The sequence below is a fragment of the Pseudomonadota bacterium genome (assembly GCA_027624955.1).
Classification (GTDB): Bacteria; Pseudomonadota; Alphaproteobacteria; order UBA828; family UBA828; genus PTKB01.
On the sequence record JAQBTG010000009.1, the window covers coordinates 1 to 56982 of the forward strand.

A 56982-nucleotide genomic window follows, 5' to 3' on the forward strand; every position below is an offset into this window, starting at 1 on the left:
TTCGCATCTTCGGCGAGGATTTTGCGCGCAACCGTTATCGTTTGTTGGCGCGCATGAATTTCTCCTCGCCCTATGTCGACCTGCCGCACCGCCTGACGGTGAGAGAGAATTTGACTGTCTATGCCCGTATATACGGTGTTGTTGGTGTGCGCGCGCGCATTCAGCAATTGGCCGAGGATTTGGACATTGTCGATTTTCTGAAGCGTCCGGTCGGCAAGCTTTCGGCCGGACAGCGTACCCGAGTCGCCTTGGCCAAGGCGCTGATCAATGATCCTGAATTGCTGTTGCTGGACGAGCCCACCGCATCGCTCGATCCGGACAGCGCCGATTGGGTGCGCAGCTATCTCGAGCGATGGCGGGCAAAGAGCGGTGCTACCATCTTGTTGGCATCGCACAATATGGCCGAGGTCGAACGTCTGTGCGGTCACGTCTTGATGCTGCGCCGGGGCAGCTTGGTGGACAGCGGCAGCCCGAATGATTTGATCGCGCGCTATGGCCGTGAAAGCCTGGAAGAAGTCTTTCTCGACATCGCCCGTGAGCGCCCGGACGCTGGGGCGCAGCCGAAGAACGCGGCGTCGCATAATAAGGACGCGGTATCGTGATGAGCACGCTCCCGCGACGGCCCGGAGCCGTACGCGCTTCAGCCGGTAGAATCGGCGCCATGGCACTGCGCCATCTTTATCTCCTGAGAACCTCCTGGCCGCGGCTTTTGGAGCTGATGTACTGGCCGACCGTGCAAATGATCCTGTGGGGGCTGGTCTCGCAATTCCTGCTCACCAACAGCTCGTGGGTTGCTCAGGCAAGCGGCGTCCTGCTAGCCGGTGTCATATTGTGGGATGTCCTGTTCCGCGGCCAGCTCGGTCTCTCGCTGGTGTTCATCGAAGAAATGTGGTCGCGCAATCTCGGCCACCTATTCTCCAGCCCGCTTCGACCATGGGAATTGATCGTGGCGCTGATGATGATCAGTTTGCTGCGCACGCTGATCGGTATGGGAAGCGCGGTGGGTTTCGCCATTTTGCTCTATCATTTTTCGATCTTCGACCTCGGTCTGCCGCTCATCGCGTTCTTTTTTAATCTCATCTTCATGGGCTGGGCGGTTGGGCTCGTTGTATGTGGACTGGTACTGCGCTTTGGCCTCGGCGCCGAAAGCCTCGCCTGGTTCATGATCTTCGCCTTCGCGCCGGTGAGCTGCATTTACTATCCCCTGGAGATTCTGCCCGACTGGCTCAAACCTGTTGCCGAGGCGCTGCCTTCGGCGCTGGTGTTCGAGGGCATGCGCTCAGTGTTGTTTGACGGCGTGTTCCGTTACGATTTGTTGTGGCGTGCTATGGCCCTGAACGCGCTCTACATGGCGCTCGGTGTGGCCGCTTTCATGGCTTTTCTCCATTCGGCGCGAAAGCGCGGACTGTTGCACCAGATCGGTGAGTAGCTAGTCCGCCGGGCCGCTCACACCGGCGCTAGCGAAGGTCGCCATGCCGGTATGGATCGCCGCTGCCGCGCGTACCATCCCTGCCGCAAGGGCGGCCCCCGAACCTTCTCCCAGGCGCAAGGAAAAATCGAGCAGCGGCTGTTGGTCAATTTTTTTGAGCAAACGAGCGTGGCCGGGCTCGACCGAATTATGGGCGACCAGGCAATGATCGAGCGCGCTCGGGTTAACAGCATAGAGCGTGGCGGCGGCGGCGCTGCAGGCAAAGCCATCGAGCAGCACCGGAACCCGGGCGTGGCGGGCGGCAAGAGTGGCACCGGCGATGGCTGCGAATTCGCGTCCGCCAAGCCGCCGCAGCGCTTCTAGCGGATCGGCCAAGGCGGCGCCGTGATGGCTCAGCGCATCATCAATAGCAGCGATCTTGCGGGCCAAACTGGCGTCGTCGATTCCAGTTCCTCGGCCGGCCCAATCGCCGCCATCACCGCCGAAGAGAGCCGCCGACAGGGCCGCGGCAATGGTCGTATTGCCTATCCCCATTTCGCCGAGGCAGACCAGATCAGCCTCCCCGTCGAGCGCCGTCATGCCGGCGCACCACGCCGCCAGACATGCGTCTTCGTCCATTGCGGCCTCTCGCGTGATGTCGCCAGTCGGTGTGTCAAGGGCCAGGGGTATTACTTGAAGAGAGGCGCCAAGCCAGCCGCTGAGCTGATTGATCGCGGCGCCGCCGGCGGCGAAATTAGCCACCATCTGCGCCGTCACGGTGCTCGGATAGGCTGAGACACCGCGCGCGGCAATACCGTGGTTAGCGGCGAAGACGATGATTTGAACGCGTGCGGCGCGAGGCGGGTGGCGGCCCTGCCAGGCAGCAAGCCATTCGGCGATTTCCTCCAATCGGCCGAGCGCGCCGGCAGGCTTGGTTAGCACTGCCTGGTGCGCCCTTGCCGCTCGCAACGCCTCTTGGTCGGCAGGTGGCGCATTTTCTATGAGCCGGCGCAGCTCCGATCCGGATTTGACAGCGTCATTCACCTGGTTTGCCTTTTACTTGTGCGCCGTGCGAGCGTGCTTGGCGCACCGCCCCGGCTGTCCTATAACCGGTGGCGAGCACTCCCATACAACTAAGCCGGAGGCAAGCGGGAATGCCTTTCGATTCGGAGCCCGAAGGAAAATTTGAGCGCCGGGTATTTTTTTCCGCGCGCGCCTGGTGGCAGGATATTCAGAGCGCGCTGCGTTTCCTGACTCGCCTGCCGTTGCCGCGCGCGCCCGAGCCGGCCGAGCCGGATTTTTTCGACGAGGCCGAAGATGAAGATCAGGAGGCATCCGCGCCCAAGCCCTTGGGCCGCGCGGTTCGCGCCTTCCCGCTGATCGGCGCTCTGTTGGGCATCGCCGCCGGCTTTGCCTTTGCCATCGCCACCGGCGTTGGCCTGCCGGCCCTGGTCGCAGGTGTCATCGCTGTCGCGTTGTTGGCGCTGATGACCGGTGCCCTGCATGAAGATGGCCTCGCCGATATGGCGGACGGTTTCGGCGGCGGGCAGACGGTTGAAAAGAAACTTGCCATCATGCGCGACAGCCGTATCGGCGCGTATGGTGTGATCGCGCTGGTCATGGTGCTGGCGGCGAAGGTTGGCGCTGTTGCGGATTTGCGTGATATCGGCGTCGTCATGTCGGGGCTTATATGTGCCGCCGCCGCGTCGCGCGCGGCGATGCCGGCAATGATGCGCTGGCTGCCAGCGGCGCGTTCAGATGGCCTCGGCGCCGACGCCGGGCGTCCGTCCAGCGAACATGTGTGGACCGGCATCACCATCGCTGCCATTCTTTCGGTCCTCCTGCTCACCTGGTCGGGATTGGTGGCGCTTCTCATTGCGGCCCTCGGCGTCGTCGCCGTTGGGCTGTTGGCGCGCCGGCAGATCGGCGGGCATTCCGGCGATGTCCTCGGCGGCACGCAGCAAATTTCCGAACTCCTTTTTCTTCTCGCATTGGCGGCAATCAGATGAATGCATTGAGCGATCTTCCAGTCACAAGTTGGTGGTGGGTGCGCCACGCGCCGGTCACCACCCATCATGGCCGGCTCTACGGCTCGTCCGATGTGCCGGCTAACACCGAAGACGGCGAAGCCTTCAAAGGCTTGGCCGAGCAATTACCAGAAGGCGCGCTTTGGATAGCTAGCCATTTACAGCGCACCCACCAGACCGCGAACGCCATTGTTGAAGCCGGCCATGTGGCGGATAAGCCACTGATCGAGGAAGACCTGGCGGAGCAGAGTTTCGGCGATTGGCAGGGCTTGAGTTACGCTGAGGTCGAGGCTGAGCGGGCGGGGGCGGATCATCCCTTTTGGATCGCGCCGGCGGATTTCGCCGCGCCCAACGGCGAAAGTTTTGCCGGCGTCATGACGCGTGTGTCAAAAACGATCTCGCGCCTGAGCACACACCATGTCGGGCGTGATATCGTCGCCGTCGCGCATGGCGGCTCGATCCGGGCGGCGCTCGGCCACGCGCTCGGCATCGCACCGAATCAAGCGCTTTCCTTCACCATCGATAATCTTTCGATCACTCGAATCGACTGTTTCCACGGCGCTGACGGGCGTCAGGATTGGTGTGTGATCGGCGTCAATCTGCCGCCTAGTAAAAGCGCCCCGCATGGAGTAGTTTTCCCTCCAAGACGCTGAGTCAGGGAAGCCGGTGACCCGCTCCAGTTTGGAGCGTCAGGCCGGCGCTGCCCCCGCAACTGTATACGGCGAGGTAGTCCCCTTTTGTGCGGGAGCGATCCTGTGCGCGCCACTGGCAGCAAACGCTGCTGGGAAGGCGGGGGGCCAACCTTTGACCCAAAGCCAGGAGACCTCCTCGGCGTCGCCCCGGAACGGTCCTCGGAGGGAGGATGATGCCGCTTTCGACGGACACGGCACGTACAACCTTGGTGATCGGCGGCGCGCGCTCAGGCAAGAGCCGCTATGCCGAAGAGCTGTTGGCTGCGCATGGCGGAACCCGCATATACATCGCTACGGCCGAGGTCGGTGACGCGGAAATGGCGGCGCGCATCGCTGAGCATCAGGCGCGCCGCGGCGCCGCCTGGCAAACCATCGAGCAACCGCTCGATCTGGTAGCCGCGCTGGAGCTTCATTGCCGCCCGGCCGGTGCTGTGCTGGTCGATTGCCTGACCCTGTGGCTGAGCAATTTAATGGCAGCGTCGCGCGATATCGCGGCGGAAACCAGCCGGCTTGTCCGCGCCTTGCCGCGCCTGGAGGGGCGCGCGGTACTGGTGTCGAATGAGGTCGGCCTTGGCATCGTTCCCGAATATCCCCTCGGCCGCGAATTTCGCGACCATGCCGGGCGCCTCAATCAGGCGGTGGCCGCCGCCGTCGACGAAGCGGTGTTCATCGCTGCCGGCCTGCCGCTTAGGCTAAAACCGTGAGCCCAGCCGAACTTCGCATCGTCACTCTGTTGCCGAGCGCGACAGAAATCGTCGCGGCCCTCGGCCTCGGCGCGCAACTGGTCGGGCGGTCGCACGAATGTGATTGGCCGCCCGATGTGGAGGAGCTGCCCGTCTGCACCCGACCGCGTCTGGCGTTGGACGGAAGTAGCGCTGAAATCGACCGCCAAGTTTCTGAATTTCTCGGCCGTGCGGCCAGCATTTACGAACTCGATAGAGACATGCTGCGCGCGCTGCGGCCAACCCATATCGTGACCCAGGATCAATGCGAAGTCTGCGCGGTTAGTCTTAAAGATGTCGAAGCGGCGCTTGCCGAGGATATCGGCAGCTCTGTCGAGATCGTCTCGGTCAATCCTCTCCGCCTTGGCGAGGTGTGGGCTAGCATCCGCCAAACCGGCCGCGCCTTTGGCGTGGATGCCGATGCGTTTTGCCGCACGCTAACCGGTCGCATCGCACGCATCGCGGCTGTGGGCATGGGCGTATCCGCCACGCCGCCATCTGTCGCCACCATCGAATGGTGCGATCCTCTTATGGCAGCGGGAAACTGGCTGCCCGAACTTGTCGCCATCGCCGGCGGTAACAATTTGTTCGGCGACGCCGGCAAACATTCGCCGCGGCTTGAATTCGACGATTTGCGCGCCGTCGAGCCCGATATCCTGATTTTCATGCCGTGCGGCTATGACTTGGCGAAAACCGCCGAAGAGGCCGAGCAGCTGTTGCAGGGACCCGCCTGGGCGGCGCTGCCCGCCGTTCGCAACGGTCGGGCCTATGCCGTCGACGGCAATGCCTATTTCAACCGCCCGGGACCAAGGCTCGTGGAATCGGCGGAAATACTGGCCGAGATATTTCATCCGGAAAGCCATGAGTTTGGCCATGAAGGCACGGGTTGGCGCCGCCTCGGCGCCGGCCCCCAAACCGACAACCGTGAATAGGACAAACATGACCAACCCCCACATGGCTAACCGTAAGATTCCGACCACTGTTATTTCCGGGTTTTTGGGCGCCGGAAAAACCAGCCTGATCCGCCATGTGCTGGAGACGGCGAACGGCCGGCGCATTGCGCTGATCATCAATGAATTCGGTGATCTCGGCATTGACGAATCGTTATTGCGCGGCTGCGGCGACGACGCCTGTGCGGAAGGCGAAATTATCGAGCTCGCCAATGGCTGCATTTGCTGCACTGTGGCAGACGATTTCGTGCCCACTATCGAGGCCTTGCTGGCGCGCGACCCCGCCCCGGAGCATATCGTCATCGAGACCTCAGGCCTGGCTTTGCCCAAGCCGCTCGTCGCTGCCTTCAATTGGCCGGAAATCCGCAACCGGGTGACCGTCGATGGCGTGATCGCTGTGGTCGATGGCCCGGCCGTTTTGGCTGGCCGCTTTGCGTCCGATCCGGCGGCACTGCAAGCACAGCGCGAGGCAGATGATGCGCTCGACCACGAAAGCCCTCTTGAAGAAGTCTTCGAGGATCAGTTGGCCTGCGCCGATCTGGTGGTGCTCAACAAGGTGGACCAACTTGATGAGGATGAACGCACTCGCACCCGCGCGCTGCTGGCCGGAGAATTGCGCCCCGGCGTAAAAATGGTCGAAGCCGAGCAGGCCCGCATCGACGCTGATATCCTGTTGGGATTGGCTGCGGCGGCCGAAGACGATTTGGCGGCGCGCCCCTCGCACCATGATGAATTTGACGGCGAGCATGACCATGACGAGTTCGACAGCTTCATTCTTGACCTCGGTCCCGTGGCCGACCCAGATGCGCTGGAAATCCGCTTGGTGGCTGCTATCGAGACGCATGATATTTTGCGCATCAAGGGCTTTGTCGATGTGCCGGGCAAGCGCCGGCGCCATGTGATTCAGGCGGTGGGCAGCCGTGTCGGGCGCTATTTCGACCGCGATTGGCAGCCCGACGAAGTACGCGAAAGCCGTCTTGTGGTGATCGGCCTAAGCCCGCTTGACCGCACTGCTATCAGCGCCGCGCTCGGCAGCGTCTAAGGATCGGCGTATGCATCTGCTGGCGGCGCAACCGGGCGGCATTGCCGATGGCAACGAGGCGGTCGATCTCGGCCAGAGCCCGGCCGACATCGTTTTTGCTTCCGCCGCCGATACGGAACTCGCCTGCCTGGCGCGTGCCCACGCCTCTCTCGGCGACGGTGCGCCCAGCTTGCGTCTCGCCAATTTGATGAATCTCGGCCACAATTTGTCAGTCGATAATTGGTTGGACGCTACGGTCTCGGGCGCGCGTCTTGTCATTGTCCGGGTGCTCGGCGGAGAGAGCTATTGGCCCTATGGCGTCGAGCGACTGGCGCAGCTGTGCCACGACAAGAATATCGCCCTGGCGCTCCTGCCTGGCGACGACAAGCCGGATAGCGAGTTGACCCGACGCGCGACTCTGTCGCCGGAATCCTGCGAGCGGCTGTGGCGCTATTGCGTCCATGGCGGCCTCGAGAACGCGGCCGAATGTCTGCGCTATGGCGCTGATCTAATCGGTGATGCCACGGTCTGGCGCGAGCCGGCGCCATTGGCCCGCGCTGGGCTGTATCGGCCGGGTGCGTTGCAAGTCGATCTCGACGAGATCACAGCGGCGCAAAGGCGCGAAGATCGTCCGCTCGCACTGGTGCTGTTTTACCGTGCCCTGGTTCAGGCGGCGGACACCGCGCCAGTCGACGATCTGATTGTGGCGCTAGAGAAAGAAGGGCTGGCCGCTGTCGGGTTGTTTGTCTCCAGCCTGAAGGATCCGCCGTCTGCACGCTTTGCCGAAAGTGTGCTCGACGCATCGCGGCCCGACATCATCCTCAACGCCACCGGCTTTTCCGTGTCACGCCCCGGCGCCGTCGAAGCGAGCCCGCTTGACCGTTCGGGCGCACCCGTGCTGCAAGTGGTGTTGGCCGGTGGAACGGAAGCCGCCTGGGCGGCGGGCACGCGCGGGCTCTCGGCACGCGATATCGCGATGAATGTCGCTCTTCCCGAAGTCGATGGCCGCATCCTGACCCGTGCCGTTTCGTTCAAGAGCGAACGCAGCTTCGATGCCGCGACTCAATGCGGTATTGTCGCCCACACGCCGCGCGCCGACCGCATCGATTTTGTTGCTCAACTGGCGAAGAATTGGGCGCGCTTGGCCAGGACCGCCACAAGCGAGCGCCGCGTCTGCGTGGTGCTGGCCAACTATCCCAATAAAGATGGCCGCATCGGCAACGGCGTCGGTCTCGACACGCCGGCAAGCGCAGTGCGTTTGCTCATCGCCTTGCAGGCCGAAGGTTATAGTTTGGAAGGGCTCCCGGCCGACGGCGCGGCGCTCATGGCGGCGCTACAAGCCGGCCCGACCAATGCCATATCAGCTTCCGCCAAACCATCGGGCGGCGCGCTGCTCAGCCTGGACGCGTACCGCGGTTTTTTCTCAGATTTAGATAGCCATGCGCAGACCCGTGTCTCCGAGCGTTGGGGCGCAGCGGAATCCGATCCTTTCTTTCGCCCGGAGGAAGATTCCTTCGTCCTACCGGTGCTGTCGTTCGGTAATGTGAGCGTGGCGATCCAGCCGGCGCGCGGCTACAACATCGATCCCGCCGCGAGCTATCATGATCCCGACCTGCCGCCGCCGCACGGCTATCTTGCGTTCTATGCCTGGCTGCGCCGTTCGGTCGATGTTCATGCGGTGCTCCATCTTGGCAAACATGGAAATCTCGAATGGCTGCCGGGCAAAGCCTTGGCGCTTTCCGCCGGCTGCTTCCCAGAGGCCGCGCTCGGACCGTTGCCTCATATCTATCCATTCATCGTCAACGATCCGGGTGAGGGCAGCCAGGCTAAGCGGCGCAGCGCCGCAGTGATCGTCGATCATCTGACACCGCCCCTCAGCCGGGCCGAAAGCTATGGGCCGTTGCGTGAATTGGAAGCGCTGGTCGATGAATTTTATGAAGCCAGCCAACTCGACCCGCGCCGCTGCACCCCGCTGGCCGAACGTATCCTGGAGCTGGCGCGGAGCGAAGGCATTGACCTGGATTGCGGCATCGTACCCGACGATGGCCGCGCCCAAGCCTTGACCAAGCTCGATGGCTACATGTGCGAACTAAAAGAAATGCAGATTCGCAACGGCTTGCATATTTTCGGCGCGTCGCCGGAAGGCGAATTGCGCAGCGATCTGCTGTTGGCTATTGCGCGGAGCCCGCGTGGAACCGGCGCCAGCGAAGCGTCGTTGACGCGCGCGCTGGCCGCTGATCTCGGTCTTGATTTCGATCCGCTCGATTGCGACATGGCGGCGCCGTGGGAAGGCGCGCGCCCGGATGTGTTGGATGGCCCCGATGCGTGGCGCAGCCATGGCGATAGCGTCGAGCGGTTGGAAGCTCTGGCGCTTGCGTTAATTTCCGGTGAGCGCGCTGCGGCGGCGGGTTGGCGGCGTACCCGGGCTGTGTTGCAGGAGGTGCACGAGCGCATCGCGCCGGCCCTCGATGCCAGCGGGACGGGCGAAATGGCCGGCGTGGCACGCGGCCTTGCCGGGCGCTTCGTGATGCCAGGGCCGTCCGGCGCGCCGAGCCGCGGCCGGCCCGAGGTCCTTCCCACCGGGCGCAATTTCTATTCGCTCGATACCCGCGCCGTGCCGACGCCGGCGGCCTGGCAATTGGGCTGGAAATCGGCTCAGCGCCTGGTCGAGTATCATGCTCAGCGCCATGGCGATTGGCCGCGCCGCATGGCGCTCAGCGCTTGGGGCACGTCCAACATGCGCACTGGCGGCGATGATATCGCGCAAGCTCTGGCCCTCCTCGGCGTGCGGCCACAATGGGATACGGCGAGCGGGCGTGTGATTGGTTTTGAAATCCTGCCGCTATCGCTCATTGATCGCCCGCGCGTCGACGTGACCCTGCGCATTTCCGGATTTTTCCGCGATGCCTTTCCCGCTCTAATCGATCTTTTCGATTCGGCGGTGCGCGCGGTGGCGGCACTGGACGAAAGCGCTGAAGACAATCCACTCGCCGCCGATGTGGCGCGCGAAACATCGGCCTTAATGGCGGCCGGTGAATCCGCGGAAGACGCGGCGCGGCGCGCCGGTTGGCGGGTGTTCGGCTCCAAGCCAGGCGCCTATGGCGCCGGCCTGCAGGCTTTGATTGACGAAGGCGGTTGGCAGGGGCCGGAGGATTTGGCCGATGCCTATCTCGCCTGGGGCGGCTGGGCTTATGGTGCCGGCCGCGAAGGCGAGGCCGGGCGCGCCGATTTTGAGCGTCGCCTGAGCGTCGTCGAAGCGGTGGTGCAAAACCAGGACAACCGCGAGCATGACCTCCTGGACAGCGACGATTATTATCAGTTCGAAGGCGGCCTCGCGGCGGCAGTGACGGCACTGTCGGGCCGGGCACCGGTGAGCTATCACAACGACCATTCGCTGCCCGAGAACCCGAAAATCCGCACCCTCGAAGATGAAATCGGCCGCGTCGTGCGTGCCCGTGCGGTCAATCCTAAATGGCTCGCGGGCGTTATGCGGCACGGCTATAAAGGCGCCTTCGAAATCGCCGCCACGGTGGATTATCTGTTCGCCTTTGCGGCCACCACTGGTGCGGTCAAGGATCACCATTTCGACGCCGTGTTTGACGCCTATATCGCCGACGACGACGTGCGCGAATTTATGGCCGAGGCCAATCCGGCGGCGCTGGCGGAGACGGCGGCACGGTTGGGTGAAGCGCTTCGCCGCGGCCTGTGGAAGCCGCGCTCTAATCGGGCGCATGATCTCTTGGGTAGTCTGAGCCAAGCGACATATGGAGAGGCGGCGCAATGAGCACGAAAAAGCAAATGACCGAAGCCGAGCGCGACAGCCATCACGCCGATCGTATGGCCAAGCGCAAGGCCGCGCGCGATCGCATGTTGGCCACCAAGACCAAAGAAAAAGGCCTGCTGATGGTCCACACCGGTAAAGGCAAAGGCAAATCGACGGCGGCGTTCGGCCTTGCCATACGCGCCATGGGTAATGGCATGCGAGTCGGCGTGGTGCAATTCGTCAAAGGCAAATGGCAAACCGGCGAGCGCGATATTCTCGAGCATTTTCCCGAACGCGTAACGATCCGCACGATGGGCGAGGGCTTTACTTGGGATACCCAGGACCGCCAGCGCGATATCGCCGCCGCCAAGGCGGCGTGGCAGGTGGCGCAGGAGATGATGGCCGATGAAAGCTACGATCTTATCTTGCTCGATGAGCTCAATATTGTGCTGCGCTACGATTATTTGCCGCTGGCGGAGATCGTGCCGGCGCTGGCAGCGCGGCGCGACGGCCTCCATATTGTCGTCACCGGGCGCAACGCCAAGGATGAATTGATCGAGGCCGCCGATCTGGTGACCGAAATGCTGGAGGTCAAACATCATTTCAAGGCCGGCGTGAAAGCGCAGACCGGTATCGAGTTTTGAAAATTTGATGTCAGTGCGCACCCCCTCGCTCATGCTGCAAGGCACTGGCTCCCATGTCGGTAAATCGCTATTGGTGGCCGGCCTCTGTCGCGCTTTTGCGGCGCGCGGCCTCGCCGTGCGTCCGTTTAAAGCGCAGAACATGTCGAACAATGCGGCGGTGACGGAATCGGGCGCCGAGATTGGCCGTGCTCAGGCGTTGCAGGCGCGCGCAGCCGGCGTTCCGCCGACCAGCGATATGAACCCGGTGCTGCTCAAGCCGGAAAGCGAAACCGGCGCCCAGGTAATTGTCCAGGGTAAGGTCAGCGGCAGGGCCGATGCGCGCGCCTACCATGCGCTGAAACCGCGCCTCATGCCGGCCGTGCTGGAAAGCTTTGAGCGCCTTTCGCGTGAGGCCGATATCGTGTTGGTAGAAGGCGCCGGCAGCCCGGCGGAGGTTAATCTCCGCCAGGGGGATATCGCCAATATGGGCTTCGCTCTAGCGGCCAATGTGCCGGTGGCGCTGATCGGAGATATCGAACGCGGCGGCGTCATCGCCAGCCTGATAGGCACCGCTGCGCTGCTCGAAGCGGACGAGCGCGCCTTGGTGAAAGGATTTGCGATCAACAAATTCCGCGGCGATCCCAGTCTTTTCGACGACGCCGTGCCGGTGATCGAAGCAGGCCTAGGCGCGCCATGCCTCGGCATCGTACCCTATTTTGAAGCGGCCAATATGCTGCCGGCGGAAGATGCCGTCAGCCTCGACGGCGCCGGCACGCGGCTTGTGCCGGACGGCGTGCGCGCGATCCGCATTGTCGTGCCGCGCTTCGCGCGCATCGCCAATTTCGACGATCTCGATCCCTTGCGCGCCGAGCCCGATGTCGATTTGGTGATCGTTGAGCCGGGCCGAGCGCTGCCGGGCGATGCCGACCTGGTGCTGCTGCCGGGCTCCAAATCGACGCGCGCCGATCTGGCGCAGCTCCGCGCCCAGGGCTGGGATATCGACATCCAGGCGCATCTTCGGCGCGGCGGCAGCGTGTTGGGCCTTTGTGGTGGCTATCAAATGCTCGGCCACAGCATCGACGATCCAGACGGGGTCGACGGCGTGGCAGGATCGTCCGAAGGGCTCGGTCATTTGGATGTGACAACCAAACTGGCGGGAGAAAAGCGACTTGAAGCCGTGACCGGCCGCGAGCTTGAAAGTGGCGAAACGGTGCGCGGCTATGAAATGCATATGGGCACAACCGCAGGGCCGGACCGCGCGCGCCCAATGCTCGAACTGGCGCACGGCCAGGAGGGTGCGTGCTCCCGCGGCGGCAAAGTTTCGGGCAGCTACGTCCATGGCCTGTTCGCCGCCGATGGCTTCCGTCATGCTTTCTTGAGTCGCCTCGCGCAGCGTCAGTGCAGTGGCATCGATTGGGATTCAAGCGTCGAAGAAACGCTCGATACGCTGGCTCGCCATCTCGAAGACGCGCTCGACCTTGATCGACTGTTGGAGATCGCTCGTGCCAGGTGACATCAACTCAGCGGGCCTGGATCAGCAGCGCGATCAGCGCCACCAGCCCGGCCGCCAAAAAACACGCCACACCAAAGAGCGCCAGCATGCGGCGGATATCGGCCAGCGTGGCGCGGGCGCGCCCGTCGCCCAGCCAATCGGCCTTGGCATCGCCGCCGGCATAGCGCCGCGGCCCCAGGAGCGCCAGGTCGAGCGCGCCGGCGCTCGCCGCTTCCGGCCAGCCGGCATTGGGCGAGACATGCTTGCGCGCATCGCGCAGCATGATGCGCAGCGCTTTGCCCGGTGCGGCGCCCGGTACGAACAGCGCGGCACACACAATCAGCGCGCCGGAAATTCGCGCCGGCAGCCAGTTCAGCGCATCGTCGAGGCGCGCGGCGACCATGCCGAACGCCGCATAGCGCTCGCTCCTATGGCCGATCATGCTGTCCATGGTGTTGATAGCCTTATAGGCCATCAGGCCCGGCAGGCCGAGCAGGAGATACCAGAATATCGGCGCAATGACGCCGTCGGAATAGCTTTCGGCGCAGCTCTCAATAGCCGCGCGGGCAACTCCAGGTTCGTCCAATTCAGCGGTTTCGCGGCCGACGATCTTGGCAACCGCTTTGCGCCCGCCTACCACGCCGTCGCGCTTAAGGGCGCGGATAACGCGAAGGGTGTGGCTCACCATGCCGCGCTGGGCGACCAGCAGGGTCACCAGTGCCAACTCGGCAATCCAGCCAAACTGCAGCGCGCCGATGAAATTGGCCACTGCCCATCCCGTCAGCGCGCTCAAGGTCAGGACAACAAGCACCGCCAACAGGCCGCGTATGATGCGCTCTCTGGCGCCTCGTTTGGCGCGGTTGAGGCGGGCGTCGAGAAACGCGGTGGCGGCACCCATCAGGCGCACCGGATGGGGAAACCAGCGTGGGTCGCCGATCAGCCAATCAAGGGCGAGCGCGATCAACAGCAAGATGGCGCCGCCCGGCCCCGCCGCCCAATCGAGGCCGGCGAGCGAGGGCAGGTGCCAGATACCCCAAATATCCGCCGCGAATTGCATGGCGCGAGCATGGGTGCGCGATACCAACCCGTCAACGTAACAAAGAAAAGAGCAGCGTAATGAATCAACCCGCCATTCTTTTGTGTGGCCATGGCAGCCGTGACGTACAGGCGATTTCGGAATTTGAGGCGCTGGCCGGGCATATTTCCCGCCATCTGCCTGGGCGCCAGGTGGCGCATGGTTTTCTCGAGTTCGCGCGGCCGACGATCAGCGAGCGGCTCGATGATTTGCGCGCTGCCGGCGCTACTGACGTGCTTGCCGTGCCCGGCATGCTGTTCGCCGCCGGCCATGCCAAAAACGATATACCATCCGTGCTCAATGACTATGCCGCCCGCCATGACGGTTTCTCGATTCGCTATGGCCGCGAACTGGCGATCGATCTCAAGCTGTTGAGTGCCGCGGGCGAACGCATCGCAGCCGCCGAAGCCGCAGCCGGCGATGAGATCTCGCGCGCCGATACCCTGCTGATGGTGGTCGGGCGCGGCACCAACGATCCCGACGCCAATTCCAACGTCTCCAAGGTCGCCCGCATGCTGTGGGAAGGCATGGGGTTCGGCTGGGCCGAGACCTGCTATTCCGGCGTCACCCACCCGCTGGTGGCAGACGCGCTCAGCCGCGTCGTCGGCCTGGGCTTTAAGCGCATCATCGTCTTTCCCTATTTTCTCTTCACAGGCGTTTTGGTGAAGCGCATCTACGCCACCGCCGACATGCTGGCCGAACAACATCCCGATATCGAGATCATAAAATCGAGCTATCTCAACGACCACCCGTTGGTCATCGATACCTTTCTCGAGCGCCTCGATGAAATTCCGCGTGGTGACAATCTGATGAATTGCCAATTGTGCAAATACCGTGAGCAGATCATCGGTTATGAGCAGGACCAAGGCGCGGCGCAGGTCGGCCACCACCATCATGTCGAAGGCATCGGCATCGACGGTGACCAGGCCGATCACGCGCATGGCCAACAGCATCACCACAGCCATGGCCCGGACAAACATGAATGACTATGTCCGCGACCCGGCGGAGATTACGCGGCTGTCCTTCGCCGCTATCCGGCGCGAAGCTGACCTCTCAGCTTTGCCGGCAGACATCATGCCGATGGCGCTCAGAATGATTCACGCCTGTGGCATGGTCGACCTCCCCGCTGATCTGGCGTTCTCAAAGGGTGCGGGAGCTGCTGGCCGGGCGGCGTTGGCAGCCGGTGCACCGATTCTGACCGATGTGAGTATGGTGGCGCACGGCATCGCTGAACGGCGTCTTCCGGTCAAAAATAAAGTGATCTGCATGCTGAATGATGCCGGTGTCCCAGAGCGTGCGCGCGTTTCCGGCACGACACGCTCGGCGGCAGCAGTCGAATTATGGCGCCCGATATTGGCCGGCGCGATAGTTGCCATCGGTAACGCGCCGACGGCGCTATTCCGCTTGCTGGAATTATTGGCTGAGCAAACGGCGCGGCCGGCCTTGGTGATCGCCACGCCACCTGGCTTCATCGGCGCCGAAGAATCGAAAGAAGCATTGATCGCGAATGCATATGGCGTGCCTTATCTCGCCCTGCGTGGTCGCCGCGGTGGCAGCGCACTCGCCGCCGCAGCCGTCAATGCGCTAGCAATCGAGGAGGACATGGCATGACCGTATCCACACTCTGGTTGACAGTCATCGGGCTCGGCGAAGGCGGCCTCGACGCTTTGCCGGCGGCGCTCCGCGCTTTGATAGATAGCGCCGAAGTGCTGCTCGGCGGTGACCGCCATCTCGCCATGATCCCGGACACCGGCGCCGAACGCCTGACCTGGCGCACGCCGCTGATCGACAGTATGGCCGATATCGCAGCCCATCGTGGCAAACGCGTGGTCGTGCTGGCGACAGGTGATCCCATGCATTACGGCATCGGTGTGACGCTGGCGCGTCATTTCGCGCCCGAAGAGATGCTGATCCTGCCCACCGCTGGCGCGCTCAGCCTGGCCTGTGCCCGCCTCCGGTGGCCAGTGGCAGAGGTCGAATGCTTGACGTTACATGGCCGGCCGCTCGAGACCTTGCGCGCCTACCTCGCACCCGGCCACCGCCTGGTGATTCTCTCGCATGACGGCACCACTCCGGCGGCCGTTGCCGCTGAGCTTGTCGCCGCCGGCTATGGCGCCAGCGAGATCACCGTCTTCGAGCATATGGCCGGCGCCAAGGAACGACGCCTCGACGGGCGCGCTGATGCGTGGCCGGCGCAGAAAATCGCCGATCTCAACAGCATCGCCGTCACCTGCCAGGGCGGCAGCCGGGCCAAGCGTTATTTTGGCGCGCCGGGCCTTCGCGACCGCGCTTTCGAAAATGATGGCCAGCTCACCAAGCGCGAGGTGCGGACGCTTACCCTTAGTGCTCTCGCGCCCTCACCTGGCGCGATGCTGTGGGATGTTGGCGCCGGAGCGGGGTCGGTCGCCATCGAGTGGATGCTCGGCGCGCGCGGCGCCGAAGCCATCGCCATCGAACGCCATGCCGAGCGCGTGGCGCGCATCGCCCGCAATGCGGCGGCGCTCGGCGTGCCTGGCCTCAAGCCCGTGCATGGCGCCGCCCCCGACGTGACGGAATTGCTGCCGCCGCCCGACGCGATATTCATCGGCGGCGGCTTGACCGTCCTGGGAATGGTCGAGACATGCTGGGCGCGGCTTAAGCCGGGCGGGCGGTTGGTGGCCAATGCCGTCACTCTTGAAAGCGAAGCATTGTTGTCACGCTGGTACGAAGAGCTCGGCGGCAACATGGTGCGTATCAACATCTCGCGCGCAAAGGGCGTCGGTACGCGCACTCTGTGGCGTCCGCTGACACCGGTGACGCAATGGGCCGCGACTAAGGATTGAGATATGGAAAGACGGCTGACATGAGTGACGGCACCGCGCGGCGCGGCACGCTATACGGCCTTGGCGTCGGGCCGGGCGATCCGGAATTGCTGACCCTGAAGGCGCTCCGCATCTTGCGCGCGGCGCCGGTGCTGGCCTATCCGGCGCCGATCGAGGGTGACAGCATGGCGCGCGCCATCGCCGCGCCGCACCTGCCGGGTGGTCAAATTGAAATTGCTATCCGTATGCCGCTCGATGCGGCTCGTTTTCCGGCGGAAGAAGTTTACGCCGCCGCGGCGCAGGAAATCGCTACTCATCTTGAGGCTGGGCGTGATGTCGCGACACTCTGTGAAGGCGATCCGTTTTTCTATGGTTCCTTCATGTATCTATTTGCGCGCTTGGCCGATGCGCACTGCATCGAGGTGGTGCCGGGTGTTTCTTCGCCAATGGCCTGCGCGGCGGCGTTGGGCATGCCGCTCGCCGCGCGCAACGACGTACTCAGCATTTTGCCCGCGCCGCTCGCCGAGGATCTTTTGAAAGCGCGGCTTGAAGCTTGCGATGCCGCGGCTATCGTTAAGGTCGGACGGCATATCGCCAAGGTGCGCCGCGTGCTGCAGGAGCTCGGCCTTGAATCGCATGCGCGCTATATCGAGCGCGCTAGCCTGGCCGCCGAGCGCATCCTGCCACTCTCCGAAGCCGCGGATCCGGCGCCTTATTTTTCCATGATTTTAGTTCATCGGCGCGGTGCGGCGTGGACATGAGTGCTGAGCGCCTAGCGCCCGCAATTATCGTGCTCGGGCCATCTGGGCTGGCAGCGGCGCGCCGCGCCGTGGCAGTGTTCCCCGGGGCGGAGCTGCATGGCTTTGCCAAGCGGGTGGCGCAAGCGGATGTGCATTTCGACGATACCGCGCAGCATCTCGGCGCGCTTTTTCTCGCCGGGCGACCGATCATCGCGCTCACCGCCGCCGGCATCGTCATTCGCTGCTTGGCGCCACATCTTGGCGATAAAAAAAGCGAGCCGCCGGTTATCGCTCTGGCCGAAGACGGCAGCCATGCGGTGCCGCTACTTGGCGGCCACAGGGGCGCCAACCGCATGGCCGCGCAATTGGCCAAGGCGCTTGGTGGCACGGCGGCGATCACCACGGCGGGTGAACTCAACTTAGGGTTTGCCCTCGACGATCCGCCTGAAGGCTGGCGCGTCGAGCCCGGTGCGGGCGTAAAAAAAGTAACGGCGGCATTGCTGGCGGGCGAAGCTGTGGCGCTCGACGACCCGCACGAGTTGGGCGATTGGCTGCATGACGGGCCGGCACGATTCACAGCTGGTGCGGCGCTCACGCTGGCAGTCTCCGATATGGCCGACACAGAGGCCGATATTATCCTCCGTCCGCAAATATTGGCTGTCGGCATCGGCTGTGAGCGCGGCGCGGAAGCCGAGGAAGTGGCGATGCTCCTGAATCAAGTGCTCAGCAGCGCCGGCCTCAGCCCGCTTTCCCTTGCCTGCTTGGCATCGATTGATGTCAAAATGGATGAGCCCGCCTTACGTGCACTGGCTGGGCGTTTCGGTTTGCCGCTTCGGTTTTTCGATGCTGCCCGGTTGGAGCGCGAAACGCCGCGCCTCGCCAATCCGTCCGATACCGTGTTTCGCGCCGTCGGCTGTCATGGCGTGGCCGAAGCAGCTGCATTGGCTTGCGCTGGTCCTGGCGCCAAGTTGATCGTCGCCAAGACCAAATCCGCGCGCGCCACCTGCGCCGTCGCACGGGCAGATGCCATCATCCACCCGCAAGGACTCGGCCGCGGCCTCGGGCGGCTCACAATTGTCGGTCTTGGACCCGGTGCCGCAGCGTGGCGCACGCCGGCAGCCAGCGCAGCCTTGGCACGGGCCAGCGACTTGGTCGGCTTTAGCGATTATCTCGACCTCGCCGGGCCGCTAGCAAAAGACAAGCGACGGCATGAATTCGCCATCGGCGAAGAAGAAATACGTGTGCGCGCCGCGCTCGATCTGGCGGCTGAGGGGCGCGAGGTAGCGCTGGTATCCTCCGGCGATGCGGGCATCTATGGCATGGCGGCGCTTGCCTTTGAGCTGTTGGAGCGCGTCGCGGCGCCGGCTTGGCGCGGCGTTGAGATCACCGTCGAGCCCGGCATTTCCGCTTTGCAGGCGGCGGCGGCGCGGGCCGGTGCGCCGCTCGGTCATGATTTTTGCACCATATCACTGTCTGACTTGATGACGCCCTGGGCGGTTATTGAGGAACGCTTGCGCGCCGCGGCGACGGCGGATTTCGTCGTTGCGCTGTACAATCCGGCGTCCAAGCGCCGGCGCGAGGGATTGGCGCGTGCGCTGGAGATTTTCGCGGCCGCCCGGCCGCCCGATTGCCCGGTCATCGTGGCGCGCAATCTCGGCCGTGCGGAAGAGACCGTGCGCATGGTGGCGCTCAGCGATTTCGACCCCGATGTGGTCGATATGCTGACCCTGGTTATGGTCGGCGGCAGGGAAACGCGCTTGATCGAGACCGGCGACGGCCCGCGCATCTATACGCCGCGCGGCTATGCCGGGCGCGATCAACACAAACCAAAGCGATACGCGCACAAGCCGAGGCGAAACGCTCCATGACGGTGCATTTCATTGGCGCCGGCCCCGGCGCGCCCGACCTCATGACGCTGCGCGGCATGGCGCTGTTGCGCGCCGCCCCTGTGGTGCTCTATGCCGGCTCGCTAATCCCAGAGGCGGTGATCGCCGAGGCAGATAAATCGGCGCGCGTGGTCGATACTGCGCCGCTGACGCTCGATGAAATTATCGCGATGATCGAGACGGCGCATGCCGCTGGCCAGGACGTGGCGCGCCTCCATTCCGGCGATCCCTCGCTCTACGGTGCCATCGCCGAGCAGATTCGCCGGCTCGATACGCTCGGCATCGCCTATGACATCACGCCGGGCGTTCCGGCCTATGCCGCGGCCGCGGCGGCGTTGGGCTGCGAGCTCACGCTGCCGGGTATTGTGCAAAGCGTTATCTTGACGCGCACCTCCGTTCGCGCCTCGGCGATGCCGCCCGGCGAGGAGTTAGCAACGCTTGCCGCGACCGGCGCCACGCTGGCAGTGCATCTGTCGATCAATAATCTGGCCAAAGTGGTCCGCGAGCTAACCCCGCACTACGGAGCCGAGTGTCCCGTTGCCATTGCTTACCGGGTAAGCTGGCCGGACGAAAAATTGATACGCGGCACGCTCGGCGATATCCGCGCCAAGACTAAACCGCTGCGCTTGACGCGCACCGCGCTTATTCTCGTCGGCCGGGCGCTCGGCGCGGCGGCTTTCGACGACAGCAAGCTCTACGATCCCGCCCATCACCATGTGCTCCGCCCCAAATCGGCGGATCGCGATTCGTCTTAGAGAAAATCCCGAGCAGGTGGAATCACCTGCGACGACGCATTTGCTGGAATTAAAATGCTCTAGTGGCTGAGACCGCGCGCCAGCCAATCCAACGCGGCCGCGATAGTCTCAACCGTCTCGCCTGGCGGCGGAGCGGGGCGGCGCACCAAAATAACCGGTACTCCCAGAGTGCGCGCCGCGTCGATCTTGCCTTCGGTCGCCGCGCCGCCGCTGGCCCGCGTGACGAGCAGATCAATGCGGTGTTGTGTGAAAAGTTGGTGCTCACTGGCAGCATCGAACGGCCCGCGTCCCGTGATCAACATGGCTTGAGGCAAGGCCAGCGGTTCGTCCGGCGCGTCGATCAAGCGCACCAGAAACCAAGTGTCACGCAAGTCGGCGAAATGTTCGAGCGAACGCGCGCCGACGCTCAAAAAGACGCGCCTCCCTATGCTGGGAATCAGTGCCGCCGCCGCCGCCATGTCCGCCGCCTCATGCCAATGATCGCTTGCTTGGATTTTCCAGGGCGGGCGCGCGAGCACGCAACGCGGCGTGGCAGTGGCAGCAGCAGCAAGGCAGGCATGTTGTGAGATTTGCGCCGAAAAGGGATGCGTGGCGTCGATCAGAAAATCGACGCCAGTGTCTCTGAGGTAACCGGCCAGCCCCTCGACGCCGCCGAAGCCGCCGACACGCACCTCGCCACCCACTTTGGCGGGGTTGCGGGTGCGCCCTGCGAGGGAGGAAATGACCCGCAGTCGAGCACCCAGTTCAGCCTCGGCGGCGCGCGCCAGGCGTAGCGCCTCGCCGGTGCCGCCGAGAATCAGGAGCGTTGCTTTACGGTTCGCCATATCGGCCTGCCCGGCCAATTAGGGCGCCAGCGCGGTCGAAAATCGCCACATCGACCGCGATATCCGCGCCGGCTAGTGTCTCCTTTACCTTGCCGAGGGCTTCAATCGCCACCCGGTCGCCAAGCGGTAGATCGCCGGCAAGAGCCAGAAGGGCACCGGCCGAATGGGCGGCGCGGGCCTGGGTAAGAATTTCGGCCGGCGCGCCAAGCGCTGAGAGATGCCCGGCGAGCACCTCGATATCCACTTCGCTGCGCCCGGAATGGAGGTCCATATGGCCTTGTGCGAGCTTGGATATTTTACCGAATCCGCCGGCCACTGTGAGGCGCGCAACAGGATGGCGACGGATATATTTTAACAGCGCACCGGCGAAATCGCCCATCTCCAGCAGCGCCTGTTCTTCCAGCCCGTAAAGGGCGCGCACCGCGCTTTCCGAGGTTTTCCCCGTTGCCCCAGCGACGTGGCCGATGCCGGCGGCACGCGCGACATCCACGCCTTGATGAATAGACGCGATCCAGGCAGCGCAGGAATAGGGTGTGACGATGCCGGTGGTGCCCAATATGGAAAGGCCGCCAAGAATACCGAGCCGGGCATTCATTGTATGGGCGGCGAGCGCCTCGCCGTCATCAACTGAGATCGTGATTTCCACGTCGCCCGGCGCGCCGTGGCGCGCTGCCAGCTCTCCCACCACTTCCGCCATCATGCGGCGTGGAGCGGGATTTATGGCCGGCTCGCCGACGCCGATTGGCAACCCCGGCAGGGTTACCGTGCCGACGCCGTCGCCGGCGCGGAACGTCACACCCGTACCGCTTTCGCCGATTCGCACGCTGGCGCGGATCAGTGCGCGATGGGTGACATCGGGGTCGTCGCCGGCATCCTTGACGATGGCTGCCATGGCGGAGCGGTCGCCACGTTCCGTCTCGTGCAATGTGAACGACGGGGTTTGCCCGCGTGGCAGCACAATCGTGACCGGGTCGTCAAAGCTGCCGGTCAACAGCGCACCATAGGCGGCGCGTGTGGCAGCCGTGGCGCATGCGCCGGTGGTCCAGCCCTTGCGTAACGGGCCGCGTTCATCGGGTTTACGAGGATTTGTGCCAGACATAGCACCAGTTTAGCTCGCCGCCCTGGTGGCGCGGGTGTAAAATCGCATCATGTCCAAAAGCAATAAAACATCCCTCGAGATCGCCGCTCGCGCCCTGCCAGCGATGCCGCCTTTCGAGCCTGGCTGCGTGTGGCTGGTGGGCGCTGGGCCGGGCGATCCCGGTCTCCTGTCGCTGCTCGCCTTTCACGCCCTCGGCGCGGCGGACGATATCGTTTATGACGCCCTGGTCGGGGAAGACATTCTCGCCCTCGCCGGTGCGGGAGCCGAACTGCATTATGCCGGTAAACGCGGCGGCAAGCCCTCGGCCAAGCAAGGCGATATCAGCGATAAATTGATCGATCTAGCGCGTGCCGGGCGCAAGGTGCTGCGCCTCAAAGGCGGTGATCCCTTCATTTTTGGGCGCGGCGGTGAGGAAGCGCTGGCGCTGGCGGCGGCTGGCGTGCCGTTCCGCTTGGTGCCGGGAATCACCGCGGCAGTAGCGGGCCTCGCCTATGCCGGCATTCCGATTACCGACCGGCGCGTGAATTCCGCGGTGACCTTTATTACCGGCCATGAATCAGGCGGCGGCCCGCCGGCCGGGCTCGATTGGCCGGCCCTCGCTTCGGGTGCGCCGGTATTGATCCTCTATATGGCGCTCAAGCATCTGGCGTGGATGGCCGAGCGCTTGGTAGCGGCAGGGCGCGCCGCAGATACAGCGGTAATTTTGATCAGTAAGGCGACGCTCGCAGGTCAGAAGATCGTCGAAACCAACCTGGCACGCGCTGCCGAAGATGCCGCAGCAGCCAATCTCGAAGCACCGGCGATCATCGCGATCGGCGATGTGGTCGGTCTCCGCGCCGCGCTCGATCCCGCCGCCACACCCGAGGCCCGCGCCCGCGCCGCGCTCGAATTTCTCGCCGTGCGCGCCAAAGAAGATACTGTACCTTAGCCCGTCCGCGCTGCTTGATGCGCCCGCCCGGGGCGCCTATCTTCACCGCTCAAATGAATTTCCTTCGCCCCAAAACACCGCGCCACGATAATGACCCGGGTAATTCTCGTGATCCACGTGGTTTGCGCCGCAATCCTCTGGTCTGGATCGCTGTGCTCGGCGCCATTGTTCTCTATACCCAGATGGACGGCTCGCTGTTGGGCAATCTCGATGAAGCGCAGCGCGCAGACGTTCATTTAACCAATGTCGGCGGGCCGTTCACGTTGACAGATCACAATGGCCGCACAGTGACGGAACAGGATTATCGCGGCCGCAATATGCTGATCTATTTCGGCTACGCTTGGTGCCCGGATGTGTGCCCCACCAAATTGCTGGTCATGGGCCAGGCGATGGACCTGTTGGGTGACGTCGGCCAGCAAGTCCAGCCGATTTTTATCACAGTCGATCCGGCGCGCGACACGGTCGAAACGCTGGCCAAATATGTCGAGAACTTTCACCCGCGCCTGACCGGGCTGACTGGCAGCGACGCGCAAATCGCGACCGTGGCGGACGCCTACAAGGTATATTTCAGCAAGGGCGACGAACTTGATGGAGCCGACGATTATGTCGTCGATCATACCGACATCATGTATTTCATGGGCCCCGATGGTGCGCTTTTGGAATATTTTCAAACTGGCCAGCGGCCCGTCGATATCGCCCAGGCGATCGGACAGCATTTGTGAGTGCGGCGCGGGGGCTCATTATCGCAGCCCCCAAGTCGGGCTCCGGCAAGACCATTCTCACGCTCGGCTTGTTGCGCCAGTGGACGCGTTCAGGAATCGCCGCAGCGCCGTTTAAGGTCGGGCCCGACTATATCGATGCCGCTTATCACGCTGCCGCGGCCGGGCGCGCGTGCGCCAATCTTGATAGCTGGGCGATGCGCGGCGAAAGTCTCGACGTTAGCGCTGCGGCGTTGGCGCAAGACGCCGAATTCATTCTTGGTGAGGGTGTGATGGGGCTGTTCGATGGGGCTGCCGGTGGTGGTGGCGCGACCGCCGATCTTGCCGCCCATTTCTGTCTTCCGGTGGTCCTGGTCATCGATGTGCGCGGCCAGGGCGCTTCGGTCGCGGCGTTGGCGCAAGGGTTTGCCAGTCATCGCGCCGATGTTGAGGTCGCTGCGGTAATCTTCAACCATGTCGCCAGCCCCCGCCATGAAGACATCTTGCGGAGTGCCATGGCGCTGACCGGCATTGCCGTTCTGGGGGCGTTGCCGCGCGACGCGGCGTTGGCCTTGCCGGCGCGCCATCTTGGGCTGGTTCAGGCCGGCGAATCAGAGGATTTAGAGGCGTTCCTCAACGCCGCCGCCGATCACGTCGCGCGCCATGTCGATAGCGAGGGATTGCGCGCGCTCGGCCGGCCGCTCCACACATCGCAAGGCGCCGCGCCACCTTGCCTGCTCCAGCCGCTTGGCCGGAAAATCGCCGTCGCCCGCGATGTCGCTTTTGCCTTCAGCTATGAGGCGGTATTGGCGGGCTGGCGCCAGGCCGGAGCGGCGCTCAGCTTTTTCTCGCCGCTCGCCGACGAAGCCCCAGACGCTGGTGCGGATGCCATTTATCTGCCCGGCGGCTATCCGGAATTGCATGCCGGACGGCTCGCCGCCAACAGTAATTTTATGGGCGGGTTACGCCGCGCTGCGCAAAACGATGTTTTTATTTATGGCGAATGCGGCGGCTACATGGTGTTGGGCGATGGTCTGATCGATGCGGCGGGCCAGCGCCACGCCATGGCCGGGCTGTTGCCGCTCGAGACGAGCTTTGCGGCACCCCGTCTCCATCTCGGCTACCGCGAAACAGAGATGCTGCGCGATACGCCGCTTGCCGCAAGGGGCGCGCAGTTTCGCGGTCATGAATTCCATTATGCCGCGGTGACGCAGGAAGACGGCGCGCACTCGCTCTTTCGCTGTTCCGATTCCGGCGGCAAGGATCTCGGTAATATGGGCTTAGCGGCAGGCGCGGTGATGGGTTCGTTCATCCACCTTATCGATCGCCGTTAACGCAAGGCCTGCGTCATGAAATCGCGCCAGATGGCGGCCGGCGCGCCGCCGCCGGTAACGCCTTGCATCGGTTTGCCATCGTCATTGCCAAGCCAAACGCCGACCACGACATTGCCGGCAAAACCGACGAACCAAGCATCGCGGAAATTCTGGCTGGTGCCGGTCTTGCCATAGGCTGGGCCGAGCTCGGGTGGCAACGCCGCGCCGCGCCCAGTGCCGCCGGTGATGACCGCGGCGAGGAGATCGCGCATCGCGGCGGCGGGTTGTGGCGCGATCACCTGTCCGGCGCCGGATCCGGAGCGGGCATAGAGGATTTCGCCGCCCCGGTTGCGCACTTCGCGGATGCCGTGCGGCAGAGCGAGCGTGCCGTCTCCGGCGAGCGGCGCATAGGCGGCGGTCAGCTCGATCAGAGTAAGATCGCCGCTGCCGAGGCTGAGGCTAGCATCGCGCGGCAGCTCGCTTCGGATGCCGAGCCGGCGCGCCAGCTTGGCGACGCTGTTGATGCCGGCCTTCTGACCGACACGTACGGCGACACTGTTGACCGAGGCGGCAAACGCATCGCGGAGGGAAACCGGCCCGCGATATGTGCCGCTATAGTTGCGCGGCGCCCAGCCGGCGATCTCGATCGGCGCGTCCTCGAATATGTCGTCGGGCGCTAGTCCGGCTTCCATGCCGGCAAGATAGACGATGGTTTTGAACGCTGATCCGGGCTGCCGCAGCGCCTGGCTCGCCCGGTTAAACTGACTAACGCCGTAATCCCGGCCGCCGACCATTGCGAGCACCGCGCCATCTGGCGCAAGCGCCACCAGGGCGCCTTCGCCGACGGCGCGGCCAGACGCATCTTCGAGTCCACGCGCCAGTGCTGCCTCCGCTGCCTGCTGCATTGCCGGATCGAGCGTGGTGTGGACGGTCAGCGCCGGCGCCTCGCGCCCGGCATAGGCAGGCACTTGCGCCCTGACCCAATCATTGAAATAGCGTGCCGCGCCGGATCGGTTTCTCTGCCTGATCAGGCTGGCCGGTGCAGCTTTGGCGCGCGCGGCATCCGCTGCCGCGATGAAACCGGCTGCCACCATGCTGTCGAGCACCAGCGCGGCGCGGCGGCGTGCTGCGGCAAGATCGCGCGCCGGCGAGAGCCGCGACGGCGCCTTTAACAGGCCGGCAAGCACAGCCGCCTCGGCGAGATTTACGTGCCGCGCAGATTTGCCGAAATAACGCTTTGCCGCCGCATCGACGCCATAGCTTCCGGCGCCGAGATAAACCCGGTTGAGATAGAGCGTGAGGATTTCGTCCTTGCTAAAGTCGCGCTCCAGGCGAAAGGCCAGGAACAGTTCTTGAACTTTGCGCTCAAGCGATTTTGCCGGCGTGAGAAAGGCGATTTTGGCCAATTGCTGGGTGATGGTGCTGCCGCCTTCGCGCAGACGCCCGGACACGATATTGCGCCACAGCGCCCGCAGCACGCCCATCGCGTCCATGCCGCCATGCTCGTAGAATCGCCGGTCTTCAATGGCGACGACGGCTTGCGGCAGCAGCGGTGACATCTCGCGCACGGCGACGAATTCGCCCCAATGGGCGCCGAAGCTGGCCAGCGTCGAACCGTCCGCGGCCAATAGGGTGACGGCGGGCGCGCTTTTGGGTCCGGTGAGACTATCGCTGTCGGGCAGGTCATGGGCGACATAGGCTATGAAGCCGGCGGCCAGGAGAGTCAGCCAAATCAGAGCAATCAGCGCTATCCTGATTTCTCGCCAAGGAGATTTACGCCGCTTTCTAGGGGTTTTCTTTTGGTCGACGGTTCTCGGCAGCGTGTCGGCGGGCTTTGGCTTTGCGCTGGCCGCCTTGAGCTTGGCGCTCGCGGCCTTGGGCTTCGCGCTCGCGGCCTTGGGCTTCGCAGTTGCGGCCTTAGGCTTTGCACTAGCGTCGCTGGATTTCGCCTTTTTCCCTCGGGACGCGCTCTTAGATTTTGGCGATTTGGCCATGGCCGGCGCTCGAGGTCTCAGACGTCGAGATTGACGACCTTGAGCGCGTTATTCTGGATGAATTCGCGGCGCGGTTCCACCACCTCGCCCATCAGGGTCGAGAAGATCTCGTCGGCCTCCAACGCGTCTCTAATTTCCACCCGGCGCAGCGTACGCGCATCCGGGTCAAGCGTGGTTTCCCACAGTTGCCCCGGATTCATCTCGCCGAGACCCTTATAGCGTTGAATTGATAGGCCCTTGCGGCCGGCGGCATAGACTGCGTCCAGCAGCATCGTCGGTGAGGTGATTTCACGTTCCGAATCCTTGCGCCGGAGCGTGGCTGGATGGCTGTAAATCTCCTGCAGGCTGGCGGCCAAACTGTCCAGCTTCCGCGCCTCGGGAGTGCTGATCAGCACCGAATCGACGAGATGGCTCTCTGTCACGCTCCTCAACGTCCGGCTGAATTTGAAGGCCCGGCCCTTCGACAGGTCCACCGCTTCGCCGTGCCAGCCACGCTCGATTTCCGGAGAGAGATTGTCGAGACGGCCAGCGATATAGGTGGCGGCCGAGGCTGCCAGCTCCGGATCGTTGAGAATATCGGGATTGAGCGCCCCGGCAATCGCCGCCTGCTCGACAATGCGTTGATCGGTGCGCCGGGTCAGCGCCTTGACCAGGACATCGATCTCGCGTGCAGCGTCTAGAATGCTGGCGAGATCAGCGCCGGCGCGGCTGCCGCCGCCCTGCACTTCCAGCACCGTTTCCTCGAGCCCGGTCTCGATCAAAAAGTTTTCCAATGCGCGGTCGTCTTTCAGATAGCGCTCGCTGGTGCCGCGTTTCACCCGGTAGAGCGGTGGCTGGGCGATGAACAAATGCCCGTGAATCCCGCCATTGGTGGTGTCTTGAATAAGTTCTGGCATGTTGCGGAAGAAGAAGGTGAGCAGAAGGGTGCGGATATGCGAGCCGTCCACATCCGCATCGGTCATGATGATGATTTTATCGTAGCGCAGTTTGGTGATATCGAAATCGTCAGCGCCGATACCGGTGCCAAGCGCCGTGATAATGGTGCCGATCTCGTTCGAGTTCAGCATTTTCGCCAGGCGTGCGCGCTCGACATTGAGGATCTTACCGCGCAACGGCAGAACCGCTTGATTGCGCCGGTTGCGCCCCTGTTTGGCGGATCCGCCCGCCGAATCGCCCTCGACCAGGAACAGTTCGCATTTCTTCGGATCGCGTTCCTGGCAGTCAGCAAGTTTGCCGGGCAGGTTGGAGACGCTGAGTACGCCCTTGCGTCGGGTTAAATCGCGCGCCTTGCGTGCCGCTTCGCGTGCCGCCGCCGCTTCGACCACCTTGGACATGATGGTTTTCGCTTCATTTGGATGTTCCTCGAACCATTGGCCGAGGCGATCACCAACGACGCCTTCCACAACCGGCCGCACTTCGGAGCTCACCAGCTTCTCTTTGGTTTGCGAAGAAAATTTAGGGTCCGGGACCTTTACGGAGAGGACGCAGGTGAGTCCTTCGCGCGCATCATCGCCGGAAATAGTTACCTTTTCGCGCTTGGCTAAACCGCTTTGCGCCGCATAGGCGTTGACGCAGCGTGTAAGGGCGCCGCGAAAGCCCGCCAGATGGGTTCCGCCATCCGCTTGGCGGATATTGTTGGTAAAGCACAGCACCGTTTCGTGATAGCTGTCGTTCCATTGCATCGCGACTTGAACGACAACATCGTCTTTGTCGTCGATAAAGGTAATCGCCTCGCCGAGGAGTGATTGTTTGGCGCGGTCGAGATAATGCACATATTCGAGGATGCCGCCTTCATAGCGCAATATGGAGACCTTCGGCTCCGCGGCACGCTCGTCCGTTAGGGTGATTTTGACGTTGGCGTTGAGAAATGCGAGTTCGCGCAGGCGATGTTCAAGCGTGTCGAAATCGAAATGGATCAGGGCGAATATGGTGGGGGATGGCAGGAATTTAACTTCGGTGCCGGTGCGCTCAGAGGGGCCGACCACTGCGAGGGAGTCTTCCGGCGCGCCGCCGTGAAAGCGCATGAAATGCTCGTGACCGTTGCGCCATACGCGCAGTTCCAACCATTCGGAGAGGGCGTTGACAACAGATATGCCGACGCCGTGCAGGCCGCCCGAAACCTTGTAGGTGTTTTGATCGAACTTACCGCCGGCATGCAATTTGGTCATGATGACCTCGGCAGCGGAGACACCTTCTTCTTCGTGGATGCCGGTTGGTACGCCGCGGCCATTGTCGCGCACTGTGGCTGAACCATCAGCGTTCAATGTGACGTCGACTTCATCGCAATATCCAGCCAGCGCTTCATCGACGGCATTGTCGACGGCTTCGTAGATCATGCGATGGAGGCCCGAGCCATCGTCGGTATCGCCGATATACATTCCAGGGCGCTTGCGCACCGCGTCGAGGCCGCGCAGCACCTTGATGGAATCGGCGCCGTAGGCACCCTCTGCATTGCCGTTCGGGCTTGGTGTGCTGCTTTCGGCGGCGGGGTCTGTTACGGGATCAGTCATGGCTAGCCTGTTGTGAAATCTGGCCGTTCGCCACCTTGTGGAACTGAGCAATTCCGTTGAGCGGTGCAAACAGGGAATCGTCGGTGCCGGTCAGCCAGGCTTGGGCGCCGAGGTCGCGGATCGCTTCGAACAAAGCCGCACGGCGCGATGCATCGAGATGGGCAGCAATTTCATCGAGCAGCAGTACCGGTACGCGGCCCTTGAGGCGGGCGAGCAAGCGGCCATGGGCGAGAATAAGGGAAATGAGAATGGCTTTTTGCTCGCCGGTCGAAGCTTGCTCGGCGGGCGGGCCCACGGCGCTCAGGCGGGCGAACAAATCGCTCCGATGTACGCCTTCACAGGTGCCGCTGACCCGGTCTTGGGCGCGCGCGCGGGCCAGCGCAGCGCGGTAATTTTCCTCGACATCGAGCGCCGGCTGCGCCTCGAGTGAATCCTCGATCACGCCCTGCACGGCAATCTCCGGATGCGGGAAAGGCCCGGTTTCCTCATCAAATGCGCGTTTCAGGCGCTCGACCAGATCGAGGCGAGCCGCCGCAATGGCCACGGCGCGCTCGGCCATATTTCGTTCCAGGGCGCCCAGCCAGGTACCGTCCACCCGGGTCTCGCGCAACAATCGACTGCGCTCGCGGCGCGCCTTGTCATAGGCTTGCAGGCGCCCGGCGTGGGCGGGATCGAAAGCAAATACCAGGCGATCCAGAAAGCGCCGCCGGCCAGCCGGCGCTTCAACGAAGAGGCGGTCCATCGCCGGCGTGAGCCAAACCATTGAGATATGTTCCGCGAGCGCCGTTTGGCTGCGGGCCGTCTGGCCGTCGATATGCACGGTGCGGCGCTCGCCATTGGCCTCGGCCCATCCGACACCGACCGATAGCGGGCCGTGCGGCGTGGCGAACTCGGCTGCAACGGCCCATTCCCGCGCCGCGGAGTCAGATTGCTGCGCGCCACTTTCGCGCCGGCGTGAGATCTCAGCCAACCGGGCGCCGCGTAAGCCGCGCCCCGGGCTCAACAACGAAAGCGCTTCTAGAAGGTTCGTCTTGCCCGCGCCGTTTGCCCCGGTCAGGACTACAATCCCGGTCTCGCAGTTAAGGCGAAGTGAGGTATAGCACCGGAAATCGCTTAGTGTTACGCGGCTGATAGCGAGGCGAGGCGCGCTCTGCGAACCGTTCGAAGAGCGCGCTGAATAGGACAGTGCGGCGCTCACCTAAACACGCATGGGCATGATGACGTAAACGACGTTTTCATCTTCTGAATCACGCACCAAAGTGGGTGACGCCGAATCCGCAAGGCGAAATTCGATGGTTTCGCCGACGATCTGCTTGGCCATATCGAGTACATATCGGGAGTTGAAGCCAATTTCCATTTTTTCCAGATTGTACTGCGCATCAAGTTCTTCCGAGGCCGCACCCGCATCCGGACTGGTCGCCGACAGCGTCATCTGCGAATCTTCGAGGCTGATCTTGATGGCCCTCGATTTCTCGGTGGAAATCGTCGATACGCGATCAACCGCCTGTATGAAGGCATGCTTGTCGACCGTCATGATTTTATCGTTCGCTGACGGTATAACGCGCTCATAATCGGGAAAAGAGCCGTCGATCAATTTAGAAGTCAGGATCGCGCCGTCGAACGCGAAGCGGACCTTGCTGCTAGAAAGCGCAATCATCACGTCGCCGTCGCTTTCATCGATCAGCTTGCGCAATTCGGCCACGGTCTTGCGGGGAACGATGACGCCGGGAATGTTTTCTGCGCCCGCCGGCAATGCGGTGTCGACTCGCGCCAGGCGGTGTCCGTCGGTCGCCACGGCGCGCAAACATTTGGCACCCTCGTCGCCCGCTGCATGCAAATAGATGCCGTTCAAATAATACCGCGTTTCCTCGGTCGAGATAGCGAAGGCGGTCTTATCGATCAGACGCTTAAGATCGCCGGCGGAAACCGCAAATCGATGGTCCAGTTCTCCATCCGCCATGACCGGAAAATCCTCGACCGGCAGGCACGACAAAGTAAATCGCGAACGGCCGGAGCGAATTTCGAGCTTGCCGCCATCCTGGATCAATGAAATCTCGACTTGGGCGCCTTCAGCCAACTTGCGTACGATATCGTACAGCATATGGGCGGATGTCGTCGTGGCGCCGGATTGCGCCACATTCGCCGGCGCCGCTTCGATCACCGCGAGGTCCATGTCCGTCGCTGTCAGGTGCAATTTCTCATCATCACCCGCGTCGAGCCGGACATTGGAGAGAATAGGGATCGTGTTGCGTCTCTCAACGACGCTCTGAACATGCGCGAGGGACTTCAGCAGCGCACTCCGTTCAATCGTCAATTTCATGGCAATACAATACGAGTTATAGATTTATAAAAAAACGTGGTTTTGGTCCCGAAACGAGCCGTTCCAGCGTCATTCGAGACGCGCCGAATCGGAACTCTCCAACCATTCTTAAATATAACAGATAGGGGGCGAATTCGGCACTAAAAACACGCGTCGAAGGGGCACCGGGTTGACCTCGGCAACAGCGCCTCAGCGAGACGATCCGCTAGCTTTCCAGGGTGCGTTTGAGAAGTTCCACATCTTCCGCAATCGCTGCGTCGCTGAGACGCAATTCCTCGATCTTTCGGACCGCGTGCATGACGGTCGTATGATCGCGTCCGCCGAACTTGCGGCCGATTTCAGGCAGCGAGCGGGAGGTCAATTGCTTGCTCAGGAACATCGCCACTTGGCGCGGACGGGCAACCGCGCGGGCACGGCGCTCGGACGACATTTCCGATAATTTGATGTTGTAATGCTCCGCGACCCGGCGTTGGATTTCTTCGATCGTAATACGACGCTCGCTGGCCCGTAAAACGTCGCGCAGGACTTCCTTTGCCACTTCCAGGTCAATTTTGCGCCCCACCAGTGTGGAATGGGCAGTCACCCGGTTGAGGGCCATTTCCAATTCGCGGACATTGCTGGTGATTCGCCGCGCCAAAAATTCAACCACATCGCGTGGCACATCGACAACGCCGATCGTCTCAATCTTCGCAAGCAGGATGCCAAGCCGGAGTTCGTAGGTGGTGGCGTGAATATCCGCTACCAGTCCCCAGCCGAGGCGCGAGCGCAACCGCTCCTCCATGGCGTCGAGATCGGACGGCGATCTGTCGCCGGATATCACCACCTGCCGGTTATGATCGATCAACACATTGAAAGTATGGAAGAATTCTTCCTGAGTGCTGTCCTTGCCGCAGATGAATTGGACGTCATCGATCATCAACACATCGGCGGAGCGAAACTGCTCCTTGAACTCCATGGTGTCCTTGTAGCGAACCGCTCGGACGAAGTGATACATGAACTTCTCGGCCGACAAATAGAGCACCCGACGGCTCGGATCGCGCTCGCGGATATGGCGCGCCATCGCGTGCATGAGATGGGTCTTGCCGAGGCCTACGCCGCCATACAAATAGAGCGGATTGAACGGCACTTTGTCCGCTTCGGCCACTCGGCGCGCCGCAGCATGCGCGAATTCATTGGGTTTGCCGACGACGAACTCCGAAAATCCGAAGCGCGGGTTGAGCGGCGAAGAGAGCGCGTCGACATCCTCCTCGACCGCCCGCAGGCGTAAGAAAGAGCCACGTGTCGGTGTCGGGTTAGGCACCGCAGTCGTCGCGGCCAGCCGCTGCGGATTACTATCCTTCAGCATGCCTGGCGCCGGCGCGGGGGCACTGAAGGCGAACACCTCAACCGTCACGAGGCGGACATCGGGGTTCATCTCATGCCACAATTCAGCTATGCGGTCGGCATAGCGTGCGCTCACCCAGTCACGCAGAAAGCGCGTCGGCGCTGCCACCAGTGCTTCGCCATTCTCGATGCGGCGCAACACCAAGGGCTTCAACCAGCTGCGAAAAGCTGCGTCGCCTAACTCTTCCTGGAGGCGCGAGCGGATGGTGGACCACTGATCCTCATGAAGCGGATGCGTGGATTTATCTGTGTCAGGCATCTATCAGCCCTGAACCCACGGGAGCGCGCGCATTTTCCAGCCAGATATCTTGCCGCGGTGCTTGTCCGCGTCCGGCACGCCTTCAAACCCTTCAATGATATTGTAACAATTCGTGAAACCTTCAGCCGCGCAGTGTTCGGCCGCCGACGCGGAGCGTACACCACTGCGGCAGAGAAAGAGGACAGCAGCCGATGACGCCACGCCGGCGCGCGCGAGCTCAGACGCGAATTCCTGGTTTTGCGACATGTCTGGAAAGCGCTGCCAGGAAATTAGCAGCGGCTTTTTATCCAGAGAGCCGAGCTCGGGCACGCCGACAAAGTTCCATTCCGCGTCGGTGCGCACGTCGACAAGAACGGCGTCGGCATCGTCCGCGAGAACTTGCCAAGCTTCGCCCGGCGTGACGTCGCCGGCATAAGAAACCCCGGACGCGAGCCGTTCCCTGGCCGCGCGGCGCACACTGTCCCGATCGACTCCCACCGTTTCTCCCGGCGCAATATTATTGTTGGTGATAATGCTCATGACTGCTGAAAATTAACCAAATCTCACCGTTTGCGGCGCTTATTTTTAATTGCGCGCCGCAAAGATGTCCCTAGTAATTTTTGTTGCCCCGCCGAGTTGTTCCAGCGAGTGAGCCTAGAGTAATGGCGTGGTGAGGGACTGGCAACAGGTCCGAAATAGGAACGTCTATATTAATTTGCGCATTTTTATTTCACCCGTCTGAGCCGCAAACTGAGGGGTGAAAGCTAAGCGGTTGGACTCTCAGCACAAGCCGCAATCGGCGCGCAAATCAAAGCGCCCGCCGAACCTGCAGGAAATTTGTCACAAGAAAAATATTATTTTTCGCCCGGCGATATTATCGGCGCGAGCGGCAGCGGTGGCGCGACTAGCCGAGCGCCTTGATCCGTTTGTTGAGACGCGAGATACGCCGCGCCGCCATGTTCAGGCGTAACACGCCCTTGGTGACGCCACGCATGATTTCCGGCTGAAACGCCTTCAAGGCTTCTTGCGCCGCCGGCTTGTCACCGCTCTCGATCGCCTGTTCAACCGTGCGCATATATGTCCGAATCCGGCTCATCCGCATGCGGTTGATATCCGTATTCTTTAACAGTTGCCGAATTCGTTTTTTCGCCTGCACGGTGTGCGCCATGGCGTACCTATGAAATTCTGTTTCGGGAAGCGCGGTTATATCGGCACGCCAAGCCGGCGTCAACCGCGCTCAGTGCTTTGATCGCGCGGCTATTTGTTGCTGAATGAAGGTTCGCGTTTGTCGACAAAGGCGGCCATGCCCTCTTTCTGGTCTTCGGTGGCGAAAGTCGAATAAAATATCGACCGTTCATAGCGAACGCCCTCTGCGAGGACCGTCTCATATGCGGTATTTACGGCGGATTTCGCCATCGCAACAATGGGTTGCGAAAGATGAGCGATGCGCTCTGCGACCTTCATGGTCTCTTCCATCAGTTCCGCCGCCGGCACCACCCGGCTGACCAAATTGGCGCGTTCCGCTTCTTCGGCGCCGATCATGCGCCCGGAGAGAATCATTTCCATCGCCTTGGCCTTGCCGATTACGCGGGTCAGGCGCTGCGTGCCACCGGCGCCGGGAATGACCCCCAGAGTGATTTCCGGCTGGCCGAATTTGGCGGTATCGGCGGCGATGATGAAATCGCACATCATGGCGAGTTCGCAGCCGCCGCCAAGCGCGTACCCCGCGACTGCGGCAATCACCGGCTTGCGGCATCTGGTCACGCGCTCCCACGGGCCGATAAAGTCTCCCGAATAAGCTTCGGCAAAGCTCTTGTTCTGCATTTCCTTGATGTCCGCGCCGGCGGCGAAGGCCTTTTCGCTCCCGGTGATGACAATCACGCCGATGGCCTCGTCTGCTTCGAGGTCATCGAGCGCCGCGTTTAACTCAGCGATCAATTCGGCATTGAGGGCGTTGAGCGCCTTCGGCCGATTGAGGGTAATTTTCGCGACCCGTTCCGTCCGGTCGAGGATGATGTTTTGATATGACATGGCCGTTACTCCGTCTTCTGCGCCTGCCTGTCGAGGCGGCGCTTATTGTGATGAATTGGGGGATAGCACAAACCGCACCACCAGCGAGCGCTCTTCTGGGATGAAATCTATGCGTAACATCTCGCCTTCGCGCGAAAAAACAAGCCCATCGATATTTTGCCAGCCGAATTCCGGCATTACGGCGCGGTAAAACGCGCCGGCTTCTTCCGCCGTGACCTCGCCGTAAGCGTAAGTTTCGACCAGACGTCCGTCCGGCTTGTCGAAGTCGAGCGCTGGCGTCTGTTCTTCCGTCAGGCCAGCCATCAGAGGGACTTCGTCGATGGCGGTGAGAAACGCCGCAGTGTCGTCCGCGGCAAACGCGCCAGATGGTGCACCTATTGGCGAGACCACAAGGAAACCGCCGAACAGCATCGTCCAACCCAATAGAGCCCAACAATATACCCGCATGCGTCCGGGCATTAGTGCTGGCGCCTGGCGCAATAAAAGGTCGAACGCCCGCTCTGCACGATGCGCTTTACCGATTGTTCGCAATCGCATTCCGGGCACGGCTCTCCTTCGCGGCCATAGACTGAAAACTGAAGCTGAAAATAGCCCAGTTCGCCGCTCGCCTGAACATAATCGCGCAATGACGATCCGCCGGCCTGAAGGGCCCGGTCAAGAACTTGACGTATCGTTGTCACCAAGCGTTCTGCGCGTGCGCCCTGCACGGTATGGGCCGAACGTCGCGGGCTGATGCCGGCGCCAAAGAGTGCCTCGCAAACATAAATGTTGCCGAGCCCGGCGACGATTTTCTGGTCCAACAACGCCGCCTTGATCGGCGAGTGCTTGCCAGCCAGCCGCGCCGCCAAACTTGGGCCGCTGAACGCATTGCCGAGCGGATCTGGCCCCATTTTGGCGAGCAAGCGATGATCATCGATTTCGGATTCAGGGCATAGCGTCATCAGGCCGAAGCGGCGCGGATCGGTATAGGTCGCGATAGTGCCGTCGGCCATGCGAAAAACCACGTGGTCATGCGGCCCTTCGGGCAATGCACCGGCCTCGCCGAGAGTAAAGCGGCCCGACATGCCCAAATGGACGATCAGCACCTGTCCGTCGTCGAGATAGGCGAGGATGTATTTACCGCGCCGCTCCAGCCGTTCGAAGCGCCGGCCCGTCACACGCGCGGCAAAGTTTTCCGGCAAGGGAATACGCAGAGTCTGTCGGCGCGTCTCGGCATAGGCGATGCGCTGGCCGAGAAGGCGCTTCTCCAGGCCACGCCGGACCGTTTCCACTTCGGGCAATTCTGGCATAGCGCGTAACGTAGCGCCTCCGGGAGTGCTAGGCTATCCTCCGCACATGTCGGATACGGAAAATCACAGCGGCGCCAACGAACAGGTGGATTTCGGCTATCAACGCATCGAGGCCGAGGAAAAACCGCGACTTGTGCGCGGCCTGTTCGACCGCGTGGCCAAACGCTACGACCTCATGAACGACCTCATGAGCGCCGGCGCGCATCGCGTGTGGAAGCGCCAAATGATAGATTGGCTGGCGCCCAAGCCGGGATTGCGTCTTCTGGACGTCGCCGGCGGCACTGGCGATATCGCCTTTCGGGTAAGCGCGCGCCTCGCCGGCGATGCCGAGATCACGGTCTGCGATTTGAGTGAAAACATGGTTTCGGAAGGGCGCATGCGCGGCTGGGACCGCGGCATTGTCGCCGGTATCGACTGGCTGGTCGGCGATGCCGAGGCCCTGCCCCTGGCCGCCAGCAGTGCCGATGCCTACACCATCGCCTTCGGCATTCGCAACATGACCCATATTGATAAGGCCCTGGCGGAAGCGGCGCGGGTGCTAAAGCCAGGCGGGCGCTTTCTCTGTCTGGAATTCAGCCCCGAACAGGCGCCGGGCTTGGATCGCCTCTATGAGATTTATTCCTTTTCCGTCATTCCGGCACTCGGCAGGATCGTTGCCGGGGACCGCGACTCATACCGCTATTTGGTGGAAAGCATCCGGCGCTTTCCGGCGCCTGGGCATTTTGCCGAGATGATCCGCGAAGCCGGCTTCGGCGGCGTTAACTGGCGCCCGTTAAGCGGTGGCATCGCGGCGCTGCATTCCGCCTGGCGGGTCTAAACGCGGCACCGGAAGATGCGGCGGACGGCAAAAAATATTTGGCGCCTGGTGCGAGTCACCTGGATTCTCGGGCGCTATGACGCGCTCTTTCTGTTGAAAGATGCCAAGATCGCCCCTTCCGTCACCTGGATCGCCGGTCTCGCCCCACGGCGCCGGGGATTGGGCGGCAAAGGCGAGCGCCTGGCCGACGCACTCCAGGTTCTGGGTCCGAGTTTTATCAAGTTTGGCCAGGCACTTTCCACTCGCCCCGATTTGATCGGCGAGGAAGTGGCGAGCGAATTGTCCGAATTGCAGGATCGTTTGCCGCCGTTCAGTGGCAAGGCGGCGCAGGAGATCGTCGAGCGCGAGCTCAACCAGCCGCTCGACGCGTTATTCTCGGAATTCGATATCGAGCCGGTCGCCGCCGCCTCCATCGCTCAGGTGCATCTCGCGCGCACGACCGAGGGTGACGCTGTCGCGGTGAAAATCTTGCGCCCCGACATCGAAGACGCGTTCGCTCGTGATCTCGAGCTGTTTTACTGGCTGGCGGCGCTCTCCGAACGCGCGCTACCGGCATGGCGGCGTCTCAAGCCGGTCGAAGTGATCCGCACGTTCGCCGACAGCGTGGCGATGGAAATGGATTTGCGCATCGAGGCCGCGGCAGCATCGGAAATCCGCGAGAATTTTTCCGACGATCCTATGTATTGCGTGCCGAAAGTGGATTGGCAGCGCACCAGCCAGCGCGTCCTGACGCTGGAGCGGGTCGAAGGCGTGTCGATCGACGAACGCGAAAAGCTCGAAGAGTCGGGGTTTGAACCGCGTGAAATTCTGAAAGTCACCGCCGGCGCCTTCTTCCGACAGGTCTTCCGCGATGGATTTTTCCATGCCGATCTTCATGCCGGCAATCTTCTGATCGACGTTCAGGGTCGAGTGAATGCGGTTGATTTCGGCATCATGGGCCGGCTTGACCGCGATACACGGCGGTATTTGGCGGAAATGTTGCTGGGTTTTCTGCTTCGCAATTACGAACGCGTTGCCGAGGTGCATTTTGAGGCAGGCTATGTGCCTAGGCATAAGTCGAAAGCCGCTTTCACCCAAGCGATACGCTCGATCGGCGAGCCGATCCTCGGCAAACCGCTGCATGAAATCTCCCTCGGGCAATTACTCGGGCATCTTTTTAAAGTCACCAAAACTTTTGAAATGGAAACTCAGCCACAGCTTCTGTTGCTGCAGAAAACACTGCTGATGGCCGAGGGCCTGTGCCGCCGCCTCAGCCCGGAAGAAAATATGTGGGCTCTAGCGCAGCCGCAGATTGAGCGCTGGGCGCGCGAAAATCTTGGTCCCGAGGCGCGCCTGCGCGATGCCGCAGTGGAATCCGTGGCGGCGCTCCGGCGCGTGCCGCGGATGCTGGAGCGGGCCGAAAGCGCGCTCGAAAAATTTGAAAACGGAAACGCTCAGGAGAACGGCGCGCACCGCGGCGCCTGGCGCAGGGGCCGCTTCGACGGCGTGCATGTGACGCTTGGCCTAATCGCCGCCCTCTTGGCGGCGCTGTTGATCCTGCAACTGACTTAAACGAAAGCCAGCCCCGGAACCGATCATGCTGCGATGCTGGATTCGGAAATCAGACTTTCCTGGTGCCGCAATGCCGCCACTGCATCTTCAAGTGACGTTCGCACAAAGACTGCCGATTGCAGCGGCTGCAATTGACCGACCGCCGACATGTCACCCGACATCACCACGCCAATTCTGGCGTAGCCGCCGACACTCGGCGAATCCACGCCCAGGACGATGGGCTCGACCCCAGACGGCACCTGAATCGTGCCGACCGGCGCACCCGGATCGATCACCAGGTTTGACGGGTCCGCACCGGCTTCTTCCACCAGATAGCGCGGCCGGCCCGGGCGAAAGCTCAGTTTGGGGCCGATAAACCGCATTCCGGTGCGGTCCGATCTCGGGTTGAGCTTCCACGTGCTGGCATAGAATTCCGCCTCGCTTTCGGCGCTGAAGTGATGCGACTCGGGGCCACGCACCACCCGCACCTGGCGCCGGCCGCTATAGGACGGCACAAGCTCCGGCCGCAGTCGGCGCCCAGCAAGGGTGTGCAAATCGGCGTCGGCCGGACCCACGGGTACATCGTCGCCGGGCTTGAGCGTACGTCCCTCGAAGCCGCCGAATTGCCCGCGCGTATGGGTGGCGCGGCTGCCGAGATAGAGCGGCACGTCAATGCCGCCATGCACGGCCAAATAAGCGCGTGCTCCGGATGTTGCCATGCCGAAGGCCAACACCTGGCCGGCGCGGAGGACGAACGCTTGCCATAGCGGCGCCGGCGCGCCATCGCAGGTCGCGCCCATATCGGCGCCGGTAGCTGCGACCAACAGGTCCGATCGGGCGCGGATTTCGAGCCCGGCCATGGTGATTTCAAGCCCGGCGGCGCCGGGATCGTCGCGGATGATGAGCGGCCCGCCAGGCGGATTGCCAACCAGCAGGTTGGCGATGCGCAAAGCGAAACCGTCCTGCGCACCCGAGGGCGGGATGCCGAGCGATTGACCGCCTCGGCGGCCCATGTCCTGCACCGTCGTATGAAGTCCGCCCCGCAGGATTTCGAGCATCACGCTAGGCTCCACGAGCTTTCCGGGTCGGTTTTCTCCGCCGCCTCGCCCAGGCTTTCGAGCCAAGTGATGTATTGGGCGCAATCGAAGCTATCTTCCTCGACTTGATATTCGTAGATTCCGGCTTCCACCAATTCGCGAATATGATCGTATTCGTCGCGCGCGATGGCGCGGTAGCGGTGCCGGTCGCCGGCTCTGGCGAGGACCGGGCCGTCAGCAAACACCGCATTTTTCTGCTGCGGTTCGAAGATATCTATCGGCGTGCGGCCGAACAGTTGGCCACCGCCGGGAACCTGGATCGGATAAATCGTCGACGTGGTGCCGCCGAAATTCAGCAGCCGCGCTGGTGTCCAGCTGCGCGGCGTGCGGTAGAGTGGCGCACCGATGCGCTGGCGCGGATCCATCGCGTAGGACATGAAAGCACCGGGTACAAAGCCAACCCCGGTGACCCAATAATCGCTGGCGGTGTGCGCCTCGATCACATGTTCCGGCGTCATGTTGTTGAACTCGGCGATATATTCCATGTTGTTGCGGACGCCGAAGGCTTCAGCGCATTCGCGCGACCACGGATCGTCATACAAGGCCGGAATGGTCATCTTACGGCTCGGAAGTTTCGCGACCTCGCTGGCCGATTTTATTAACTCCTGCAACGCGGCGATCATTTTGTCGCGCGTCGTCACCAACGGGTTGTAAACGATGCCGAGCGTGCGGACTTGCGGATTTGTCTCTACCAGGCCGTTCGGCGGATGGGCACGCAGGCTGATATCGAGGGCCAGGATACGAAAATTCAAGGCGATGCTGGTCTCGTCGCCGAACTCGATATTGAGCGCGGTATCGCCCAAAGTCCTGAATATGGGCTGGTGATAAATCATGGTTTGCTTCGATTTAAATTTGCCGGGGCGTTTTCCGCCACGCCTCAAGGGTACTGACACAGATGGCGGCCCGCAACGATCTCGGCTTGCCCTTTAAACCCGAGCGAATTAGTTTATCTACAGATTCAAATTGGGAATTAAATGGAATTACGTTTGTGCTAACCAATCTGCGTGTCCTGCTGATTATTTCTGGCGGTATAGCGGCCTATAAGAGCCTGGAGCTCATACGCGGCCTGCGTGCCAGCGGCGCGCTGGTGCGCCCGATTCTGACCAAGGGCGGCGCCCAGTTCGTGACGCCGCTCTCCGTCGCTTCGCTGGCGCGTGAAAAGGTCCATACCGATCTATTCTCGCTCACCGATGAAAGCGAAATTGGCCATATCCGCCTGGCGCGCGAGACCGATATCGTCGTCGTCGCGCCGGCGACGGCGGATATTCTCGCCAAAATGGCAAACGGCATCGCTGACGATCTGGCGACCACCGTGCTGCTCGCTACCGACCGGCCGATATTGGTCGCGCCGGCGATGAATAGCCGCATGTGGGACAATGCCGCGACCCAGCGCAATTTGGCGCGCTTGCAGGACGACGGAGTGATGACAGTCGGGCCGGCGCATGGCGCGCTTGCCGAGGGCGAAATTGGACTCGGGCGCATGGCTGAGCCGGCGCAGATTCTCGCCGCCATCGAGAATGCGCTGGGCGGCCCGCTGCGCGGCCTGCGCGCGATTGTGACCAGTGGCCCCACCCATGAGCCGATCGATCCAGTGCGCTATATCGCCAACCGTTCTTCCGGCAAGCAGGGCCACGCCATCGCTGGCGCCTGTGCCCGCCTCGGCGCGTCTGTCACCCTGGTTTCAGGGCCGAGCGCCGAAGCTGACCCGCCGGGCGTGGCGGTTGTGCATGTCGAAACCGCGCGCGAGATGTTGGCGGCGTGCCTTGACGCGTTGCCGGCCGATGTTGCCATCTGCGCCGCAGCGGTATCGGATTGGCGCCCAGCTGAGATGCGCGGGCACAAAATAAAGAAGGACAAAACTGGCGCGGCTGCGGCACCCGCCGATCTGAAATTGGTGGAAAACCCCGATATCCTGGCCACCCTGGCGGCGCGCGAGAATGACCGGCCACGGCTGGTCATCGGATTTGCCGCCGAGACCGACGATGTCGTCGCCTACGCGCAGTCGAAGCTTGTGTCCAAAGGCTGTGATTGGATATTGGCCAACGACGTTTCGCCGGAGACCGGTACCTTCGGCGGCGATCATAACAAAGTGCATCTCATCCGCGCCGCTGCGGGCGGCGAAACCGGCGTTGAAGAATGGCCCTACGCCAGCAAGTTGGACGTGGCCGCCCGCCTGGCGGAGCGCATCGCCCATGCCTTGGGCAGCGCGACATGAGCGAACAGATCGAAGTGGCGGTGCGGCGATTGCCGCATGGCAGTGATTTGGCGCTGCCTGCCTACGCCAGTGCTGGCAGCGCCGGGCTCGATCTTATGGCGGCAATAGAGGGCGAGATTGCTTTGGCTCCCGGCGAGCGCTGCCTTGTGCCGTGCGGGATTTCTCTGGCGCTACCTGGCGGCTATGAGGCGCAGGTGCGGCCGCGGTCCGGATTGGCGTTAAAACATGGCCTCACGCTTCTCAACAGCCCGGGCACCATCGATTCAGACTATCGCGGCGAAATCGGCGTGCTGTTGGTAAATCACGGCGACGCGCCGTTTACCGTTGCGCGCGGCATGCGCATTGCACAACTGGTTGTCGCGCCTGTGGTGCGCGCGGTGCTGACGGAGGTGCAGGCCTTGCCGGTCACTGTGCGCGGCGCCAATGGTTTCGGCTCTACCGGCCTCGGCGCCGAGGATAATTAATCCACTCATCATGCTTGAACCTTCCAAAAAGCTCGTCTATGCGGTCGAATCGGTGGTCGATATCGCCTATAACGGTGGCACCCAACCGGTGCGAAGCCGTGAAATTGCCAAGCGCCAGGGCGTGCCGCACCGCTATCTTGAGCAGGTAATGCAAAGCCTCGTCCATGCCGGTGTGTTGCGTGGCGTGCGCGGGCCACGCGGCGGATATCTCTTGGCGCGTGAGCGCCGGCGCATCACACTTGGCCATATCGCGCGGGTCGTGCGCGAGCTAGAAAACATGGACCAAAAAGAAGCCAAAGAAGCCGCTTCCGATTTGGCGGATCACGTGCTTCAACCCATATGGAATGAGATGCAGGAAGACATGATGACCCGTCTCGACAAGATTACGATCGAAGATCTTTGCCGGCGTGCGACGGACTTCGGCATCACCCGTGTCCCTGACACGAAACTCGATTACACTATTTAAGGACGGGGAATATTGTGACTGACCAAGACCAGAAAACATTCTCGCGCGGCCGCATTTACGAAAATGTCATCGAAACGGTCGGCGGCACGCCACTGGTACGGTTCAACCGGCTGCCGCAGCATGTCGGCTGTAAGGCCGAAATCGTCGCCAAGCTCGAATTCTTCAATCCCTTGGCTTCGGTCAAAGATCGTATCGGCTTCGCCATGATCGACGCCGCCGAAGAGGTGGGACAGGCGGTGCCGGGAAAGACCATATTGGTCGAGCCGACCTCGGGAAATACCGGGATCGCTCTGGCCTTCGTCGCCGCCGCGAAAGGCTACCGCCTGATTCTGACTATGCCGGAGAGCATGTCTCAGGAACGGCGTAAAATTCTCAAGCTGCTCGGCGCCGAACTCGAGCTGACGCCGCCCGAATTGGGCATGAAAGGCGCCATGGCGCGGGCTGAGGAAATCGTCGCGGAGAATGACGGCGCGCTGATGCTTCAACAGTTTGCCAATCTCGCCAATCCAGCAATTCACCGCCGCACGACCGCTGAGGAAATCTGGAACGACTGCGACGGCAAGTTGGATGTATTTGTGGCCGGCGTCGGCACCGGCGGCACCATTACCGGCTGCGCCCAAGTACTGAAGCCCCGCCTGCCTAATTTGCGTGTGGTCGGGGTTGAGCCCGAGGACAGTTCCGTGCTGTCCGGCGGCGCGCCGGGTCCGCATAAGATTCAAGGAATTGGGGCAGGTTTCGTGCCGGACATTCTGGACAGGTCGTTGATCGATGAATATCTCTCCATCGGCAACGAGACCGCCTTCGAAACGGCGCGCCAGGTCGCCCGGATGGAGGGCATCCCGGTTGGGATTTCCTCGGGCGCGGCAGTGGCGGCGGCGCTCGAGGTCGGCACCCGCGCGGACATGGCGGGTAAGCGCATCGTCGTCATCATCCCATCCTTCGCCGAGCGCTATCTTTCGACCGATCTCTTCAGTGGCGTGTAAGGCGGAGTAGGGGTTTTCACATGAGCTTCGATGAATCCCAAATCGAGCGCTATGCGCGCCACATCATTCTTCAGGAAGTCGGCGGGCGCGGGCAGGCCAAGCTGCTCGATTCGAACGTACTCGTAGTCGGTGCCGGCGGCTTGGGCTCGCCGCTGCTGCTTTATCTCGCGGCAGCTGGGGTCGGCACGCTGGGAATTGTCGATGATGACCGGGTAAGCCTGTCCAATTTGCAACGCCAGGTTATTCACACCAGCGATGGGTTAGGTGACCTCAAGGTCGAAAGTGCCGAGCGCGCTATTCATGCGATTAATCCCGGCGTCACCGTCGTCACGCATAACGAGCGGCTGACCGCGGCAAACGCCATGGAGTTAATTTCCGCCTATGACTTGGTGGCCGATGGCAGTGATAATTTCGAAACCCGGTTTCTAATCAACGATGCCAGTTACTTGGCTAAAAGGACTCTTGTGTCGGCTGCGATTCTGCGGTTTGACGGCCAGCTCTCCACTTTCAAGGCGCATTTAGGTGAGGGCCATCCTTGTTACCGCTGCATTTTTCGCGAACCGCCGCCGCCTGGCCTCATTCCCTCCTGCGCCGAAGGCGGCATCCTCGGCGCCGTGGCTGGCACGATGGGTTCGCTGCAATCGACTGAGGTGCTGAAGGAATTGCTCGGCATCGGGGAAAGCCTCTCGGGCACGCTTGTGATCTATGATGCGTTGAGCGCCACCTTCCGCAATGTGCGCGTCAAACCCGACCCAACCTGTCCGCTATGCGGCGAGACTCCGACGATTACCGATCTCACATCGCACCAGGCGAGCGCCGGCGAAATCAGCGCGTCATCCTGATTCTTAGCATGTTGCACGCGCCGCGCTTGCTTGCCACACTCTTCAGATCATCATCCTGAAGCGGAGACACGCGCGGTGCTCAAAGACGTATTCGTGGATATCCCAAATATCTATGTTCCCTTGAAACGGCGAGATACGCTGAATCAGGAGACTGTGGACGCGCTCGCCGAAAACATATTGGAAGAAGGCATGAAAGTGCCGATACAGCTGCGCGAGGACGGTGGTCGCTTTGTCCTGGTTGCGGGCTTGCACCGGTTGGAGGCGTGCCGCGCGCTCGGCGACGAGAAAATCACCTGCATCATCGTCGACGCGCGCAAATCATGAGGCATGGCTGAAAAAAAATTCAAACCTCCCAAACAGGGAGTTCTCAAAAAATTTGGTTATCAGGTTGGCGTCCGCGGCCCGATGCGGCCCGCGCGCGAGAATATTTTACGCCGGGTGTTCGCTTACGCGGGGCCGCTTGAAATCGAGGGCGTCGATTGGGCGGAATGGGGTGCCGGCGAATCGCCCGAGCGCCTGCAAAAAATGAGCAACACGCTTTATGCCCTGAAAGTAAATCTCGAGAAAAAGAAAGAGCGCGACAAAAACCAGGCGGCAATAACGGATTATGAGCGCGACCTTGAATTCCTGAAATCCGCCTTTTACGACGGGCAGTTCATTTTTAAATGGCCTGATTGGTAGGGCCGAGCGGGAGCATCAGCGGCCCAACTCTCAAACTCTCAGACCGAATTTTCGATCACTCGATCGGGCGGCATGTGGCCATCAGCCCAAGTTTGAATATTGATCAGCACCTTCGCGCCCATGTCGAGGCGGCCTTCCACGGTCGCCGAGCTCATATGCGGCAGCAGAACGACATTGTCGAGCTTCAGGAGTTTCGCGTTGATTGCCGGTTCGTTTTCGTAAACGTCGAGGCCGGCGCCGGCGATGCTTCCTTGCTCCAACAGCGCGGCGAGCGCGGCCTCATCAATGGCATGGCCGCGCGACGTGTTGACGACATAGCTGGTTGAGCGAATGAGTTTAAGCCGGCGCGCCGACAGAAGATGGAAGGTTGCCGGCGTGCTCGGGCAATGGATGGTAATAAGGTCCATATGGGCCAACATCTGGTCGAGACTTTCCCACCAGGTGGCATCAAGCTCTTCTTCGATCTCGGCATGTACACGCTTGCGGTTGTGATAATGGATGGTCAGCCCAAAGCCGAGAGCGCGCCGTGCTACCGCTTGGCCGATCCGGCCCATGCCAATGATCCCGAGGCGTTTGCCCCAAATGCGCTGGCCCAGCATCGAGGTCGGCGCCCAACCTTGCCAGGTTCCGCCGCGTACCAGCCTGTCGCCTTCGGTCAAACGCCGGGGCGCGGCAAGGAGCAATGCCATCGCCATATCGGCGGTGTCTTCTGTCAAGACGCCGGGAGTGTTGGTGACCAGGATATCGCGCTCCTTGGCGGCGGCCACATCGACATGATCGACACCCGTGCCAAAACTGGCGATCAGTTTGAGCTGCGGGCCGGCGGCGGCAATGACCTCGCCGTTGATCGAATCGGTGACCGTCGGCACGATGACATGGGCGCTTTGCACGGCCTCAATCAACTCGCCTTGGCTGAGCGGCGTGTCTGATTCGTTGAGACGCGTATCGAACAGCTCCATCATGCGCGCCTGAATTTGATCCGGCAGACGGCGGGTGACGAACACCAGCGGTTTCTTGCTCGACGACGGCATGATTTTCCTTGTTCTACTCTTCGGCTCGCATTCCACCGCTAATTTCGGCGAAACCACCTCTCTTGTCTAGCAAAGCTGGCTCAGCGAGACAATCGAGCGCAGCGCCGATGATTTGATGTAAAATGAGCGCTCAAATAATTAATCGGACCCTGAAACATCAATACTCGAATGCACCTCTTGCGCTTGTTCATGTCAAATCTTAGCGCTGTTGGCCTGGTCGCCTGTTTGTGGCTGTGGTCCCCGCAGGCGGCAGACGCCGCCGATTCTTTGCCGTTGCCACGCTTCGTTTCGCTGAAGTCAGGGGAGGTCAATCTGCGCACGGGTCCGGGCACGCGATATCCCATAGACTGGACCTACCTGCGGCGCGGGCTGCCGGTCGAGATTATCGCCGAATTCGACAATTGGCGCCGGGTGCGCGATTCCGAAGGCGCCGTGGGATGGGTTCATCGGGCGCTTTTGTCGGGCCGCCGCAGCGCTCTGGTGGCGCCGCCGGAGCGCATCTTTCGGCGCGCGCCGGAGGCCAGTGCGCCGGCTTTATTCCGCGCCGAGTCCGGCGTCTTAGTAGAAATTATTTCTTGCGACGGCGCGTGGTGCCGAGTGGCGCACGGTGATACCAAAGCCTGGACAAAACAGGGCGGGCTGTGGGGTGTTTATCCCGGTGAGGTGATCGAATAATGCCCGGTGATCTAGTCGAAATCGGCGCCGAGCGCGCGCCGCGCAGCGTCCGGAATGACCGCCATATGGCCGTAGTTGGAATGGTTTACGGATATCACCGCACGCACCGCGTTATCGCGAAATTTCTTAATCTCGGCGGCGCTGAAGTCAAAGCGCAGAAAATGCACCGCCGACGTCTTGCCTTCGTCAGTGGTGCGTTCCACGCCGTCGGCAATCGGCTGTGCGGCAATAGCGCTATCGCCTAGCTCGATGCGAATGGTTTTCTCGACGCCACCGAGGCGGGCCAATTCACGCGCTCGCACGGTACCGTCTGCTATTTCGAACATGAGCGTCGCGACAAGGTTATTTCCGTTAGGAATCAAAGGGTTGTAGGCCTCCAATTCGCCTAAAATCTGTTCTTCCCCACCGCGCTCGACGAATAGCATCTCGTGAATCTGCATCCACATGGTGTCGTAACTCTCGAAATAAAATGTGGCGAACGGGCCGACAGCAATACGCCGGTCGCGTTTAACGCCGCTGATTTGCGCGCGCCGCGCCGCACGCTCGTCGCTGTAAGCTGCCATATCCATAATATCGGAAGGCAATATTTTGCGTTTCGCCGTCATGCGGAATTCCTATTTGCTAAGGCCGTAGGCTTTGGCGAAGAGCTCGATGGGATGGAAGGCGCGCGTCGCTTTCGGTAATACCGGGGCGCCGTCTTTTTGGTCTTTGTTTTCTGTGCTTTCCGCCGCGAGCCGTTCCATGCCGGCCATGATGTGGCTGGCGGCGAGCGGGCATTCAGATGCGACGAAGCGGTTGTTGTTTTCCAGGGCGCGGCGCGCCGTCGGCTTGCCGATCTTGAGCGCGGTCTCGTGAAAATCCCGGGTCACGCCGATCGAGCCACCATGGCCTGAGCAGCGCTCGATTACCTCAATTTCGGCGCCGGGCACGAGCTTCAGCATGTCCGCCGCCTTGTTGCCGATATTCTGGGCACGGGCGTGGCACGCCATATGCAGAGTTACGCCACCTTCGAGCTTGCCCATGCCCTCTGCCAATCCTTCGTCACGGGCAATGGCGACGATGTATTCGGTAATGTCAAAGCTATGGGCCGCCAACCGCGCCACCGCGGCATCCTCGGGCAGTAGCAGCGGCCATTCGAGCTTCAGCATCAACGCGCAGCTCGGCACCAAGGCAACGACGTCATAGCCCTTGTCGATCCACTGTCCGAGCTCGGCGGCTGTTTTTTTTGCGCTTTCGGCTACCCGGGCAATATCACCCTGCTCAAGCTGCGGCATGCCGCAGCAGCGCGGATACACCACCTCGCAGGTCACGCCGTTATGGGCGAGAACCGCCAGCGCCGCCTCGCCGATGGCGGGGGAATTGTAATTGGCGAAGCAGGTGGCATAGAGCGCGACCTTGCGTCCTTCTGCCGGTGCGGCGTGGTTCACTGTCGGTGGATTTTTGCGGGCGCGGCGCAGAAGAGTTGGATTGCGATATTTAGGCAGGCGCGCCTCGCGGTGAATACCGGCGAGCTTTTCCATCAGCAACCGGCTGAGGCGATTGCTTTTTTGTGCACCCCAATTCATCAACGGCGCCAGAAAGCGCGCCAGGCGGCCGTTCTTATCGGTTTCGGCGAGGCGCGGGCTGGCCGAGGTCGGCGCCCGCCCGTCGCGATGCTGGTTTGCGCGGTAGCGCAGCATGAGATGCGGAAAGTCGATATTCCATTCATGCGGCGGGGTGTAGGGGCATTTGGACATGAAGCACATGTCACACAGCGTGCAGGCATCCACGACGCTGGCGAAATCGTTCGATGCAACGCCATCAACTTCACCGGTCTTGGAATCGTCGACTAGATCGAACAGGCGGGGGAAGGAATCGCACAAGCTGAAACAGCGCCGGCAGCCATGGCAGATGTCGAATACTCGGCGCATTTCCGCATCGAGCGCTTGCGCGTCGAAAAATTCAGGATCGCGCCAGGCGACAGGATGGCGCGTCGGTGCGCCGGGATCTACGGCCATCTCTCTTGCCTGTTTAGTTGTGCGCGGCGGCAAACAGCGCAACGGGGCTCCCGACCGAAATCGTCGACAGCCCCGGCGCCTTATGCATCGGCTCGATTAAAGTGAATCGAGAGCTTGTTGGAAGCGGCCGGCATGAGATTTCTCCGCTTTGGCGAGAGTCTCGAACCAGTCGGCGATTTCGTCAAAGCCTTCATCGCGCGCCGTGCGCGCCATGCCGGGATACATATCGGTATATTCGTGCGTCTCGCCGGCGACCGAGGCGACAAGATTCTTTGCGGTATCACCGATCGGCAGTCCGGTCGCCGGATCGCCGGTTTCTACCAGGTAGTCGAGATGGCCGTGCGCATGGCCGGTTTCGCCCTCAGCGGTGGAGCGAAATACGGTCGATACATCGTTGAAACCTTCGACATCCGCCCGGCGCGCGAAATAGAGATAGCGCCTGTTCGCCTGGCTCTCGCCCGCGAAAGCGTCCTTCAAATTTTGTTCGGTCTTTGAACCCTTCAATGCCGGCATCGGCTTCTCTCCCAATTTGTTGTGTTCACTAAGCGACGTCCGCGACGGTTATCCGCTGCGGCTACATGCTAGACAGCCTTATATGCCGGAGGCAACCGGCGTCGTCAAGCCATATTAGAATTATTCTAAATACTATTAATGATGCCGCCCTGCGGCAATATTCAAAGACACGGAGAAGAGTTGCGGCCAGCTGCTTGCCGGCCGCCGTCGCTACGCGGTGGGCGCGCTATTTTTGACGCGGATGATGATGTCGATGCGCGAAATTTCAGCTCCTTCGGGGAGCGCGGGCAATTCACCGATGGTGACATTGTCGCCGGAAACGTCGCGTAATTTTCCGCTATCCTCGAAATACAGGTGGTGGTGAGCGGTGATATTGGTATCGAAATAAGACCGACCGGCATCGACGACCAATTCCCGCAACAGTCCCGCGGCGGTGAATTGATGCAATGTGTTGTAGACGGTGGCGAGGGAGACACTGACTCCCTGGCTGAGCGATTCGGAATGGAGTTGTTCGGCGGTAACGTGCCGGTCGCCGCCCGAAAAGAGTTGGCGCGCCAGTGACTGGCGTTGGCGCGTCGGGCGCAGGCCGGCATCGCGGACCAACTCGATGATATCGTTCGATGTTACGGCCTGGCGCATATCTTGTCTCGGCTTATGGAAATTTGTCGCGCGTTCCGCCGCACAACATAGAGCAGAACAACCCTAAATCAAGAATGGATTATAATTTACTGCCTGAGAGATGTTTCGCGCTGTCTGACGCAGGTATTAATCGCCCGTCACCATGCGGTTGACGAGTTCCTTCACCGACGGAATGAAGCCATTGGAGTAAAACGGATCCGTCGCAAATTGGTAAGCCCCATGGCCGGAGAACATCAGTTGATCCTCGACATTGTCTTCGTCGTGGATGATCACCTGTAGGGTTTTTTGAATACAGAAGCTCCGCGGGTCGGCCTTCTTGCCGGTGGTGAAGTCGGGGTTTGTTGACCAATTGCTAAACCGGCAGGATGACAGGCACCCCATGCAGGCCGCCTGATCGTTGCGGATTTCCCGGGCCTTGTCGTCAGTTACGAATATCAGGGTCGAATCCGGCGTTTTCATGACCCGTTCGAAGCCGCTGCTCAGCCATTCCTGGGCGCGTTTAAAATCGCCTTTGGTAAGATAAAATGATCGACCGCGCGGGCCCGGGGTGAGCTTCTGGTTGTGGTCGCCGAGCGGTTCCGAGGTAAACGCCACTTGATGTTGTTCGCGCTCTTCCAGGTCGTTGATAAATTTATTTCTCACGGCGGAGGAGTAGAACCCCGTCGGGCTGAATTTGTTGAGGCCGACATCGCCTTTTTTCAAGGTCAACAAGCGCCGCTTCCAGCTTTCGGATATTGGGCTTTCTTTGGTCACCAACGGGCGGGTGCCGAATTGGAACGCGATCGGACCGATTTCCGGATTGTCGATCCAATCCTGCCATTCGCGCAGATACCAAACGCCACCGGCCATGATAATAGGTACTTTGTGCAGGCCGATGCTGTTCATGAGGGTGCGCAAGTCGCGCACCCGCGGATAGGGGTCTTCCGGTATATTGGGATCTTCACCGTTGGAGAGTCCGTTATGGCCACCGGCCCGCCACGGGTCTTCATAGACCACACCGCCAAGCAAATCCGAGAACTTGTGATAGGCGCGCTTCCATAGCGCCCGGAACGCCCGGCCGGAGGAAACGATCGGGTAATAATGTACCTGATAATGATTGGCGATCTCAGCGATTCGATACGGCATGCCAGCGCCGCATGTGACGCCGTGTATGAGGCCCTTGCCGCGCTCGAGGATGGCGCGCAGGATTCTTTCGCTGGCCCCCATCTCCCACAGGATGTTCATGTGCAGGCGGCCTTCGCCGCCGGACGCTTCATGCGCGATGCGGGCTTGGGCCAAGCCGCCTTCAACCGCGTATTCCACCAGCTCTTCGTGGCGTTCGCGGCGTGTCCGGCCGTGATAGATTTGCGGTATCGCCCGGCCGTCCGCGTCGTAGGAATCGGCGTTCACGCCCGAGAACGTCCCGACCGCGCCGGCCGCCGCCCACGCACCCGAAGACAGCCCATTGGTCACGCCAATGCCCTTGCCACCCTCGATCAATGGCAACACTTCTTTGCCCGAAACAATCAGTGGATGAAGCGCCTTCAATTCATCCTCTCTGTTTAGCTTGGCAACCGGGCGGACAATATTTTGCCGATATTGGTCAAATGCCGCTCGTCTGCGCTTAAAGGTTAATTTGGACCTTTCACCGCCCGCGTCAAGTCCGACTAGAGCGTAAATCAAGCACTCGTCAGGCCCGCAGCACAATCATAACGGATTATGCTGCGGGGCCGCGAGCTTTGATTGTCCGAGTTAACTCGCTTCAGCTTGCTGGCTGATGTCTTCGCCGGTCTCCTGGTTGACAGCCTTCATGCTCAGTTTGATCTTGCCACGGTCGTCGACGCCCAACACCTTAACTTTGACCATGTCGCCTTCCTTCAGCACTTCGTTCACCGAGCCGATCCGACCGGCTGCGACTTCGCTGATATGGACGAGGCCGTCGCGCTTGCCGATGAAATTCACGAACGCGCCGAAATCCATGATCTTCACGACCTTGCCGTCATAGATTTCACCGACTTCAGGCTCCGCGATAATATCGCGAATCATGTTAATCGCGGCTTCGCCGGCGGCGGCCTCCACTGCGGCGACCTTGATCGTGCCGTCATCCTCGATGTCGATCTTGGTGCCCGTAAGCTCGCAGATTTCACGCACTACTTTGCCGCCCGGGCCGATGATTTCGCGGATGCGGTCCTTCGGCACGGTGATCGACGTAATGCGGGGCGCGGTGTCGCTCACGGTGTCGCGCGCCGATCCGATCGCTTTGACCATTTCACCCAAAATGTGAAGACGGCCCTCATTCGCCTGTTCGAGCGCCTCCCGCATGATTGCCTCGGTGATGCTGGTGATCTTGATATCCATCTGCAGCGACGTGATACCGTTCACCGTACCAGCCACCTTGAAATCCATGTCGCCGAGGTGATCCTCGTCGCCGAGAATATCGCTCAACACGGCATAGTCATCACCCTCTTTGATCAGACCCATGGCGATGCCCGCTACCGGACGGGTCAGCGGAACGCCGGCGTCCATCAACGACAAAGAGGCGCCGCAGACGGTCGCCATCGAAGACGAGCCGTTTGATTCGGTAATCTCCGAAACCACGCGGATGGTGTAGGGAAATTCTTCGGGTGTCGGTAGCAGAGGATGAATGGCGCGCCAAGCAAGCTTGCCATGACCGATTTCACGCCGCCCCGGGCCGCGTAGAAAACGTGCCTCGCCCACCGAATAGGGCGGAAAATTATAGTGCAGCATGAAGCGTTCACGGTATTCGCCCTCGAGCACATCCATGATCTGCTCGTCTTGGCCGGTGCCAAGCGTGGCGACGACCAGTGCCTGGGTTTCGCCGCGGGTAAAGAGCGCCGAGCCGTGGCTACGCGGCAGGATGCCGACCTCGCTTACGATCTGGCGCACATCCCGCGTGCCGCGCCCGTCGATGCGGGAGCCGGTTTTTATGATTTCGGAGCGCACGATGTCGCGTTCGATATCTTTGAGGATCGAGTACGTATCTCCTGGTGTCTGGCCATCGCCATCGGCCATGCTATCCGTGACAGATTTTTTTACGCTGCTAATGCGGTCCTGACGCTCGGATTTGGACTTGATGGCGTAGGCATCGCGCAAGCCCTCGGAGGCCAAGCCGCCGATCTTGGCGACTAGGTCCGCGTCCTTCTCGATGCTCGGGACGTTCCACGGCTCTTTCGCGCAGGCTTCGGCAAGTTCGATAATCACATCGAATACCGGACGCATTCCTGTATGGCCGAAGGTGACGGCGCCGAGCATGATGTCTTCGTTCAGCTCTTTGGCTTCGGATTCGACCATCAGCACGCCGTCTTGGGTTCCGGCAACCACCAGGTCAAGCGTCGATTCGAGGCGTTCCTCTGCTGTCGGATTAAGAACATATTCGCCGTTGATATAACCTACCCGGGCGCCGGCAATCGGGCCCATGAAGGGAATGCCAGAAATGGTCAGGGCGGCGGAAGCGCCGACCATTGCGACCATATCGGGATCGTTTTCCATATCGTGCGAGACAACCGTACAAATAACTTGTGTTTCATTGCGGAAGCCAGCGGCAAACAGTGGCCGGATCGGCCGGTCAATCAGGCGGCAGACCAGCGTTTCTTTTTCGCCGGGCCGGCCTTCACGCTTAAAAAATCCGCCGGGAATTTTCCCAGCAGCAAATGCTTTTTCTTCGTAATTGACGGTGAGGGGGAAAAAATCCACTCCCTCCCGCGGGGTCTTTTGCGCGACTACGGTGCACAGCACGGCCGTCTGGCCGTAGGTCACCATCACAGCGCCATCGGCCTGGCGCGCCAATTTGCCGGATTCGATGACCAGCGGGCGCCCGCCCCAAACCGTTTCTTTTCTCGTAACATTAAACATTGTCTATTTCCCTTTTCCTGCGGCCGATGCGCCCAATGCGCTCCGCCCCGCTCGAGCAGACCAAAATGGTCCCCTCGTCTATTTCATTGACTGCGACATTCCGTGGCCGCGACATTTCGTCCTGAGTCAATGAACCAAATAGCTATCGCCCGCGCTTTGTACGTCGCGGCTCGGCCTGAGACGTTCATCTGTCGTCAGCAACTTTAGTCGTACCAGTGAGAATGGTCTGCGAAGCCAGTCAAAGATTTACTTACGCAGACCCAAGCGCTGGATCACGTCGGCATAACGATCTGTGTCTTCGCGCTTGAGATAGTCCAGCAAACTGCGGCGGCGGCTCACCATCTTCAGGAGGCCACGGCGCGAATGCCGGTCTTTCTTATGGGTCTTAAAATGCCCCGTTAAATTGTTGATGCGCTCGGTCAAGATTGCGACCTGCACTTCCGGGGAGCCGGTGTCACCGGTTGTTTTTCCGAACTCGCCCATGAGTACGGATTTCCGCTCAGCGGTAATCGACATCTCTTACTCCAATTCCAAAAGGTTGAAGACGCGAAGCGGCCTGAGGTGACCCATCTCGATTGTGGCCAAAGCAACAAGACGCCCGCCGTATAAGGCGCGGACGGTTTTGATATCCACGCCTTTTACTGCTATTACCTGGCCACATCGCAGCCGGTGCGCGTCACTTTCGGTCAATTCCAATGCCGGGATGTCGGCCAGCGGGGCTTCGACCGGAAGAACGTGCGCAGCAAGGCCGGCACTATGCACGAGCGACTCCAGGATATCCAGCGAAATCGCCGCATTTTCCTTAAAGGGACCGACCGCAGTGCGGCGCAACGCCGAAACATAGCCAAAAGTGCCAAGGCAATGCGCGATATCGCGTGCCAAGGCGCGAATATAGGTGCCCTTGCCGCAGATCACGTCGAAACTGGCGGTTTCTTCGTCATTTTCAAGCAGCAATAGGCTGTCTACACGTATTTTCCGGGGTTCCAGCGTGACCGGCTTGTTGGCCCGCGCCAAGGCATAGGCGCGTTGACCATTAACCTTCAGGGCCGAATATTTGGGCGGCATTTGACTGATTTCGCCGATGAATTTCGGTAAAATGTTCTCTATATCCTGCCGCGAAGGGCGAATATCGCTGGTCTCCGTAATCTCACCTTCGCCGTCGTCGGTATCGCGCGCTTCGCCCCATTTCAATGTGAAACGGTAACCTTTGGTTCCCAGCATGACGTAGGCCACCGTTTTGGTGGCTTCACCGATGGCAATCGGCAGAACACCGGTGGCGAGCGGGTCAAGCGTGCCGCCATGGCCAACTTTCAGACCGCCGGTGAGGCGTTTTATCCGGCCAACAATATGCGCTGAACTGCGGCCCGGCGGTTTATCGATGATCAGCCAGCCGTCGAGGCGCGCCGTCGCGCCGGCTGGCTCATTCATTGGGCGGCTTTACCCCTTTCAGGAGTTCGTCGATGAAATTCGATTCATCGAACGAACGGTCGAACACGAATTCGAGCGCCGGCGTGTGCCGCAGTTTCACCCGCCGCGCGACTTCGGAGCGCAGATAAGGCGCCGCGCGTGACAGCGCCTCGACAATCGGCTCGCCGTCGCCACCACCTAACGGCATGACAAAAACTCTGGCTTTCTTGAGATCAGGTGAAGCGCGAACTTCGGTGACCGTGATCGGTGTGCTGCTCAAAATTGGATCGCGAATCGGAGCGCGCGCGAACGTGTCGGTCAACGCCTCACGGAGAAGCTCACCGACACGCAATTGGCGCTGACTGGGAGCGCGCGATTTTGGTTCGTTGCCGCGTGCCATGCTTCAAGCTTCCACTGCGTGGAACGACATATCTTAAATTGTTACAGGATTAGGAATCGAGCGTGCGCGCGACTTCCTCGACTTCATAAAATTCCATAACATCGTCTTGCCGCAGATCCGAATAATTCTCGAACGACATGCCGCATTCGAATCCTTCTTTGACCTCGCGCACATCATTTTTGAAGCTCCGCAATGTCTTCAGCGTGCCGTCATGAATTACAATATCGTCGCGCAGCAGCCGCACCCTGGCGCCGCGCCGCACCAAGCCATTGCTGACCCGGCAGCCGGCGACTTTGCCGATTTTGCCGACGTCGAATATTTCCAGAATTCTCGCATTGCCAAGCTTGTGTTCGTGCAACGCCGGTTTGAGCATGCCCTCGAGCATCGCCTTGGTGTCATCGACAACGTTGTAAATAATGGCGTAGTCGCGAATTTCGACGCCTTCGCGCTGCGCCATTTCGCGAGCTTGCGGATTGGGGCGCACATTGAAGCCGACGATGAATGCCTTTGACGCGCTCGCCAGAACTACGTCCGATTCAGTAATGCCACCAACACCGGCGTGGAGGATTTGAACGGCGACCTCGTCGGTGGACAAATTCTCAAGCGCGCTCGTCACCGCCTCCACAGAACCATGCACATCGCCTTTGATAACCATCGGCAGCCGTTGCAGTCCGTCGTCGCCGGCTTGCAAGAACATTTGATCCAAATTAACCAGCGAGGCGCTGCGGGCGACAGCGTCATCGCGCGAACGCATGCTGCGAAATTCAGTGATTTCGCGGGCGCGCCGCTCG

General features: G+C 61.4%; 56 protein-coding genes and 1 riboswitch (1 of these 57 only partly in view). Of the genes, 29 read left to right on the top strand and 27 right to left on the bottom strand.

The annotated features are described in order from the left end of the window. Positions 1–602: ABC transporter ATP-binding protein (locus tag O3A94_05040; GenBank protein MDA1355619.1), on the top strand; the 602-nt coding region annotated here is incomplete at its 5' end. Then, complete coding sequence (locus tag O3A94_05045) at positions 602–1429, top strand: ABC transporter permease (protein ID MDA1355620.1); 828 nt, start codon at positions 602–604, stop codon at positions 1427–1429. The genes O3A94_05040 and O3A94_05045, both read left to right, overlap by 1 nt. Here O3A94_05045 and cobT read toward each other — a convergent pair whose 3' ends face one another. Then, positions 1430–2452 (bottom strand): nicotinate-nucleotide--dimethylbenzimidazole phosphoribosyltransferase, encoded by a 1023-nt coding sequence (gene cobT, locus O3A94_05050; GenBank protein ID MDA1355621.1) that lies wholly within the window; start codon positions 2450–2452, stop codon positions 1430–1432. A 110-nt stretch (positions 2453–2562) separates the two neighbouring features. Between cobT and cobS the strand changes: the two genes are divergently transcribed. The 8 genes from cobS (at position 2563) to O3A94_05090 (ending at position 12719) form a co-directional block, all read left to right on the top strand. Next, positions 2563–3417 (top strand): adenosylcobinamide-GDP ribazoletransferase, encoded by an 855-nt coding sequence (gene cobS, locus O3A94_05055; protein MDA1355622.1) that lies wholly within the window; start codon positions 2563–2565, stop codon positions 3415–3417. Next, positions 3414–4088: a histidine phosphatase family protein gene (locus O3A94_05060; protein MDA1355623.1), complete on the top strand. Its 675-nt coding sequence runs from the start codon at positions 3414–3416 to the stop codon at positions 4086–4088. Before cobS ends, O3A94_05060 begins: the two co-directional genes overlap by 4 nt. A gap of 3 nt (positions 4089–4091) precedes the next feature. Then, positions 4092–4261: riboswitch (cobalamin riboswitch) on the top strand. 36 nt (positions 4262–4297) lie between these two features. Beyond that, complete coding sequence (gene cobU / locus O3A94_05065) at positions 4298–4831, top strand: bifunctional adenosylcobinamide kinase/adenosylcobinamide-phosphate guanylyltransferase (GenBank protein MDA1355624.1); 534 nt, start codon at positions 4298–4300, stop codon at positions 4829–4831. Further along, a complete protein-coding gene (locus O3A94_05070; protein MDA1355625.1) occupies positions 4828–5781 on the top strand; it encodes a cobalamin-binding protein in 954 nt (317 codons plus the stop codon). The genes cobU and O3A94_05070 overlap by 4 nt, the downstream gene beginning before the upstream one ends. 22 nt (positions 5782–5803) lie before the next feature. Continuing rightward, positions 5804–6841: a cobalamin biosynthesis protein CobW gene (cobW, locus tag O3A94_05075; GenBank protein ID MDA1355626.1), complete on the top strand. Its 1038-nt coding sequence runs from the start codon at positions 5804–5806 to the stop codon at positions 6839–6841. Positions 6842–6851: 10 nt separating this feature from the next. After that, on the top strand, positions 6852–10604 hold the full coding sequence (cobN, locus tag O3A94_05080) for a cobaltochelatase subunit CobN (protein MDA1355627.1): 3753 nt from the start codon (positions 6852–6854) through the stop codon (positions 10602–10604). After that, entirely contained in the window at positions 10601–11227 is a 627-nt protein-coding gene (gene cobO, locus O3A94_05085) for a cob(I)yrinic acid a,c-diamide adenosyltransferase (GenBank protein MDA1355628.1), read from the top strand. The genes cobN and cobO overlap by 4 nt, the downstream gene beginning before the upstream one ends. Positions 11228–11234: 7 nt before the next feature. Beyond that, on the top strand, positions 11235–12719 hold the full coding sequence (locus tag O3A94_05090; protein MDA1355629.1) for a cobyric acid synthase: 1485 nt from the start codon (positions 11235–11237) through the stop codon (positions 12717–12719). Between the two features lie 7 nt (positions 12720–12726). Here the strand turns inward: O3A94_05090 and cbiB are convergent, their stop codons facing one another. Further along, the gene (gene cbiB, locus O3A94_05095) at positions 12727–13755 is read right to left on the bottom strand and encodes an adenosylcobinamide-phosphate synthase CbiB (GenBank protein ID MDA1355630.1); all 1029 of its coding nucleotides are present in this window, start codon (positions 13753–13755) and stop codon (positions 12727–12729) included. A gap of 59 nt (positions 13756–13814) precedes the next feature. Here cbiB and O3A94_05100 point away from each other — a divergent pair, with 59 nt between their 5' ends. The 6 genes from O3A94_05100 to cobM are packed head-to-tail and all read left to right on the top strand — an operon-like array spanning position 13815 to position 19955. Then, positions 13815–14759 carry a sirohydrochlorin chelatase gene (locus O3A94_05100; GenBank protein ID MDA1355631.1) on the top strand — a complete coding sequence of 315 codons (945 nt, stop codon included), beginning with the start codon at positions 13815–13817 and terminating at the stop codon, positions 14757–14759. Continuing rightward, positions 14752–15384, top strand: coding sequence for a precorrin-8X methylmutase (locus tag O3A94_05105; GenBank protein MDA1355632.1), 633 nt, complete (start codon positions 14752–14754; stop codon positions 15382–15384). The genes O3A94_05100 and O3A94_05105 overlap by 8 nt, the downstream gene beginning before the upstream one ends. Continuing rightward, positions 15381–16595 carry a precorrin-6y C5,15-methyltransferase (decarboxylating) subunit CbiE gene (gene cbiE, locus O3A94_05110; GenBank protein MDA1355633.1) on the top strand — a complete coding sequence of 405 codons (1215 nt, stop codon included), beginning with the start codon at positions 15381–15383 and terminating at the stop codon, positions 16593–16595. Before O3A94_05105 ends, cbiE begins: the two co-directional genes overlap by 4 nt. Positions 16596–16615: 20 nt before the next feature. Beyond that, the gene (gene cobI, locus O3A94_05115) at positions 16616–17335 is read left to right on the top strand and encodes a precorrin-2 C(20)-methyltransferase (GenBank protein ID MDA1355634.1); all 720 of its coding nucleotides are present in this window, start codon (positions 16616–16618) and stop codon (positions 17333–17335) included. Further along, positions 17332–19182 (top strand): precorrin-3B C(17)-methyltransferase, encoded by a 1851-nt coding sequence (cobJ, locus tag O3A94_05120; protein ID MDA1355635.1) that lies wholly within the window; start codon positions 17332–17334, stop codon positions 19180–19182. Before cobI ends, cobJ begins: the two co-directional genes overlap by 4 nt. Beyond that, on the top strand, positions 19179–19955 hold the full coding sequence (gene cobM, locus O3A94_05125) for a precorrin-4 C(11)-methyltransferase (protein ID MDA1355636.1): 777 nt from the start codon (positions 19179–19181) through the stop codon (positions 19953–19955). The genes cobJ and cobM overlap by 4 nt, the downstream gene beginning before the upstream one ends. A gap of 59 nt (positions 19956–20014) precedes the next feature. On the opposite strand, the gene O3A94_05130 is transcribed toward cobM, so the two are convergent. Continuing rightward, a complete protein-coding gene (locus O3A94_05130; GenBank protein ID MDA1355637.1) occupies positions 20015–20779 on the bottom strand; it encodes a cobalt-precorrin-6A reductase in 765 nt (254 codons plus the stop codon). Next, positions 20766–21878 (bottom strand): cobalt-precorrin-5B (C(1))-methyltransferase, encoded by a 1113-nt coding sequence (locus O3A94_05135; GenBank protein ID MDA1355638.1) that lies wholly within the window; start codon positions 21876–21878, stop codon positions 20766–20768. The genes O3A94_05130 and O3A94_05135 overlap by 14 nt, the downstream gene beginning before the upstream one ends. A gap of 49 nt (positions 21879–21927) precedes the next feature. On the opposite strand from O3A94_05135, the gene cobA reads away from it, so the two are divergent. Genes cobA through O3A94_05150 form a run of 3 tightly spaced genes read left to right on the top strand, consistent with a single transcriptional unit; the run spans position 21928 to position 24838 of the window. Beyond that, entirely contained in the window at positions 21928–22806 is an 879-nt protein-coding gene (cobA, locus tag O3A94_05140; GenBank protein MDA1355639.1) for a uroporphyrinogen-III C-methyltransferase, read from the top strand. A gap of 53 nt (positions 22807–22859) precedes the next feature. After that, complete coding sequence (locus O3A94_05145; GenBank protein ID MDA1355640.1) at positions 22860–23528, top strand: SCO family protein; 669 nt, start codon at positions 22860–22862, stop codon at positions 23526–23528. Next, on the top strand, positions 23525–24838 hold the full coding sequence (locus tag O3A94_05150) for a cobyrinate a,c-diamide synthase (protein MDA1355641.1): 1314 nt from the start codon (positions 23525–23527) through the stop codon (positions 24836–24838). The genes O3A94_05145 and O3A94_05150 overlap by 4 nt, the downstream gene beginning before the upstream one ends. Here the strand turns inward: O3A94_05150 and O3A94_05155 are convergent. From O3A94_05155 to mutM, 10 genes are all read right to left on the bottom strand, one after another. Beyond that, on the bottom strand, positions 24835–26811 hold the full coding sequence (locus O3A94_05155) for a PBP1A family penicillin-binding protein (GenBank protein MDA1355642.1): 1977 nt from the start codon (positions 26809–26811) through the stop codon (positions 24835–24837). The genes O3A94_05150 and O3A94_05155 overlap by 4 nt on opposite strands. Before the next feature lie 17 nt (positions 26812–26828). Then, positions 26829–29321 carry a DNA topoisomerase (ATP-hydrolyzing) subunit B gene (gene gyrB, locus O3A94_05160; protein MDA1355643.1) on the bottom strand — a complete coding sequence of 831 codons (2493 nt, stop codon included), beginning with the start codon at positions 29319–29321 and terminating at the stop codon, positions 26829–26831. Then, the gene (gene recF, locus O3A94_05165) at positions 29314–30507 is read right to left on the bottom strand and encodes a DNA replication/repair protein RecF (GenBank protein ID MDA1355644.1); all 1194 of its coding nucleotides are present in this window, start codon (positions 30505–30507) and stop codon (positions 29314–29316) included. The genes gyrB and recF overlap by 8 nt, the downstream gene beginning before the upstream one ends. A gap of 12 nt (positions 30508–30519) precedes the next feature. Further along, positions 30520–31641, bottom strand: a complete 1122-nt coding sequence (gene dnaN / locus O3A94_05170) for a DNA polymerase III subunit beta (protein MDA1355645.1) — start codon at positions 31639–31641, stop codon at positions 30520–30522. Between the two features lie 205 nt (positions 31642–31846). Beyond that, positions 31847–33283, bottom strand: a complete 1437-nt coding sequence (gene dnaA, locus O3A94_05175; GenBank protein MDA1355646.1) for a chromosomal replication initiator protein DnaA — start codon at positions 33281–33283, stop codon at positions 31847–31849. 3 nt (positions 33284–33286) lie between these two features. Further along, positions 33287–33802 carry a rhodanese-like domain-containing protein gene (locus O3A94_05180; GenBank protein ID MDA1355647.1) on the bottom strand — a complete coding sequence of 172 codons (516 nt, stop codon included), beginning with the start codon at positions 33800–33802 and terminating at the stop codon, positions 33287–33289. A 364-nt stretch (positions 33803–34166) separates the two neighbouring features. Beyond that, a complete protein-coding gene (gene rpsT / locus O3A94_05185) occupies positions 34167–34430 on the bottom strand; it encodes a 30S ribosomal protein S20 (protein MDA1355648.1) in 264 nt (87 codons plus the stop codon). Positions 34431–34519: 89 nt separating this feature from the next. Beyond that, entirely contained in the window at positions 34520–35293 is a 774-nt protein-coding gene (locus O3A94_05190) for an enoyl-CoA hydratase (GenBank protein MDA1355649.1), read from the bottom strand. A 42-nt stretch (positions 35294–35335) separates the two neighbouring features. Next, positions 35336–35752: a hypothetical protein gene (locus O3A94_05195; GenBank protein ID MDA1355650.1), complete on the bottom strand. Its 417-nt coding sequence runs from the start codon at positions 35750–35752 to the stop codon at positions 35336–35338. Further along, positions 35752–36582, bottom strand: a complete 831-nt coding sequence (gene mutM / locus O3A94_05200; GenBank protein MDA1355651.1) for a bifunctional DNA-formamidopyrimidine glycosylase/DNA-(apurinic or apyrimidinic site) lyase — start codon at positions 36580–36582, stop codon at positions 35752–35754. The genes O3A94_05195 and mutM overlap by 1 nt, the downstream gene beginning before the upstream one ends. 46 nt (positions 36583–36628) lie before the next feature. Here mutM and O3A94_05205 point away from each other — a divergent pair, with 46 nt between their 5' ends. Further along, positions 36629–37399 (top strand): class I SAM-dependent methyltransferase, encoded by a 771-nt coding sequence (locus O3A94_05205; GenBank protein ID MDA1355652.1) that lies wholly within the window; start codon positions 36629–36631, stop codon positions 37397–37399. Positions 37400–37414: 15 nt separating this feature from the next. Continuing rightward, on the top strand, positions 37415–38950 hold the full coding sequence (gene ubiB / locus O3A94_05210) for a 2-polyprenylphenol 6-hydroxylase (GenBank protein MDA1355653.1): 1536 nt from the start codon (positions 37415–37417) through the stop codon (positions 38948–38950). A gap of 23 nt (positions 38951–38973) precedes the next feature. Here the strand turns inward: ubiB and O3A94_05215 are convergent, their stop codons facing one another. Both O3A94_05215 and O3A94_05220 read right to left on the bottom strand, forming a co-directional pair. Then, positions 38974–39987, bottom strand: a complete 1014-nt coding sequence (locus O3A94_05215) for a biotin-dependent carboxyltransferase family protein (protein ID MDA1355654.1) — start codon at positions 39985–39987, stop codon at positions 38974–38976. Next, positions 39987–40859, bottom strand: a complete 873-nt coding sequence (locus tag O3A94_05220) for a carboxyltransferase domain-containing protein (GenBank protein ID MDA1355655.1) — start codon at positions 40857–40859, stop codon at positions 39987–39989. Before O3A94_05220 ends, O3A94_05215 begins: the two co-directional genes overlap by 1 nt. A gap of 155 nt (positions 40860–41014) precedes the next feature. On the opposite strand from O3A94_05220, the gene coaBC reads away from it, so the two are divergent. The 7 genes from coaBC (at position 41015) to O3A94_05255 (ending at position 45677) form a co-directional block, all read left to right on the top strand. Beyond that, positions 41015–42241, top strand: a complete 1227-nt coding sequence (coaBC, locus tag O3A94_05225) for a bifunctional phosphopantothenoylcysteine decarboxylase/phosphopantothenate--cysteine ligase CoaBC (protein ID MDA1355656.1) — start codon at positions 41015–41017, stop codon at positions 42239–42241. Beyond that, positions 42238–42705 (top strand): dUTP diphosphatase, encoded by a 468-nt coding sequence (gene dut, locus O3A94_05230; protein MDA1355657.1) that lies wholly within the window; start codon positions 42238–42240, stop codon positions 42703–42705. Before coaBC ends, dut begins: the two co-directional genes overlap by 4 nt. 10 nt (positions 42706–42715) lie before the next feature. Beyond that, on the top strand, positions 42716–43171 hold the full coding sequence (locus O3A94_05235; GenBank protein MDA1355658.1) for an Rrf2 family transcriptional regulator: 456 nt from the start codon (positions 42716–42718) through the stop codon (positions 43169–43171). Between the two features lie 14 nt (positions 43172–43185). Next, complete coding sequence (gene cysK / locus O3A94_05240) at positions 43186–44154, top strand: cysteine synthase A (protein ID MDA1355659.1); 969 nt, start codon at positions 43186–43188, stop codon at positions 44152–44154. Between the two features lie 20 nt (positions 44155–44174). Continuing rightward, positions 44175–44996, top strand: a complete 822-nt coding sequence (gene moeB, locus O3A94_05245; protein MDA1355660.1) for a molybdopterin-synthase adenylyltransferase MoeB — start codon at positions 44175–44177, stop codon at positions 44994–44996. A gap of 75 nt (positions 44997–45071) precedes the next feature. After that, a complete protein-coding gene (locus O3A94_05250) occupies positions 45072–45320 on the top strand; it encodes a ParB N-terminal domain-containing protein (protein MDA1355661.1) in 249 nt (82 codons plus the stop codon). A gap of 3 nt (positions 45321–45323) precedes the next feature. Further along, positions 45324–45677: a hypothetical protein gene (locus O3A94_05255; GenBank protein MDA1355662.1), complete on the top strand. Its 354-nt coding sequence runs from the start codon at positions 45324–45326 to the stop codon at positions 45675–45677. Positions 45678–45715: 38 nt separating this feature from the next. Here the strand turns inward: O3A94_05255 and O3A94_05260 are convergent, their stop codons facing one another. Beyond that, positions 45716–46708 carry a D-glycerate dehydrogenase gene (locus O3A94_05260; GenBank protein ID MDA1355663.1) on the bottom strand — a complete coding sequence of 331 codons (993 nt, stop codon included), beginning with the start codon at positions 46706–46708 and terminating at the stop codon, positions 45716–45718. Between the two features lie 189 nt (positions 46709–46897). On the opposite strand from O3A94_05260, the gene O3A94_05265 reads away from it, so the two are divergent. Further along, on the top strand, positions 46898–47383 hold the full coding sequence (locus tag O3A94_05265) for an SH3 domain-containing protein (GenBank protein ID MDA1355664.1): 486 nt from the start codon (positions 46898–46900) through the stop codon (positions 47381–47383). Between the two features lie 11 nt (positions 47384–47394). Here O3A94_05265 and O3A94_05270 read toward each other — a convergent pair whose 3' ends face one another. From O3A94_05270 to infB, 10 genes are all read right to left on the bottom strand, one after another. Beyond that, entirely contained in the window at positions 47395–47988 is a 594-nt protein-coding gene (locus tag O3A94_05270) for a DUF3501 family protein (protein MDA1355665.1), read from the bottom strand. A 9-nt stretch (positions 47989–47997) separates the two neighbouring features. Next, positions 47998–49380 carry a heterodisulfide reductase-related iron-sulfur binding cluster gene (locus tag O3A94_05275; GenBank protein MDA1355666.1) on the bottom strand — a complete coding sequence of 461 codons (1383 nt, stop codon included), beginning with the start codon at positions 49378–49380 and terminating at the stop codon, positions 47998–48000. 96 nt (positions 49381–49476) lie between these two features. Further along, the gene (locus tag O3A94_05280; GenBank protein MDA1355667.1) at positions 49477–49893 is read right to left on the bottom strand and encodes a rubrerythrin family protein; all 417 of its coding nucleotides are present in this window, start codon (positions 49891–49893) and stop codon (positions 49477–49479) included. Between the two features lie 210 nt (positions 49894–50103). Next, the gene (locus O3A94_05285; GenBank protein ID MDA1355668.1) at positions 50104–50532 is read right to left on the bottom strand and encodes a Fur family transcriptional regulator; all 429 of its coding nucleotides are present in this window, start codon (positions 50530–50532) and stop codon (positions 50104–50106) included. A 126-nt stretch (positions 50533–50658) separates the two neighbouring features. Continuing rightward, positions 50659–52059 carry a nitronate monooxygenase gene (locus tag O3A94_05290; GenBank protein MDA1355669.1) on the bottom strand — a complete coding sequence of 467 codons (1401 nt, stop codon included), beginning with the start codon at positions 52057–52059 and terminating at the stop codon, positions 50659–50661. 204 nt (positions 52060–52263) lie between these two features. After that, positions 52264–54384 carry a polyribonucleotide nucleotidyltransferase gene (gene pnp / locus O3A94_05295; protein MDA1355670.1) on the bottom strand — a complete coding sequence of 707 codons (2121 nt, stop codon included), beginning with the start codon at positions 54382–54384 and terminating at the stop codon, positions 52264–52266. 246 nt (positions 54385–54630) lie between these two features. Next, entirely contained in the window at positions 54631–54900 is a 270-nt protein-coding gene (gene rpsO / locus O3A94_05300) for a 30S ribosomal protein S15 (protein MDA1355671.1), read from the bottom strand. A 3-nt stretch (positions 54901–54903) separates the two neighbouring features. Next, positions 54904–55812, bottom strand: a complete 909-nt coding sequence (gene truB / locus O3A94_05305; protein ID MDA1355672.1) for a tRNA pseudouridine(55) synthase TruB — start codon at positions 55810–55812, stop codon at positions 54904–54906. Next, positions 55805–56191, bottom strand: coding sequence for a 30S ribosome-binding factor RbfA (gene rbfA / locus O3A94_05310; protein ID MDA1355673.1), 387 nt, complete (start codon positions 56189–56191; stop codon positions 55805–55807). The genes truB and rbfA overlap by 8 nt, the downstream gene beginning before the upstream one ends. 49 nt (positions 56192–56240) lie before the next feature. After that, positions 56241–56982, bottom strand: the 3' end of a protein-coding gene (gene infB, locus O3A94_05315; GenBank protein ID MDA1355674.1) for a translation initiation factor IF-2. The gene runs 1901 nt beyond the window's last position; the window shows 742 of its 2643 coding nt (coding positions 1902–2643); its start codon lies beyond the right edge, outside the window; its stop codon occupies positions 56241–56243.

Excerpts from the sequence above, each read along its gene's own strand:
- O3A94_05045 (MDA1355620.1), top strand. The coding sequence starts at position 602 with ATGAGCACGCTCCCGCGACGGCCCGGAGCCGTACGCGCTTCAGCCGGT.
- cobS (MDA1355622.1), top strand. The coding sequence starts at position 2,563 with ATGCCTTTCGATTCGGAGCCCGAAGGAAAATTTGAGCGCCGGGTATTT.
- O3A94_05060 (MDA1355623.1), top strand. The coding sequence starts at position 3,414 with ATGAATGCATTGAGCGATCTTCCAGTCACAAGTTGGTGGTGGGTGCGC.
- cobU (MDA1355624.1), top strand. The coding sequence starts at position 4,298 with ATGATGCCGCTTTCGACGGACACGGCACGTACAACCTTGGTGATCGGC.
- cobW (MDA1355626.1), top strand. The coding sequence starts at position 5,804 with ATGGCTAACCGTAAGATTCCGACCACTGTTATTTCCGGGTTTTTGGGC.
- cobN (MDA1355627.1), top strand. The coding sequence starts at position 6,852 with ATGCATCTGCTGGCGGCGCAACCGGGCGGCATTGCCGATGGCAACGAG.
- cobO (MDA1355628.1), top strand. The coding sequence starts at position 10,601 with ATGAGCACGAAAAAGCAAATGACCGAAGCCGAGCGCGACAGCCATCAC.
- O3A94_05090 (MDA1355629.1), top strand. The coding sequence starts at position 11,235 with ATGTCAGTGCGCACCCCCTCGCTCATGCTGCAAGGCACTGGCTCCCAT.
- cbiB (MDA1355630.1), bottom strand. The coding sequence starts at position 13,755 with ATGCAATTCGCGGCGGATATTTGGGGTATCTGGCACCTGCCCTCGCTC.
- O3A94_05100 (MDA1355631.1), top strand. The coding sequence starts at position 13,815 with ATGAATCAACCCGCCATTCTTTTGTGTGGCCATGGCAGCCGTGACGTA.
- O3A94_05105 (MDA1355632.1), top strand. The coding sequence starts at position 14,752 with ATGAATGACTATGTCCGCGACCCGGCGGAGATTACGCGGCTGTCCTTC.
- cbiE (MDA1355633.1), top strand. The coding sequence starts at position 15,381 with ATGACCGTATCCACACTCTGGTTGACAGTCATCGGGCTCGGCGAAGGC.
- cobI (MDA1355634.1), top strand. The coding sequence starts at position 16,616 with ATGAGTGACGGCACCGCGCGGCGCGGCACGCTATACGGCCTTGGCGTC.
- cobJ (MDA1355635.1), top strand. The coding sequence starts at position 17,332 with ATGAGTGCTGAGCGCCTAGCGCCCGCAATTATCGTGCTCGGGCCATCT.
- cobM (MDA1355636.1), top strand. The coding sequence starts at position 19,179 with ATGACGGTGCATTTCATTGGCGCCGGCCCCGGCGCGCCCGACCTCATG.
- O3A94_05130 (MDA1355637.1), bottom strand. The coding sequence starts at position 20,779 with ATGGCGAACCGTAAAGCAACGCTCCTGATTCTCGGCGGCACCGGCGAG.
- O3A94_05135 (MDA1355638.1), bottom strand. The coding sequence starts at position 21,878 with ATGTCTGGCACAAATCCTCGTAAACCCGATGAACGCGGCCCGTTACGC.
- cobA (MDA1355639.1), top strand. The coding sequence starts at position 21,928 with ATGTCCAAAAGCAATAAAACATCCCTCGAGATCGCCGCTCGCGCCCTG.
- O3A94_05145 (MDA1355640.1), top strand. The coding sequence starts at position 22,860 with ATGAATTTCCTTCGCCCCAAAACACCGCGCCACGATAATGACCCGGGT.
- O3A94_05155 (MDA1355642.1), bottom strand. The coding sequence starts at position 26,811 with ATGGCCAAATCGCCAAAATCTAAGAGCGCGTCCCGAGGGAAAAAGGCG.
- gyrB (MDA1355643.1), bottom strand. The coding sequence starts at position 29,321 with ATGACTGATCCCGTAACAGACCCCGCCGCCGAAAGCAGCACACCAAGC.
- dnaN (MDA1355645.1), bottom strand. The coding sequence starts at position 31,641 with ATGAAATTGACGATTGAACGGAGTGCGCTGCTGAAGTCCCTCGCGCAT.
- dnaA (MDA1355646.1), bottom strand. The coding sequence starts at position 33,283 with ATGCCTGACACAGATAAATCCACGCATCCGCTTCATGAGGATCAGTGG.
- O3A94_05180 (MDA1355647.1), bottom strand. The coding sequence starts at position 33,802 with ATGAGCATTATCACCAACAATAATATTGCGCCGGGAGAAACGGTGGGA.
- rpsT (MDA1355648.1), bottom strand. The coding sequence starts at position 34,430 with ATGGCGCACACCGTGCAGGCGAAAAAACGAATTCGGCAACTGTTAAAG.
- O3A94_05190 (MDA1355649.1), bottom strand. The coding sequence starts at position 35,293 with ATGTCATATCAAAACATCATCCTCGACCGGACGGAACGGGTCGCGAAA.
- O3A94_05195 (MDA1355650.1), bottom strand. The coding sequence starts at position 35,752 with ATGCCCGGACGCATGCGGGTATATTGTTGGGCTCTATTGGGTTGGACG.
- mutM (MDA1355651.1), bottom strand. The coding sequence starts at position 36,582 with ATGCCAGAATTGCCCGAAGTGGAAACGGTCCGGCGTGGCCTGGAGAAG.
- O3A94_05205 (MDA1355652.1), top strand. The coding sequence starts at position 36,629 with ATGTCGGATACGGAAAATCACAGCGGCGCCAACGAACAGGTGGATTTC.
- ubiB (MDA1355653.1), top strand. The coding sequence starts at position 37,415 with ATGCGGCGGACGGCAAAAAATATTTGGCGCCTGGTGCGAGTCACCTGG.
- O3A94_05215 (MDA1355654.1), bottom strand. The coding sequence starts at position 39,987 with ATGCTCGAAATCCTGCGGGGCGGACTTCATACGACGGTGCAGGACATG.
- O3A94_05220 (MDA1355655.1), bottom strand. The coding sequence starts at position 40,859 with ATGATTTATCACCAGCCCATATTCAGGACTTTGGGCGATACCGCGCTC.
- dut (MDA1355657.1), top strand. The coding sequence starts at position 42,238 with ATGAGCGAACAGATCGAAGTGGCGGTGCGGCGATTGCCGCATGGCAGT.
- O3A94_05235 (MDA1355658.1), top strand. The coding sequence starts at position 42,716 with ATGCTTGAACCTTCCAAAAAGCTCGTCTATGCGGTCGAATCGGTGGTC.
- moeB (MDA1355660.1), top strand. The coding sequence starts at position 44,175 with ATGAGCTTCGATGAATCCCAAATCGAGCGCTATGCGCGCCACATCATT.
- O3A94_05255 (MDA1355662.1), top strand. The coding sequence starts at position 45,324 with ATGGCTGAAAAAAAATTCAAACCTCCCAAACAGGGAGTTCTCAAAAAA.
- O3A94_05260 (MDA1355663.1), bottom strand. The coding sequence starts at position 46,708 with ATGCCGTCGTCGAGCAAGAAACCGCTGGTGTTCGTCACCCGCCGTCTG.
- O3A94_05265 (MDA1355664.1), top strand. The coding sequence starts at position 46,898 with ATGTCAAATCTTAGCGCTGTTGGCCTGGTCGCCTGTTTGTGGCTGTGG.
- O3A94_05270 (MDA1355665.1), bottom strand. The coding sequence starts at position 47,988 with ATGACGGCGAAACGCAAAATATTGCCTTCCGATATTATGGATATGGCA.
- O3A94_05275 (MDA1355666.1), bottom strand. The coding sequence starts at position 49,380 with ATGGCCGTAGATCCCGGCGCACCGACGCGCCATCCTGTCGCCTGGCGC.
- O3A94_05280 (MDA1355667.1), bottom strand. The coding sequence starts at position 49,893 with ATGCCGGCATTGAAGGGTTCAAAGACCGAACAAAATTTGAAGGACGCT.
- O3A94_05285 (MDA1355668.1), bottom strand. The coding sequence starts at position 50,532 with ATGCGCCAGGCCGTAACATCGAACGATATCATCGAGTTGGTCCGCGAT.
- pnp (MDA1355670.1), bottom strand. The coding sequence starts at position 54,384 with ATGTTTAATGTTACGAGAAAAGAAACGGTTTGGGGCGGGCGCCCGCTG.
- rpsO (MDA1355671.1), bottom strand. The coding sequence starts at position 54,900 with ATGTCGATTACCGCTGAGCGGAAATCCGTACTCATGGGCGAGTTCGGA.
- truB (MDA1355672.1), bottom strand. The coding sequence starts at position 55,812 with ATGAATGAGCCAGCCGGCGCGACGGCGCGCCTCGACGGCTGGCTGATC.
- rbfA (MDA1355673.1), bottom strand. The coding sequence starts at position 56,191 with ATGGCACGCGGCAACGAACCAAAATCGCGCGCTCCCAGTCAGCGCCAA.